Origin of the sequence: Bacillus cereus group sp. MYBKT14-1 (assembly GCF_051915185.1) — a bacterium.
GTDB lineage: Bacteria > Bacillota > Bacilli > Bacillales > Bacillaceae_G > Bacillus_A > Bacillus_A cereus.
This window is the reverse complement of record NZ_JBQAEF010000008.1, coordinates 1-57,671: the sequence shown is the minus strand read 5'-3', so window position 1 is coordinate 57,671 and position 57,671 is coordinate 1. Positions and strand designations below refer to the sequence as shown.

Here is a 57,671-nt window from a genome sequence, read left to right as displayed (position 1 = left end):
TACAGTTGGCGTAATTATCGGTCTGGCGGTTGGTGTTGTTTTAAGTTACATCGCACCGAAAAACTTATTCGTATATGTATATAGTGCGAGTGTACTTCCTGGTATGGTACCATGGTTTGTCATTTTAATTAGTCAAATTAATTTTAGAAAAGAAAAGGGAGCAGAGATGAAAGATCATCCATTCAAAATGCCATTTGCTCCTGTAACAAACTATTTAACGATTGCCTTTTTAATTATGGTATTAATCGGAATGTGGTTTAACGATGATACTCGTATTTCATTAGTTGTAGGTATTATTTTCTTAGCTATCGTTACAATTAGTTTCTATGCTTTCGGAATAGGAATGCGAGCTCCGTTAGACGTTCAAAATAATAAAGAGATTTCAAGTAAATAAAGAAAAGGCTGTTCATCTGGAACAGCCATTTCTTATTGTTGCTATTTGTCGATAAGTCGATATAGCTTGACGAATCGTTGATATAATTTGATTTATGATAGATATATTTGAAAAATCGTTGATATATTGTACGTTATGATAGATATATTTGAAAAATCGTTGATATATTGTACGTTATGATAGATATATTCGAAAAATCGTTGATATATTGTACGTTATGATAGATATATTCGAAAAATCGTTAATATAGTTTCACATACTATCTGTCACTATCATGATTAAAATCTCTCTAATACGATTTTCCCAATGGTGTGCCCGCTTTCAAGTAGTGCATGTGCTTTCTTTAAGTTTTCAGCGTTAATCGGTGTTAATGTTTCATTTTTATGTAAGCTGTACTGATAGTCTAGAAGGAGTTTATTTCTAAAAAGAAGAATTTTTTATTGTATTACTTTATCCCAAACTAAATGTAAAGGTGGATACATAATGACAGTAAAGAAGCTTTATTTCATCCCAGCAGGTCGTTGTATGTTAGATCATTCTTCTGTTAATGGTACACTCGCGCCGGGGAATTTATTGAACTTACCTGTATGGTGTTATCTTTTGGAGACAGAAGAGGGGCCTATTTTAGTAGATACAGGTATGCCAGAAAGTGCAGTTAATAATGAAGGGCTTTTTAACGGTACATTTGTTGAAGGACAGATTTTACCGAAAATGACTGAAGAAGATAGAATCGTGAATATATTAAAGCGTGTAGGGTATGAGCCGGACGACCTTTTATATATTATTAGTTCTCACTTACATTTTGATCATGCAGGAGGAAACGGTGCTTTTACAAATACACCGATTATTGTGCAGCGAACGGAATATGAGGCAGCACTTCATAGAGAAGAATATATGAAAGAATGTATATTACCGCATTTGAACTACAAAATTATTGAAGGGGATTATGAAGTGGTACCAGGTGTTCAATTATTGTATACGCCAGGTCATTCTCCAGGCCATCAGTCGTTATTCATTGAGACGGAGCAATCCGGTTCAGTTTTATTAACAATTGATGCATCGTACACGAAAGAGAATTTTGAAGATGAAGTGCCGTTCGCAGGATTTGATCCAGAATTAGCTTTATCTTCAATTAAACGTTTAAAAGGAGTTGTGGCGAAAGAGAAACCAATTGTTTTCTTTGGTCATGATATAGAGCAGGAAAAGGGTTGTAGAGTGTTCCCTGAGTATATATAGTGCAAAAAGTCATGAGTTCGCGTGCTCATGACTTTTTCGTTTAAATAATTTTTTTAAATAAATTATAAACTTTTTTTGAACTCTCTTCGTTTAACTGATAGTACGTAAGGTTTACATCATCAGGAGTATCTTGCTGAGCAATCATCACTTCGCTGCTGTGATGATCAACTACCCATATGAAATATTTTTTATAAGTTCCATCCTCGAAAGTAATCCACATATCACAATCTATTAAGTCTGATCCTTCTTCATCTAATGTTAATTTACCTTTTTTTGCGGTATTCATACTGTTAATAAACGTTTTTAATTCATCTGTTTTTGTGAGAAAGATATCCTGTTTTGTTTTAATTGATTCGACATGTATATCTTTTATTTCCTGTTTACCTAAAAAAACAGGGGGCTCATTTGGATCTCGCGAGCTTGAAATAATAGTAGCTTTCTTTTTCGGCTTATTTGCAGTATAGAGATCTTGAATAGATTTTCCCGAGTTTATAAACCATGCAATTCCAGAAATAATTAATACGCTACCTAGCAATAAAATAATTTTTTTAATAGGATTTTCTCCTCTCTATTACTTCGTGTGAAGAGCTTTTCTATTAATATATGATAGGTAAGCGTAAAGTATTATAGTTGAACTTGGTTATGCTTCACAGTTTTTATCGGGCGATCTATGAGTAAATTGTAAGTGAGCCCAATTAATACGAAAATGCCACCGATAACTTTACCAATTGAGAGTTCATTTGTCAGGAAGAAATCAATAATAGTCCCCGCAAATAATTGTCCGATAAAGATGAGTAATGTTAAATAAAAGGCTGATATTTTAGGAGTAATATAGTTGGATAATGAAATAACGATAACTCCTACTAATCCGCCTAAGTATACGGCGATAGGAATAGATTGCAACTTATGAATAGGGATATACAATGAATCTGAACTGAAAATTAAAAATAACATAGAGAAAAATAATCCAGTAATATAATTGAAAAACGTGCCTTCCCAGTTTCCAATTTCCTTTGCTAAATTCGCGTTAATAATTCTAGCAACAACGATAGAAACACCAGCTAAAATAGCGATCGTAATATATAACATTTTCTTGCCCCCATTAATAAATTGTCATGATTATAATTCCAGAAGAGATGAAACATAATCCAATTAGTTTTTTCTTTTCAAACTTTGCAACTTTCATTCCTAATAAGCCGAAATGATCAATAACGATGGAAGCAATAGATTGACCGAGTAAACTTAATGCGATCGTAATAGAAGCACCAAGGACGGAGAAACTTATATTGTTAAAAAGAACAGTGAATACTCCAATCGCTCCAGCGCTATATAAAAAAAGTGGAATACTTTTATCGAAACGAATTTTATTTTTGTTTATGATTAAAATGAAGATAACTGCAATTAAACCGACAAGGTGAATGACCACGCTTGCTGTGTACTTGCCAATTAACTCAGATAAAATTCCATTCAATGGAAGCATAACGGCGATGAGCACACCAATAAAGACAGAAAGAAAGTTATACAATGTAATATCCCCTTTGTATTTCATATTTGTAATGACTGTATCATGCTGAAATTGTGTATTGTTATGACATATGTCATAGTGGAAGAAGAAAATTTTGATTACAATGGGGATGAGTTGTAAAGGTGGGGAACTATGAAGAAAGTATGTAATTCTATTAAATTAGCAGAGTATATGAAGAAAAATAATATTGATTCATTTTTTAGTCATGATATGAAGCCATATATGAAACTTATATTTTTTAAAAAGAATGAGTTTATTTGTAGAGAAAATGAAGAGATAGATTATTTATTTTTCTTCGTTGAAGGAAAAGCGAAAGCGTTTAATACATTAAGTAACGGGAAATCTGTATTATTATGCTTTTATGATAGCTTGCAGCTGTTAGGAGATGTGGAGTTAATTCATTCTCAAAAGACAACTTCAAACGTACAAGTGATGGCAGATTCATATTGTGTTGGTTTACCATTAGGAAAAGTGAGAAATCAGCTATTTCATGATGCGAAATTTTTAAGATGTATTTGTGGATCGTTAGCACATAAGTTAAATCGACTTTCAAAAAATAGTACAATTAATTTATTGTATCCGCTTGAAAATAGACTTGCGAGTTACATGTTAGCAGCAGGAGAACGGGCAGTACAGCACGGAAATAGAATTGTATTTAGTGGGAATTTAACGGAAACAGCGGAATTGTTAGGAACGAGCTATCGGCATTTGTTGCGCACATTAAATGTTTTTTGTGATAAAGAGATAATAAAGAAGAATGATGGTTGTTTTGAAGTAGTAAACGTGGAAGTTTTGGGAGAATTGGCAGCAGATGTTTATAAATAGGAGGAGAGTATAAATGATAACACCTATATTTAGAATTTTTGATATTGAAAAAGCAAAACTATTTTACTTAGGTTTTTTAGGATTTAAACTGGATTGGGAACATCGGTATGAGGAAAATATGCCATTATATTTGCAAATTTCGTTACAGGATGCTGTGATACATTTATCAGAACATCATGGTGATGCCTCACCAGGTGGTGCGATTCGGATCAAAATAGATGATGTAAAGGATTATCATTCTGAGTATTAAGTAAAGAATATGCTTATTCGAAGCCGAATATAGAAAAAACACCTTGGGGTACAATTGAATTAACTGTAATTGATCCGTTTTCAAATAGAATTACACTATACGAGGAAAAATTGTAGAAATGGAATGAAGAGTAGTTCATAGAGCAGTGAACTGCTCTTTTTTATTTTGAGTAGATATTGAATCATATAAAAAGAAAATGTTATGATTATGGAAACGTATGAATATATGAACAAGTATTCATATGTTTAAGAAGAGGAGGGATTAGAATGAAAGATCTAATTATTATTGGGGCGGGTCAAGCTGGATTAACAATGGGATATTACTTGAAGCAAGAAGGGTATAATTTTTTATTACTTGAGGCAGGAAAACGAGTTGGTGATTCATGGAGAAATCGATATGATTCTTTGCAGCTTTTTACCCCAAGGTCTTACAGTAGCTTGCCGGGTATGGCGTTAATAGGTGAAAAAAATGAATTTCCATATAAAGATGAAATTGCAACTTATTTAGAAGAATATGCAAGACATTTTCAATTACCGGTACAATTACAAACGGAAGTTCTAAAAATAAAGAAAGAAAAAGAAATATTTGAATTACATACTCCTACAGAAATTTTACAAACGAAAAAAGTTATTATCGCATCAGGTGCTTTTCAGCAACCGTTTATTCCCTCAGTTTCAGCAAATCTATCATCACATATTTTTCAAATACATTCATCACAATATAAATCACCATCACAAATTCCTAAGGGAAAAGTACTAGTAGTAGGTGGTGGGAATTCAGGAATGCAAATTGCAGTAGAACTGGCAAAGACTCATGAAGTTACGGTGTCTATTAGTCATCCTTTAACGTTTTTACCGTTACAAATTTTTAGAAAAAGTATTTTTAATCTGCTAGAAAAAGTGGGTTTATTGTACGCTGAAATAAATACAAAGAGGGGAAGATGGTTTCAGAAGAGAAAGGACCCTATTTTCGGTTTTGAAGGTAAGAAACTTATTCGTAATGGAGCAATCAAACGGCAAGAAAAAGTAGTAAGTGCATCAGGAAATAACATTATGTTTCAGAATGGTGATACTTATAGTGCAGAAAGCGTTATATGGTCAACTGGTTTTGTACAAAATTATAATTGGATTGAAATTGAACAGGCAGTGAATGAGAAAGGATTTCCTAATCATATAAAGGGAATCAGTCCAGTAAAAGGATTGTATTATATCGGTTTACCTTGGCAATCTCAAAGGGGTTCCGCACTTATTTGTGGTGTAGGAAAGGATGCAGAGTATGTACTTTCTGAAATCAAAAAAATAGATCAGTAGCAATAACTACTGATCATCCATATGTACATGAATTAGGAGAGGTCAAACATTTATTAACTTTATTATAATAGATTTTCATAGAATTAAAAACTGAAAATTCAAATTTAATATTGAGAAAGTTTTTTGTATCGAAATATATGAAAAAATAGGGATTTTTATTAAAACAGAAAAAGATATTTCTATTTTAGTAAATTATGATATAGTCTAAATAAGCGTGTTTTTTCCATAAATGTAATTATTTTCATTGTAGTTTTGTTTATATGAGGGAAGGAGAAGTAATTATGAAGTTTGATGATCAACGCTTACTAGGAGTCCGATTAGGTTCTGTACTTGTGACAGAGGAAAATCAATATTTAGTAATTAAGAAAAAAGATCATTATGCACTGTTAAATATACATAATTTAGAATGCACTCATGTTGAAGTGCAGTTAGAACATTTGGAAGAAATGTTGTGGGAAGATTTCCAAGAAAGTATAACGGAGATTATCGCACCAGAACATATAAAAATTGTTGCGAAAAATGTTATATAGATAAAGAAGCTGGAAGGAACAGCTTCTTTATTTTCATTATAAGGATAACGTTTTTACAACCTCACCAATGATCCCTTCCATTTGATGAACACCTAAATCGGAATTAGTCATAATAACAGCACCATTCCCACAGTATGGATAACAAACCATCATACATTGAAATCCAACGCCCCATCCGAGTGAATAAACCTGTAATTTCCCATTAGAATCATCTAGAAAAACACCTAATCCAGTCCATTTTGAGCAACCTTGAGGAGAAATCATGTCTATTACTAATTTTTGAGAAAGTTTTAGTTTGCCCTTTCCTTGTAAGGAATGAATGATTTCAATAACTAAAGCTGATAAGTCAGTTGGTGTTGTCCAAATACCTGAAGCAGCTGCGAATGGATAAAATGGATACTTCTCATTTGTTACAGTTCTATCTTTATTATGTCCGCAAGCAAAAACATCGGTTTTATCTATGTCTTTTGGAGAAAAAAGTGTACTATTTTTCATTTGTAATGGCTGGAAGATGTGTTCTTCTAATAACTGACTAAATGATCTTCCTGTAATATCTTCTAGTAGTAGTTCGATTATACAAAAGTTTGCGTCTGAGTAGTGAAATTCACTTTCTGGTTTATAAGTTACCTCTATAGGTACGGGGCAATATAGTGTTTTACCGGAAAGGAGCTCAGACATATTAGGTAAGCCTTTGGCAGGTGTATAATGTTCAAAACTATTAGGTGGATCAATGAGTCCAGATTGATGGCTTAATAAGTTTCTCAAAGTGATGCTTTTTTGTGAAGTAAATAGATTAGTAGGAATGTTCCAAGATGTGAGTTTATCATTTACGTCTTCGTCTAAATGCAAGATTTCTTGATCTGATAACATTAGTACGAGCATTGTAGTGATGAATTTGCTGATAGAACAAGAATTAAAGAGAGAATTTGTAGTAACAGCTCTAGTTGTTCCAGCTTCAAGTGTTCCAAAGGCAGTCGCTTCATCTAGTTTGCCATTACATATAACAGCGAGGCTTAAACCTGCAACGGAATATTGGTTCATTTTCTCGTATATATTGCTACTTTTTAAGTTCATGGTGACTCCTTTCTTTAAAGACAGAATAGTATTTTTATTATACAGTAGTAAAAAAAAGAAAACACTTCGTCATTCACCAATGAAGTGTTTTCTTTTTTAGTTAGTTTGAAGTGAACTTTTGAAAAAAATTGTCTCGGTACATGTACATAACCCATGAGATTGTTATTAAAGAAATGATGATTTGTTTGTTTTTAATTGGTGCATTGAAAACAAGCCAACCAACTATATCAAATAACAAATGTAGCACGATTGAAAGAACTACAAATTGAAGTAACGTATTTAAAAATCTTTTCATAAAGTGTCCCCCTAAAATAATAGGTTTTATTAACAGTTTGATATAGTGATATTATACATTAAATGTTTATTGTGGTAAAATTTACATAAGTTAGTGGGATTAAAGCAAATGAAAGTTAGTAAGGGGGGAACATTCATGGAATTCTGGATGGTTATACTGATAGTAGCCTTTGGTTTCATTTATATCGCTGAAAAATTAACTACAATTGAAAAGAAAAATGATGCGCATTTAAAGAGAATTGAAGATAGATTACAATTAATTACGAAAGAAATGGGAATTGTAGAAAGAGAACCTGAAATTAATAAAGAACTACGCCAGCTTGTAGAAGAAGGCAAAAAAGTTACAGTAGTTAAGAGAGTAAGAGAAGCTTTTGGTTTTTCCTTACTAGAAGCGAAGCAATATGTTAATAAATTATAAAAAAGATCATCCATTTGGGTGATCTTTTTTCACTGCACCATGCGTGTATTTACATAAGCGGTGATAATAAAGTGTCCAATTATAATGATAGGAATAACGATTGTGACATTAGGCGTAGTGAAGACACTACCGATTGTCGCAATGACACCAGCAATTAAATTATAAAGACCTACTATTTTTGATAGTTTCACTTTATCAGGCACGCGGCGTTCGTTGAATCCTGATAAGAGCCAAGTGTACTGCTTTACTCCGATGAAATAAGCTAGTGCAAATGAAATGATTGCTACTATAAATAATGTTTGTGAAGCGAAGAGAGTCATTGCAAACACCTCCGTTAATGGGCTATAAATAAATTATAGTCCGAATGTTATAATTTAACAAAATATAATTTTGGTTTTAAGTGTAATAGAAAAATGGAAAAGAAAAGTATATTGATTTGAATGTATTTTATGGGAATGAGGAAGAGTTTGAGAATTATGGAATGGAAGATTAAGTTTTAAAGCGTACAAAATTTTGTACGCTTTTTTGTTAATTACATAAAAGTATGCAAATGAAGATGGAACAAACATTTGAGATGAATTGTCTAATATAGGTAATAACTATTTAGCTTGAAAGAAAGGGTTGATAACATGAAAAAGAATACGTTGTTAAAAGTAGGATTATGTGTAAGCTTAATAGGGACAATTCAATTTGTTAGCACAATTTCTTCTGTACAAGCATCACAAAAGGTAGAGAAAACAGTAATCAAAAATGAGACGGGAACCATTTCAATATCTCAGTTAAACAAGAATGTATGGGTTCATACGGAGTTAGGTTATTTTAATGGAGAAGCAGTTCCTTCGAACGGTCTAGTTCTTAATACTTCTAATGGGTTAGTACTTGTTGATTCTTCTTGGGATGACAAATTAACGAAGGAACTAATAGAAATGGTAGAAAAGAAATTTCAGAAGCGCGTAACGGATGTCATTATTACACATGCGCACGCTGATCGAATTGGCGGAATAAAAACGTTGAAAGAAAGAGGAATTAAAGCGCATAGTACAGCATTAACCGCAGAACTAGCAAAGAAAAGTGGATATGAAGAGCCACTTGGAGATTTACAAACAGTTACGAATTTGAAGTTTGGCAATACAAAAGTAGAAACGTTCTATCCAGGCAAAGGACATACAGAAGATAATATTGTTGTTTGGTTGCCACAATATCAAATTTTAGCTGGAGGCTGTTTAGTAAAATCTGCGGAAGCTAAAGATTTAGGAAATGTTGCGGATGCGTATGTAAATGAATGGTCTACATCGATTGAGAATGTGCTGAAGCGATATGGAAATATAAATTCGGTAGTACCTGGTCACGGGAAAGTAGGAGACAAGGGATTACTTTTACATACATTGGATTTATTAAAATAAGAAATTGTAGAAATACAAAAGAGAGGAGAAATAATTTTCTCCTCTCTTTCTTCTAACTATATTTAAATGCTGAATCTGTCAATTACGTCAGCATATATTACTGAGATTTTAATTCCAAGTATACAAATACTAGTACTGTCATAATTGCAATAACAACGTAAGTAGCATCAAGCATTATAAGTGTTTTTAAAGTTTCAGTCATCGTAATTCACCCCTGTTATAAAAATATAACATGATCTTTTTATTGATTAGATTAGAGATCATAAAGATAAAATGTATATGAAATTTCTTAAGTAGCTTCTATATAAATATATCATATAAATAATGTAAGTAATGTTAAGATAATGTAAATGTATTGTAAATAAAAAGGTTTACAATAAAGACTTTAATAAAAAATGATAGTTCCTTAAAATGACAAATACGCTCTTCTTTCTATTGAATGATAGAAAGAAGAGCGTATTTGTATGTCTATTTTCATATGTGATGAATTTCAACTATTTGTACATGGGACTCAAAATTTTTTTCGGTTTATATATTTCTCCAAATTAATTAGCTATTTAAAAGTATCGAAAGATGTGTGCACACTAATGCTTGTTTTTTAGTGTCAATAAAAATATTATGTCAACAATATGAACTGTCACAAATCTTTATATATTATTGTGATTGATATCACATCACTTTTTTTCAATGGGTATTATGCTTAAGGTGTAATGAATGATTGGGAGAGGGTGGGATGATATGTTTTGTTATCAATGTGAACAAACGCCAACAGGCGGATGTAAAGTAATGGGTGTTTGTGGCAAGAATGAAACGATTGCGAGTCTACAAGATACGATTGTGTTTGGGCTAAAAGGAATTGCAGCTTATCGCACACATGCTGCTCAGCTAGGGTATACGGATGGATTTGTAGATGCTACAACACAAGAAGCTTTATATATGACATTAACAAATTCTAATTTTAACGAACAAGAGCATATTGATATGGCTATGAAAGTGGGGAAATCAGCTTTACGGGTGATGGAATTATTAGATGAGGCACATACGAATCATTTTGGTGTGCCAGAACCTGTACAAATTACACAAAATCGTGTAGAAGGTAAAGCAATTGTAGTTACGGGCCATAATTTATTTGCATTAGAAGAATTATTAAAGCAAACAGAAGGAAAAGACATTAATATTTATACGCATTCTGAAATGCTACCAGCACACGGATACCCGCAACTGAAAAAATATAAACATTTAAAAGGAAACATCGGTAAGGCATGGTATGATCAAAGACGCCTTTTTGAAAAATTTACTGGTGCCATATTAGCTACAACGAACTGTGTTATGCCAATTAAAGGATCATACTCTGATCGATTCTTTTCATATGACATTGCAGGTTTAGAGGGTGTACAAAAAATTGAAAATGATGATTTTACACCATTGATTCAAAAAGCACTAGAACTTTCAGAAGTACATATGGAGTCGGATGAACAGTTAGTAACAGGGTTTCATCATCATACAGTATTATCATTAGCTCCGGAAATTATTAATGCAGTAAAAGAGGGGAAGATAAAGCGTTTCTTTGTTATCGCCGGTTGTGATGCACCGGGAAAAGGCGGAGAATATTATCGTGAATTAGCAACGTCACTTCCGCCAGAAACGGTTATTTTAACGACTTCTTGCGGCAAATTCCGCTTTAATGATGTGGATTACGGTGTTGTACCTGGTACGGAAATTCCGCGTTACATTGATTTAGGACAGTGTAATAATTCCATTTCTACAGTGAAAATAGCAGCTGCATTAGCTGATGCTTTCCAATGTGAAGTGAATGAATTGCCAGTAAGTATTGTGCTATCATGGTTTGAACAAAAAGCGGTTGCTATTTTGCTTGGCTTATTTAGTCTTGGAATTCAAGATATTCGCATCGGTCCAAAGGCGCCTGAATTTATTTCACCTGGTGTGCTTGATGTATTACAAGAAACATTTGGTTTAAAACTAATTACAAATGCAGCAGAAGACATGGCTATGATGTTATCGTAACGGAAAAGATGTTTTCACTTAATTGTGGCTTTATAAATCATTTGTATGTGTGTGAGTAAACGTACATACAAATGATTATTAATAAAGAAAATCTGCTATATCTATAAATTTTATAATTTTATAAAGCTTTTAAAGTGTAACACCACATGCCCATCACCTTAAGATTTTAAGTATCCCCAAAACGAAATTTCTACATGAATATCTATAATTTCACCTCTTTTTCATTTGATTTGAAAATAAGCTTTCTATTTTTAAAAACCAACGATACCACCTCAAATTATATGAATAAAATCCATTCATTTATTAGGGAAATGGATTAAAAATAATAAGGTAGACTAAAAAGTAAAATATTATTTATGATAATCATTCTTTTATAAAATTCAAATTGGAAATAGCCCTACTCATTTTCAAAATGGAGGGGCTTTTTTTACTGTAAAATCAATATTTTCAGCTTATTTTTTTGGGAAAATTCTCATTCTTATTTTGATAGTGATATGGGTACATATACATGCCTATCAATCTTTTATTATGAAGTGGTCCTTGAATATATTGTTTTTTATTGACAGACATAAAAATGATTTATTTGTCGTATTGATAATTTGTAGACGTTATAATAAAATGTTTATGTATATGTAAACTTAATTTATTTTTGTTTGGTTATATTGGAAGGTTAGGCAATGCTGATAACAATGAAATAATGGATATATCACCTGCAAAAAGAATGAAACCAATACGGAGAAGATGATTTTGTTAAAAATTCGAAAAATAAGCGTTATTAGCTCTTGAAGAAAAATGACTAGAAAAATTACAAGCATATGGAAAATAGGTTTATACAAAAAGTCCTAAAGGGGGACGGAATTATGGAGAAAAGAAAGTATTCAGTAACACCACAAGATCGAATGAATTATGTATTAGGTCTTTATTCTGCAGATCAACAAATTAATGCAGTTCTTTATTTTCCTGTAGGTATATCCAAGGAAATACTTGAAGAATCAGTAAGGATAACGTTGCAATTGCAACCAGTTTTGAACAGTCGGTTTGTAGAAAATGATATTCCTTACTGGGAGGAACATTCATCTGACACTAACTCATCTATTTGCTTTTTTGCAGAAGGAAATAATCAAGAACTTGAAATAATGGCAATAGATTTTATTAAGGAACCTGGTGATCGTATTCAGGGGCCTATGGTTCAAACGAAATTATTACGGGGCACTACAACAGATATGTTAGTTGTGAAATTGTCTCATCTATGTTCAGATGGTGCAGGAGTCAAGGAATATATTAAATTGCTTGGAACAATATATACTCACCTTTCATTGGGACGGTCTAAGAAGCAAATTATAAAGGAATTTGATGAGGGAAATGAGAGTTGTCGAGATCAATCACATGTATTCAAATACGCTGGAATATCGGACATAAAAAGTGCCTACCGTCCTAACCAAGAACAACAGGCATCGTTATGGTCTTTTCCATCTCAACCTAACAAAAATAAATTTCCCCAAATGTCCGTAAGGCGATTGAGCCATAAGCAAACTCTACGTTTAACCCAATGGACAAAAGCACAACAGGTTACCTTGAATGATGTAATCATGACTGCTTACTTCCGAGCTTTATTACATTTCACTGTGTATGCAGAACCTCGCACTGCAGAAAAAATGATTGGCTTGACAATTGATTTACGTCGATATCTGCCTAATAATACAACTGGTGCTATTTGCAACTTATCCGGTATGGAAATGCCAGTGATTAAAATGGAAGACCATGAAACATTTAAGCAGACTCTTGTTCGAGTTAAACAATCAATGGATAAAATAAAGTCTCAAAATCCAGGTCTTTCTTCAGCAGCAGGAATGGAGCTACTGGCAGAAATGAAGCTATCTACAGTGAAGGAAATGTATAATCAGCAATATGAACAGGCTGTACAGATGGGGATGGCGTTGCCATTACTGACAAATTTGGGAGTGATCGCTGAGGAACCTATTCAGTTTGGTCAAATTCAAGCTGAGGACGGGTATATGGCAACACCTATTATGTATGCACCATTCTTTTCAATGGGAGCAAGCTCTTATAATGGAAGACTTACATTTACGATTGGTTATCATGCGCCGGATACATCAAAAGAAAAGGTAGAAAAATTTTTAGATAGTGTTGTAAATCAACTATCAGAAATAAAATAAAAAAGAGTATAGAGAAAAAATTTCTAGCAGAATTGTATTTTAGGGGCTCGTATCATGTACGGATAATCTCTGGAAATTTTCTCTGATCGCACTTGCCTTTATGCTTTATATGCAATGGGAATGGTAGTGAGAAACAATTTGTATTGTGAAAAAACAAGATATATCGGTATAAAAACAATAAAACAGAGCTGATTTAAATTACACTTTGAATTAGCTCTGTTTTGCTAGTGTGATGGTCCTTACAACAAAAAAGTAGACTGTATCCGGTTAGGGTAAAGCGGATTTTTAATTTTTTTGAAAATAAAGTTGACATCCACGACTACTTAGTCATACAATGTAGATGTAATAAGTGATACTGAATAGTCCGGGTTCACAAAAACTGTTCAGTGAAAAATTCGCCTTAGTACTCTGTAATACTGAATATAAGTCAGACAGAATAGGGGGTAAAGGAGGATCAGAACATGGAAAATTTAACTGAAATGTTGAAAGGTTCACTGGAAGGGTGTGTGCTGGAAATCATTAGCCGCCGTGAAACGTATGGTTATGAGATTACTCGCCACCTGAATGATCTTGGGTTTACTGAAGTCGTGGAAGGAACGGTCTATACCATCCTCGTACGATTAGAGAAGAAAAAGCTTGTGAATATTGAAAAGAAACCATCAGATATGGGGCCGCCTCGTAAGTTTTATTCATTAAATGAAGCTGGCCGTCAGGAGCTTGAATTATTTTGGAGAAAATGGGATTTTGTATCGTCAAAAATTAACGTCTTGAAGTCAAACTAGCCTCATAATATAAAATGTTTCGGCTCATATTTGGAGAGTTTCTTGTTCTGCTTTATAAAAAAGGAGGAAAATAACATGTTGGAAATATTCAAAAAATTAATTGGTGATAAAAAAGAGTACAGAATGATGATGGCACGTGTTGCAGCACTGCCAGAGGACTATCAGTTTGTGTTTAAGAAAATTCAAAACTATATGTGGAATTTTTCGACCGGAAACGGGATGGATATGCTGCACATTCAGTACGAATTAATCGATTTGTTTGAAGCCGGTGCAGCGGAAGGTAGACAAGTGCTAGATATTACTGGGGAAGATGTGGCATCTTTTGCTGACGAACTAGTGGCAAACGCTAAAACGTATGTCTCCAAATATCGTGAAGATTTGAATGAAAGTATTATGAAGAAATTGAGAAAAAAATAAATGCAATACGTAATACTGACTGATTAGCTGGTCATAAATGTGAACTACCGCCATCGCTATTCAGTTATATTTTTAACTCGGTACTAAGTGGTACAGAATATCAGTGATACTAAATAGAGGGTATAGGTAATTTATTTTTGTAAGGGGGAAAAAGCATGAGCAATGCATCGATTTCTGTAAAAGGATTAAAAAAATTTTTTAAAGACAAAGAAGTGTTAAAGGGAGTGGATTTTGATGTACAGCGTGGCGAAATTTTCGCACTGCTAGGCTCAAATGGAGCGGGAAAGACAACAACGGTCAACATCCTTTCGACGCTAATGAAGCAAGATGGCGGTGAGGTAAGCATTTGCGGATTTGATGTACAGCGCCAACCAGATCAAGTTCGTCAAAGTATCAGTTTGACAGGACAGTTTGCAGCTTTAGACGGCATGTTGACGGGGAAAGAAAACTTGATAATGATCGCTAAGTTACGTGGTGTTTCCAATCCCGTTCAAGTCGCTGACAATTTGCTTGAAAGATTTAGCCTGACTGATGCGGCTAATCAGAGGGCAGATCAGTATTCGGGTGGGATGAAGCGCCGACTTGATATCGCGATGAGTTTGATCGGGGCGCCAGCAGTTATTTTTCTTGACGAACCAACGACTGGACTTGATCCTGAAGCGCGAATCGAAGTATGGGATACAGTCAAGGAACTTGCCGGTAGCGGCACAACGATCTTGCTTACGACCCAGTACTTGGAAGAAGCCGAACAACTAGCAGACCGTATCGCTATTTTGCATGGCGGAAAAATTATTACGACAGGTACTCTTACTGAACTAAAAGAGATGTTCCCACCGGCAAAAGTGGAGTATATCGAGAAGCAACCGACATTGGAAGAAATATTCCTTGCGATCATTGGCAAAAAGGAGGAGATGTAAATGAAAAGTAAAACAGGTGTATTATTAGATCGTTTAATGCGTAACATTATGCGCAGCCCGGATACAATTATTACAGTAGCGATTACGCCGATTATGATGATGCTATTATTTGTCTACGTGTTTGGCGGTGCAATACAAACAGGAACGGAAAACTACGTTAATTATCTATTGCCGGGAATTTTGCTAATGGCTATCGCATCCGGTGTAGCTTACACTTCTGTGCGACTCTTTACGGATGTAAAGAGTGGGCTGATGGCACGTTTCATTACGATGCCTATTAAGCGCTCATCGATATTGTGGGCTCACGTTTTAACCTCTCTTGTTGCGAATGTACTTACTATCTTAGTTGTTATTCTTGTTGCGCTCTTAATGGGCTTCCGTTCTAGTGCAAATATTCTAGATTGGCTCGCGGTAGCTGGGATACTTGGGATGTTTACGTTGGCGCTAACATGGCTAGCTATCATTCCAGGGTTGAAAGCGAAGTCTATGGAAGGGGCGACCGCTTACTCGTACCCACTAGTTTTTCTTCCATTTATTAGTTCAGCTTTCGTACCTACCGAAACGATGCCAAAAATTGTTCGTGTGTTTGCAGAGAATCAGCCTGTAACTTCAATCGTGAATGCGATTCGTGCTCTTTTATATGAAGGAACTGTTGGAAACGATATTTGGATTGCGCTCGCTTGGTGCGTAGGTATAATGGTCATCTCTTACTTCTTCGCCAGTAAAGCATTTAAACGTCAGTTAGGATAAGTGAATTAAATCTTCCGAAATAATATATTTGAAAAAGCACGGGAAGATTTTCCGTGCTTTTATTATTTGTTACGCACTCATGATAGAAAATATGGACAACTCGTAACGAATTAAACTCAATATTTTAAGGTGTAACCAATCAATGCTTATGGGGAGTATAAACATAATCGTTCTTGTAAACCTGCTAATAATTCTTCAGGCATTTCCCTAATTGTAATATCATCCCCTAAGAAAAGCAGCCAATTTGTCATCTCTGTCACTTCATCAAAATTGTGAACATCGATAAATATTTTTAAAATGGCTGTAGATTGGTAAGGGTTTGTATAAGATATTGAAATTTTGAAAGGGTGGTATTTTTTAAACTGAGCAATTGCTTTTGGACCAAGTTCAAGTACAAGGTTAATCACTTCATCCTTCTTACTTAGTTTTTCTAAAATCTTTTTCTTATTTAGCTTTTTTTTCGTCGTGTATGGTTCGATATGGATGAGATGATCGACAGGAAACATCCTCTCCTTTTCTTCTTTTAAGTCGAACCCTTCAATGATCCATTGACTTTTTTCTTGATACAGGTGTAATAGATAAATGGAATAAGACTTGATTTCTTTCTCTTCTTTAATGGAAATCAATAAATGTCTATCCAAAAGAAGTATTTGAATGAGTTTTTCTAACATAGGGTGAGGGAGATCAGAAAGCTCAAGTAAATCAGGATTATGAGGGTTGGTCCCTTCAAACAGCAAGAGTTGATTTAAAAGAACGAGGTCATCTTGCTGGGTTTCTGAGATGAGTCCTAGTAGTTTTTCAGCTAAAGATTGACGACTCTTTAGGTAGGGAAGTTGTTGATTCCTCGTAGCCATAAAGGCAATAAAAAGAGCTTTCACTTCATTATCAGTAAAGCGAACAACGGGCAGGATAGAGTTGTTCATAACAAAATATCCCCCGGTCCTCCCAACTTCAGCGACGAGTGGCATTCCCATAGCTTCAATTTCTCTAATGTCTCTAATAGCTGTCGATCGTGATATGTTAAATTCTTGTATGATTTCAGAAATTGTAAAGTGGGAGCGGTTGTTGATATATCGCATAATTGTATTAATCCGTTCAACTTTTTTCATTTTGGTCTCCTAAACAGTATCACTTTTTGACATGATTTAAAGATATTATAAACGTATCAGATGAAAAGATAAATCGTTTGATTAATAAAAAAAGAGGCAGGTTTTGCATATGAAAAATTATACTATAGAAGAAAAAGATAGCTTTATTGTGTTAGGTATTGGAACTGAAATTAAGAGTAAATACACAGACTTTGCTGGAATAAATAAAGAAAAGGAAGACTTTTGGTCGGCTGTTAAAGAAGATGGAAGGCTGGACACTTTAAAAGCTTTAGCGACAAATGAATACATTTTTTCTGTGAGCGAAGCTGTGAATAACAAAATGATGTATTATGCGGGTGTGATGACAGAAGCACAAATAGAAGAAGAATCTAGAGTAATCCAGTTTCCGAGGGGAGAATACTTAGTAGTGAAAGGGGAGGACAAAACGGCTGAAGAGCTAAGTAATAAGTTGACTGGCATCGCCTTCGGTCAAGCTTTACCAGATGCAAATGAGTTTGCTTATGTTGGTGGACCAAATACGACGGTTGAGATGGGGAAAAGAAACGGCTTAGTGTTTGGTGAAATATGGATTCCAGTTGTTAGGAAGTAAAGTGATAAAAGGTACGAATATGAGAAGTAGAGGCTAACAATCTTGGATTGTTGGCCTTTTTAACATGAATATAATATTCATATGCTGCTCCACAGTATGTTCTGATAAAATGAAATAAAAGGGAATTACTGTAAGGTGGTGGTGGGGTGAATAAAAAAAGGCTATTTGAGCTATTCATAGTAACGTTTGTTTTTCTATTCCTTCATGTAAGTACATTTACTAATGAAAAATTTAACGATAAATTGGGATCTTTTACTTTCATTGTGCTACTTCTTATGCTTTCTATTTACACTGCATTTATAGAAAAGTATTTTGATGATATACAAAAGTGGATTCGAAATATTACATGTTGCTTTGCTTTATTCGTAGTGGCTTTAGTAGCTCTATGGATAGGTTATTTCTAGTCCTTACTTAAGAGAATGAGAAATATGTGATTACACTACATTCTATCCGATAATATTACTTAGCTGCATCGGTTTATATTAATTTTTTCTCTCCCCAATCAGGATAAAATGTACAATAGGAAATTTTATGTAAGATAAAGAAGGAAGGTATATGGTCAGCTTGAGTACTTTGCTAGCTTTTGCGCTTGTTTCACTTAGTACGGTTTGTTCACCTGGTCCTATTTTGATTTATTTTATTTCTCGTTCCATTACGCAGGGGCGTATGGCAGGATTTATTTTTTTATTAAGCATCATGCTTGGATTTGTAATTCATATAAATGAAGCAACTTTAGTATTCATTCAAAAATTCATTGTCTATGAAACAACTAGATTTGTAAACGGCTTTAATAGAAAGATGTCTATTGTATTTTTTGCGGCAAGATTAAATAGCTTTTTTGTTACTTTACAATAAAGTATACTTAATATCAGTAATTCATGTAATTAGGAGTGGTTTCTATATTTAGAGAAAATACAAAAAGGATATTTCTGTCATTAGTAACAAATCCAATACTAATAATTGTATACGGGATTTTTTGTTATGAGTTGGCCTTATACTGTAAGTACGGAAGAATGAATTATAATATTTACATTATGTTATTATGTATAGTACTTTTTATATCCATAACTACATTTACTACAATGCGGTTGATAAAAAATAGAGAATATAAATCTAAAAAATTAACTAATTCAATAGCATGGAGATTTATTTCTATTATCATTATTGTTGCAATTACATCATTTTATGGGATGCAGATTTATAAAAGTGCAATAAATTACAATGGTAAATTGGCATGGTTTATAGAAAAGTTAAAACATGAAAGGTCAGTTAAACTTAAACATAATAATATATATAAATCTGGAGTAGAAGGTATTTTTGAAGATATAAATAAAAAATATCCTTTGCCAAAGAAATTGTATATGGCAACTGATTTTGATCTTACATTTCATTCAGATGGAACAATCACAGCGTTTGATACATTTGTTTATGGGAAAAATATTGATGGGAAAGAAGAAACTTATTTAATCTCTTATAATAAGAAGAAATCAGAAGATATTACTATAATACGAGACGGATACGCAAAGCCTGATTATAATGATGATAAATTAGTAGAACCTTTAATTAAAACGGTTAAGGCGATTCCAGTTAAGCAAACAGTAAAAAAATGGAATGAAAGTAAGTATGGGTTGATTTATTATGGGAAAAGAAATTGGGGATCCAATACAGAGGGAATTATTAATATTACCGAGGATGGTAAGGGGCAGAGTCTTAAAGAAGCAGCTTCTGATATCATTGGATATACTGTATCTATATTTGTCCCTGGAAAAGAGCAAGAGCTAGTCCCTGCTAGATATAATTTAATAAGTGACGCAAGTTGGAGTAAATCAAAGACGCCTCCAAAAGAAGATAGGCTTAAAGAGAAGAAACAACAAGATTTAAAGAATGCAAAAGAACAGTTTTTCCTATCGAAAGAAGTTGGTTATAAACTAAATATGACAGATAAAGCATTAGGGAGCGCCTTTTATTCATTAAGCAAGACTAGTGATGAAGGGGAAACATGGGAGGTTATCAATCCAGACCCATTTAATGGGGGGATTGGTAGTGTATCAGGAATCACTTTTATAAATGATAAACTTGGGTTTTTAGGAGCAATTAGACCTTCTGGTAATGAAGAAGAGTTATATCGCACAGATGATGGGGGAGTATCTTTCAAAAAGGTAGAATATCCGCCGCATGAAGTAAAATTAGAACATACACAGTCCACAATAAGTCCTTTTGATTCTCCTAGTATGCCATATGAGAAAGATGGGGTTTTTAATATGTTAGTTGGACAAGGGGCAGATGGAGACTACAATGGCGATAGTAGTGCACTTTATCAATCAAAAGATAACGGAGAGACATGGGAATTTGTAGAAGAAGTGAAAAAGAAATAATCGGAATGTTTTTTGAAAAAATAAGGTAACTACTCAGCTATACATTTCATTTAGAAGTTTGGTAAGGAGTATAATTCCAGTCATGAAGATAAAAATGGACCTATACCTCGCTGCCTTTCTTTGTTTTATTTCTTATGATGGCAAGTGTTTTAACGGGGCTTGCTGTACGTCTTGCTTTTGAACGTCGACAGTAAAAGCCTTTTTACCTTCAGTTTCTATAATATAACCTAATAAATATTAATATAATTTATGTATAGTAGATATTAACCTTATAAAATAAGGGGGGAATATTATGACTGAGACAAATGAATCTTCAGGAGTCAATTTGAAAAAAGATATGAAGTTTTCTATTATAATTCCTGCACACAATGAAGAAAAGTACATTAGAAAATGTTTAGATTCAATTGCAAAGGCATCAGAGGCATATAAAGAGCAAACGGAAGTTATAGTTGTTTTAAATCGTTGCACAGATAAAACAGAGGAAATAGCAAAATCTTATAATTGTGTTACATTGAAAAATAATGATAAAAACTTATCTAAAATCCGGAATGCAGGGGCAAAAATAGCTAGTGGAGAAATAATCGTCACTATAGACGCTGATACGATAATGACAGAGTCTATGTTGTCTAATGTAGATAAATATTTAACTTCAGGTAAATACATTGGTGGTGGAGTAAATGGGAAGTTTGAAAGAATATCTTTAGGAATATTTCTCTCCGCAATGCTAATAATAATCCCCTTACTTTTTAAGTACGGAGCTATATCTGTAGGAATTTTTTGGTGCTATAGAAAAGACTTTATGGCAATCAACGGATTTAATGAAAACATGCTTATGGCAGAAGATGCAGATTTCGCTAAACGGTTAAAAGAATGGGGAAAGAAAAAAAATAAGAAATTCGGTACTATTAAAAATGGAATGATAACTTCATGCAGAAGATTTGATACATATGGAGACTGGACTTTACTTAAAAATCCAAAAGTAATATTAGCTTATCTAAAAGGAAATGATAGAAAATACGCAGATAAGACATATTATGATAACCAAGAAAGATGAAAATGGAGAAAATCTGCAGGGGATAGCTAGTACTTTTTTAGATATAATGAGAATCCAACTTAATTTAATAGATATTATAAGAAAACCATCAATTTGATGGTTTTTATTTTTGAAATAAATATGTATTTTTTTATAAAAATATTTTTTGACCCCCATAAAACTTTGTACTCCTCCGAATATGTATAGTGAAGAAAATAAATAGAAGAAAAATGGCTATGAAAGAATATAAAAATATTAATAAAATTACTAGATTAAGTGGGCATCCAAAATAAAAGGATGAAATTACCAATGGTATAGAGGAGAGTTATTCAAGGATTGCAGATAAAATAGAAAAAGAATAAACAAAACGAACGGTAGAAAATAAGAAAGTAGATAAAAATAAAAACTTAACTTCAGTGCCGAGAGAAAAGGAAAATTATTAAGAAAATGTTGGAAAAAGTTAGAATCGAAAAATATAACTGACAGCAAGAAAACAAGACCGAAGAAAAGTACCAAGAAAATCTGGTTAAATGGTCACTTGTGTAGTGGCCATTTTGCTATTTGAAGGAGGCTGGGAGATTACAAGTGTTGAGTTTAGTAATGAAGATCTTAAGAAAACCGAAAATAGAAGATATCGTATGTAACATACAAAACAACGAAGAAGATAAAGAAGCATTTATCGTACAGTATCAGCCTTTTATTAGAAAATCAATTTCATCTGTCTGCCGCCGATATATTACAGAACAGGATGATGAATATAGCATTGGATTGTTTGCGTTTAACGAAGCAATTGAACAGTATTCATATACAAAAGGAAAATCCTTTTTAGCGTTTGCTGATCTTCTTATAAAAAGAGATGTAATTGACTATATACGTAAGGAGTCTAAACATAACTTTGTCTTTTTAAAAGAAGATGAGCAAGAGGAAATGTTAGAAATGCAAGTGTCGCTTACGGAGTATATGAAAGAGATGGAAAATAGTAACCGTAAGGAGGAAATTCTTCATTTTCAAAGTGTGCTAGCTGAGTTTAAAATCACATTCTCAGAGCTTGCTAAAGAATCTCCTAAGCATCGTGATACGCGTGAGCACTTAATTGAAATTGTGAAAATTATTATAAAAGAAGAGGAAATGATGGAAGAGCTGTTCCGAAAGAAAAAGTTACCGCTTAAACATATTGAACCGCGTGTTAGGGTAAGTCGCAAAACATTGGAGCGTCATAGAAAATATATCATTGCAATGTGTATTATCTTTGCAAACAACTATACATACATTCTTGATTATATAAGGGGAGGGAAGCATGATGAATAAAGGAATTGTGATGGATATAAAAAAGCATAGCGTAGTTGTTTTAACACCAAATGGAGAGTTTATTACGTGTAAAAGAAAGGGGGATTCTTGCATAATTGGGGAGGAAATCTCATTTGATGAGCAAGAACAAAAAGCATCGTATTTTTCGATCCCTTCCTTTTTAAAGCCTGCATCAATACTTGTTGCTTGTTTTCTATTTGCAGTGTTGTTTTTCTACAACCAACCAGAAGAAAAAGTATTTGCTTACGTCTCAGTTGATATAAATCCAAGTTTAGAGGTGAGCGTAACAAAGGATTTTCGTGTTATAGATTTGCAGGCTTGTAATGATGATGGAAGGCGTATTTTAAAAGAATTGAAGCAATGGGAAAATAAACAATTGCAAGAAGTAATACGTACTATTATAAAGCAAAGTCAAGAGGATAAGTATTTAACGAAAGATAAGCAAGTTATGCTAACAGCAGTTGCAAAGGACAAGGCACTAGAACCACTTTTGGAAAAGGCAATGAAAGAATTAAAGAAAGAATATGAGCTAAAACATATTACAGTTGAATATCAAAGTAGCACAATGCAAGTACGAGAGAATGCTAGAAAAGCTGGAATTGGCACAGGTGTCTATATAAAGCAAGAGAATGAGAAGAACAAATCACTTACGCCTCCTGCCACCCCGTCTAATCCGGTAGAAAACGAAGAAGAGGTGCAATCACAACCGGAGTTATCTCCTGATGCACCACTGGATTTGTCTCCTGTAAAAGAAAAAAAATATGAAAAGCAAGAGCAGAAAGAACAAAAGAAAACAGAGGAACAGCCATCGAAGCAAATAAAAGAAAACAATGGAAGAGGATCTCAGCAAGAAAATAGAGGGAATCAACAGGAGAATAACAGTAGAGAATCTCAACAAGGAAATAATGGGAATCAGCAAGGGAACAACGGAAGAGGATCTCAACAAGGGAATAATGGAAATGGGCAAGGGAACAACGGAAGAGGATCACAACAAGGGAATAATGGAAATGGACAAGGAAACAACGGAAGAGGGTCTCAACAAGGAAATAATGGGAGCGAGCAAGGGAACAACGGAAGAGGGTCTCAACAAGGGAATAATGGAAATGGGCAAGGGAACAATGGAAGAAATCCTCAACAAGGAAATAATGGGAATCAGCAAGGGAACAATGGAAGAGGGTCTCAGAAAGAAAATGATGGAAACGAACAAGGGAACAATGGTAGGGGGTCTCAACAAGAAAATAGAGGCCACCAGCAGGGGAATGAAAAGAAGAATCAATAGAATATGAAAGTGAGAGATTCATTTCAAAGTTAAAAGGATTTATTCCGCTATTTGCCGGGCAGCCCGATTGGTGAGGGTTGATAATCAGTGGGGGATGAACAAAATCCCCACTGATTAAAGTTGCACTTTATTATTCTATAGTTCTATTAAGAAGGAGTATGTGAAAAATATAATGGAGAAAAACATTCAACAAGAAAAAGATAAAGAAAAACCTGTTTTTTATGATCCGAAAGGAAGGAGAAACATAGCCTTTATTTCGTTTCTATGTATCTCAATAGTTAGTGTAAGTGTTGTATTTTATTTTTTCTTTCAAAGCATTTTTTCAACACCAGAAATTCCAAATATGAATACCGCTGTACAACAAGATAATAAACTTGTACCAATTAATCAAAAACTTAGTGATCAGCAGTTAAAGAAGGAAGAATTTAACCCAAATACCGGAACGAAGGATAATGAAAATTTGGTGAATTCGCCGAAGGATAGTAAACAACCTAAAGAAGTGTATGGTTTTTATGTAAACTGGGATGAAAATAGTACCGCTTCTTTAAAAGAAAATATCGATTCATTAACCACACTAGTACCAGAGTGGTATCATTTAAAAGCAGATTTAACGATTAGAAGTGAGATAAAACCTGAGATAGTAAAGTTGGCAGAAAAAAATCAAGTGAAGATTATGCCTTTGCTTACTAACTATACTGAGGAAGCTTCTGGTCCTGATAGTGGGCTAATTCATAAGTTGCTGAATTCCTCAAACGATGTAAAGACAAAGTTTATTAATGATTTAGTAAGCCAAGTTAAAAAAAATCAGTTTTCAGGTATTAATATTGACTTTGAGGCCGTACCTGAAAGTGATAGAGAAAACTTAACAAATTTTATGAAAGAACTTACTACGGTCTTTCATAAACATGATTTACTCGTTACACAAGATGTTCCAGCTAATGATAAGGCTTTTGATTATAGTGCGTTAGCAAAAATAATAGATCGAATAATTGTAATGATGTACGATGAGCACTATGGAGCGGGAGAGCCAGGACCAATTGCTTCAAATAAATGGTTCCAACATACATTGAAAGAACTGAATATTCCGTCTAATAAACTTATAGTTGCTTTCGGTAACTATGGGTATGATTGGGAAGTAAATAGTAAAGAAGCTGCGAAGTCTTTAACTTTCTCAGAGGTTATGGCAATGGCTCATGATTCAAATATGAAAATTCAATGGGATAAGATGAGTGGGAACCCTTATTTTAGATATAAAACAGGAGAGAAAGAACATACTGCTTGGTTCTTAGACGGTGTTACTCTCTATAATCAAGTGAAAATCGCAATGGACAATAATGCAAAGGGATTTGCATTATGGAGACTAGGAGCAGAAGACCCTACAATATGGAAAGTTTTAAAAAATCCTATTGAGGTACAAAAAAATCCTAATGTATTACATAAAATCAATAGTTTAGATGAAGTAAATTATTCTGGACAAGGTGAAATTTTACAGATTGAGAATGAAAGAAAAAATGGATTGAGAGATTTTAAAGTAGGCAAAGATGGTTATATTACAGATGAAGTATATCAATCCTTACCATCTGCATATGAAGTGCAACGATATGGAAAACCAAATGGGAAACAAGTAGTATTAACATTTGATGATGGGCCAGACCCGAAATATACGCCAAAAATTTTAGATATATTAAAAGAGAATCAAATAAAAGCTGCTTTTTTTGTACTTGGTGAAAACGCACAACTAAATACTAGTATTGTAAAAAGAATATATGATGAAGGGCATGAAATTGGCAATCATACTTTCAAGCATCCTAACATAGCTGATACGTCTTTACTACGAACGAAAGTAGAACTTAATATGACGCAACGTTTAATTCAGGAAGTAACTGGACATTCTACGGTTTTATTTAGACCGCCATATGAAGCGGATGCTAACCCGGATTCATCAAATGAAATATTGCCTATTTTACGTGCACAAAATATGAACTATACAATGGTAGCGGAAAAAGTTGACCCCGAAGACTGGGCAACACCATCAACAAATGAATTAGTAAGACGTGCTCTTAATCCCATTTATAAGGGAGAGGGAAATATTATTCTTCTCCATGATGCGGGAGGGAATCGTACCCATACAGTAGAGGCGCTGCCGATCATTATTAAAGATCTAAAAAAGAATGGATATAGTTTTGTAACAATTTCAGATTTAATGAATAAAGAACGAGATGAAATTATGCCTCCTGTTTCTTCTGAGGGGAAGCAATATTTACTTTACAATAAAGCTGTCTTTTCAGGAGCTGGATATTTTAAGCATATATTAACTACTATTTTTTATATTGCTATTGGATTAGGGATTTTTCGATTTTTATTCTTAATTTATTTTGCATGGAAGCAGAAAAGAAAAACGTTATCTCGCTATATTAATTCGTCCTATCAACCTTTTGTTAGTGTTGTCATAGCAGCATATAATGAAGAAAAGGTGATAGCTAAGACGATTCACTCAATTTTGGATAGTAATTATAGAGAATTTGAAGTTATTGTTGTGGATGACGGATCGACAGATGGTACGTCAAAAGTAATGCAAGAAACATTTTATAAACACCCTAAAGTTCGTCTCATTCAGAAAGAAAACGGGGGGAAATCATCGGCAATGAACCTAGGGTTTCAACAATCGCGAGGAGAAATCATTGTCACTTTAGATGCGGATACTATTATTGCGCAAGACGCCATTTCTCTGATGGTTAGACACTTTGAAGATCAAAATGTAGCTGCGGTTTCAGGTAATGTCAAAGTGGGGAATAGACGGAATTTGTTAACTACTTGGCAACATGTTGAGTATATTACAGGGTTTAATTTAGAACGTAGAGCTTTTGATGAGTTAAATTGTATTACAGTAGTTCCAGGAGCTATTGGGGCGTGGCGCAAGAAGAATGTAGTTGAATCTGGATATTTAAGCGAAGATACATTAGCAGAAGATACGGATCTTACTATTACATTTTTACGTCAAGGGCATAGAATTGTATATGAAGAAAAAGCGCATGCTTTTACGGAATCACCTGAGGATGTGAAAAGTCTCATTAAACAGCGATATCGTTGGTCATATGGTACACTTCAATGTCTTTGGAAACATCGAAAAGCGTTATGTAATCCAAAACATAAAACATTAGGGTTTATTGCACTGCCTAACATGTGGTTATTCCAATATGTTCTGCAATTCATTGCTCCTTTTGCAGATATATTAATGATTATGGGGTTATTTAGTAGTGATCCACTAAAAGTTTTAGGATTTTATTTTGTATTCTTTTTAATGGATCTTCTCGCTTCTCTGTTCGCATTTAAATTAGAGGAAGAGAACCCAAAACCATTGGCATGGTTAATTTTACAACGTTTTATTTACCGTCAATTTATGACTTATGTTGTCATTAAATCGATATTCTCATCGCTTCGAGGAGTAGCGGTAGGGTGGAATAAACTAAAGAGACTGGGGAGTGTTAAACATTCCACGGAACATAAGGAGGCATCATAAAAGAGCAGACTATCTGCTCTTTTTTTCATTGATTTTAGTTAGTTGAATGTAGAGTTGTAGCATAAAAACTGCTGCTTCTATAACGAGATTCCTATTCATCATTAATAGTGAGACATTATGTTAAGCTAATCCTTTAGTTTCGGATTAAAGTTTTTTTATATTTTTTTTAAATGACGGACACAAAAACATATATACCTTCGAATTATATATATGGATAAGATAAATATGTATATAAAAGGGGAGAAATAAGATGAAAGAAAAAAAAGAAATGTTTCAAGAAATCGCTGAGGTGTTAAAGGTGTTGGCGCATCCAGTTCGTCTATCTTTAGTAAAAATAATGCTTGCAAAAGGTCCTACTAATGTAACAACAATGTATGGGGATTTGGAAATGCCTCAAAGTACAATTAGTCAACATTTATCTAAACTAAAAGCTGCTAAAATGGTTACAGGTACTCGGAAAGGATTAGAAATTTATTATGAGGTAACTGACAATCGCACAAAATCAATATTAGCATGTTTAGTTTAAATGCTGACTTCTAGACGTCAAAATTAAGAAGAGGATAGGAAAGCAATTCTATGGAGAGAATTTTTAAGGTTTTTACACAAGTGAAGATCTGAAGTAAAGTTCCTTAATAAATAAAATAGTTGTTAAAAAATATAGTATAAAATGGAATTTTTATACTATATTTTTTAATATCTGTAATAAAAGGAAGAATGTTTTGGTTTCAATTTATACGCTATCTTTATAAATTTTGATTACCTTAAACGTTTGACAAACTAGCAATAGGTCTGGAGTCAAAGTAAGTCCACACAGGCTTAATTCCTAAGTGGAAAGATTAACATGCTCAATATGCAAAAAAATATAACTTAAATCCTCTGCATCCTAGATTTTGCAAAATTACTTGTTACCTTATTTATTAAAAAAATCAATTAAGGAACTATTTAGTGAAAATAAATTGTTCAGTTAAAGGTGCATTTTATAGAATGTAAGGAAAGGTCTCAATTTCAGTAGACACGTGGATTCGCATATTGATAGAATAAGCGAAAATATAATAAAGGTGGAATGAATTTGAGAAAAAGGTTAGGATGCTTACATGCCCATTATTCAAATATAGAATATATAGAAAAGGCACTTACCTCATTTAACATTGAATTAATCCATTTTGTTGACCCGGCATTAATGTATCAGGTTACATCCAATGAAAAATTTCAAGAATCAGATGCTCAATTTAAAGCTAAAGAGCAAATAGAATGGATTGCTCAATGTAATGTTGATGCTATCCTTATTACTTGTACAAATTATATTGCAATTTTACATGAAGACCAAGACTCAATATCAGTGCCAATTATTAAAATTGATGTACCTTTCTTTGATTACATATGCAATATACAGCAACCTCAGACAATTGTTTTTACAAATCCTGCAACTGTTGAAGGCACAGTAGAACGTCTTAAACATCATGCTAATAGCCTTCAAAAATCTTTAGATTTAGAGGTTATTGTCATAAATAGTGTTTTTGAATTGATAATGAAAGGACTAAAAAAAGAATACAACCAAGAAGTTACAAAGTTCTTAAATCAAATCATTAAAGATGAAAAGAAATTTATCTCTGTTGCTCAATTATCTATGGTTGATGCATCTAAGCAAGTTGAGTATAAAACATCTAAGACTATTATTACTCCATTGAATACATTGGTATCTTACATTGTTAATAAATTAAAATTAGAGAAGAAAAATTAGTGGTAGAAGACAGGGGATTTGGAATTATGTATGGCTTTCTATCAATTTTCCTAGGGTTAGGTACTGTTATCCTACATAATGTTTGGACACTTAATTGGCAGGGACTCATTACACTTATTGCATGGCTCGCACTATTAAAAGGGATTTATGTAATTGCATATCCTGAACCGTCCAAGAAAACCAATTTTGAAGTAAGGGTACTATCTACTCGTATAATGCTTGCTATCCTTGGTGCTTTATCTTTATGGATGCTTATATTACTTTATATGAAATAGAGACAAATATTTTTGAACATGAGAGTATATAGGTGGTTTTTTTGGTAGTCCTTCGGAACAGAATTTTATAGTTAATTGTAAATTTAGTGTTTCTTCCTTTGTAGACATGTTTTTATAAATAGTGAGATGTGCAAAACGAGAAGAATCCTAAATAAATAGGATTCTTCTCGTTTTATAAAAATGAATTTATCTTGTATCACTAATACAATTAATAATTATTTTTCCGGACTATTCGCATTCATCTATCTTGGTATACTCAATGGTGGCTATGTGACCATCTGGTCGAATCAAAACGGTATCTATATTTTTTAACTTGGAATCTTGTATTTCTCCTACAACTATCTTTATGTGTGAATCAATATTCATTTTATTTATCTTATCTATATAAGAAGGGTGTATTAATAAAATAAATTTACCATCTTTCATTAATTCAAAGAGTTTACAACTTTTCTTGTTTTGAGAGAAAATAGTGAGATTTGTACATCTTTTTCCTATTAATGGATGACTTTCTGGGTTGTTTATTGACGAATACATAACCCCTAAACCACTTACTCTTTCAGCTAAATCTTTATTTATCTCGGGGTATGTAAGTAAGTACGAAAATAACTCTCTTAATTCCATTCCTGCTTTTGAAAAGTTTATCATTAATTGTTCTTGCGCTTGTACTTCTTTGAAAAATTGTTTTCCCACAGCATGTCGTTCAATATGATAACTTTCCAATAGGCTTTCATATTTTGTCTGTTTTATTGCGAGCCCTAATTTCCAACCTATATTAAAAGCATCTTGTAAACCTACATTCAAACCTTGTCCTCCAGCAGGGAAATGAATATGTGCTGCATCCCCTGCTAAGAATACACGCTTATGTTGATAAGTATTTGCTAGTTTGGTTGCGTTCCCAAAGCGAGAAAGCCATATTGTGCTCTTAATTTGAATATGTTCACCTGTAATACTATAAATACTATCTATGAATTCCTTTTCTGTAACAGCAACATGAACGGGTATTGCCTGATTCTTAGGATCAACAATGGCAAAACGAAATAAATTAGGTTCAATAGGCACCATCATTAATATCCCATTTATATTAGAAGTAGATAAAAATGGAGTATCTGGTATATCTTCTAATATAACATCACCTAATATAGCAGTAGTTGTTGTGTTTGTTCCATTAAACGGTATATTTGATAATTCACGAACCATGCTTCTTGCGCCATCAGCTCCTACTACATATGAAACTTCTATTTTATATATTGTTTCTCTTTGTTCTATTTCTAGTTGTATGAATGTTTCATACTGTTTTAAGTCTTTCAGAGTATGCCCACGTTTAATGTCTACACCTAATTCTAGTGCACGTTCTTCTAATATTTCTTCTGTAATAGATTGGGGAATAAAAAGTGTATATGGAAAGTCGGTATCTAAATTTCTAAAGTTTAATCTTGTATCTAAGGCAGCAAAATGACTTGTATCTAATTTCTTTCCTCTAGATAAAAATCGATCTTCAATGCCTCTCATAGCCATCAATTCTAGTGAGCGGGGGTGTAGCGTTAGTGCTCTAGAATTTCGTATGCGATCCACTCTTCTCTCCAAAACGACAACGTTTATACCTTGAATAGCTAATTCACATGCTGTCATAAGGCCAACTGGACCTCCACCAATTACTGCTACATCATAATAGTTTTCCATGCTATGCCCTCCATTTATTTAAGTGATTAAGAGCTAATGCGACAAAATGTAAATAGATTTATAAATGATATCTATTGTACGTATATAATTATACTTCATTTTAGTTTCCTTGGAAACTAAAATGAAGTTCCTGAGAAGAGTTTTCATAGTAAGGGTGTAGTTAATGCGATATAGCGTGTATGCAGCAGTAGCTATTGGATAGCTTTCATAATTGATATGTAATAGCATTTGCATTAAAGACTTGTACTATTGGTGCTAAAATACTACTGCTGTAGTTTCTTGTGGGAGTTGTAAAGGCCTTTCCACTATTCGTAGTTTTACTAAAGTAGTAGTGGTTTTAACTTGACTTCAAATAATTCGCTTTCAATTTCATTAAGTGCATACATTGATACAGGGTATGAAGAGGTATTAGATAAGACTTTTGATGAAAGAAGTTCCCCTGATGATGAGTAAAATGTAACAAACACTTGTGAAAATGGAGGGACCATAATGATTACACGGTCAGTTTTTTGTAACGTATTAACCAACTCCAAAATAATATAGTTTTATAAAAATTAAAAAAATTAGATAAATATAAAGATATTATTATGGGTGCTTTTCCAATAGTGAATTAATAAACTCTTTATTTCATTTTAAACAATCTAAGAGCACACATATATGCGTGCTCTTAGATTAGAAAGGTAGTTTTCTATGGGTAGGGAGTCCCCATAGAATAAAATATGCTTGTCCAATTTAAATGTGAGAAGTTTTTTAATAAAAATGCTATTTGGTAAGTCTATGTAAAAAATCGCCTTGTACAGGCACTTTTTGCAAAGTATTTTGTCTACTGTCTTGATTTTTAAAAAGCGATGAAAGCTGTTATCCGATTTATAAAACTAGGCAGTAAGCTCCCCAAAAAGAAACTCTATCGACCAGTTACTAGGGTGACAGTTAAGAAAAAGAGTGGAACTAAAATAATTATTATTAAAGAAGTTCCTTTATATGAAGTGAATCCTTAAAATAGAGCACATATCAAACCACTTATTCCCTACATTCATAGGGAGGATATTTTAAAAGATTAGCGGTGATCAATGTGTAGTGTAAAATATAGGGAGGGGGGGGTTACTATGACTATGAGATAGCCTGTATTTTCCTAGGTATAATAAAACCGCACCTCAAATTGTTAATTATCTGTCTAAAAACTTGAGTGCGGTTCAATCAATAAAAAAGTGTCTGAATTAAAAATTAGGTGAACAGTACAGGATACTTTTGTTATAAAGAGTATTTATAGATGAAAGTTATTAATTTTTACTTCTGAAAGATTTGGGATTCTAAATTACGAGCTATTGGAGTATCTCTATTATAAAATTTCAGTAGAAATATTAAACTACTAATATGAATGTAGAAAATTTAAAAAAGACGGCAATGTTCTGTTAGTCATTTAATCTTTTGAGCTGATGACCTTTTCCCCATTCAAATAGTTCATTCATAATTTCCATTAAAGATTTTCCGTGCTCACTTAGTGTGTACTCAACCTTTGGTGGTACTTCTTGATATACAGTACGATGGATAATCCCATCTGCTTCAAGTTGCCGAAGTTGTTGTGTAAGTACTTTTTGTGTAAGGTTTGGAATTTCTCGTTTAATTTCATTTGTTCGCATTTTTCCATCCATTAAAACACATAAAATATAAACTTTCCATTTTCCGCCGATTACATCGAGTGTCGTTGCAATTGGGCAGTTATCATTTTGATTCATATAACACCTCCAAAGGTACCTCAAGGTTCCTATAGCACCTGAAAGTACGTACTTTTCAATTATATGTAATGCATTCATACTAATACGTAAAGGATTGATTAATTTATAAAGGGGCTGGAAAATGATGAGAACACTTGTAATTGTAGCACACCCTCATATTGAAAAATCAAAAATTAATAAAAGATGGATAGAAGAACTTGAGAAACATTCAGATGAAATTACGGTGCATGAATTATATAAGGTGGCACCAAATTGGGAGTTTAATATTGAAGAAGAGCAAAAGTTATTAGTAGAACATGACAGATATATATTCCAATTTCCGCTTTACTGGTACAGTTCACCACCATTATTAAAAAAATGGTTCGATGATGTATTAACATATGGATTCGCGTACGGATCAAAAGGAGATAAAGTGAAAGGGAAAGAATTTGGTGTAGCTATTTCTATAGGTGGATTAGAAAAAGACTATGAAAATAGTGGGATTACAATGGATGAGTTGACGAAACCATTCCAAGCTACATGCCTATATACAGGTATGGAATTTATACCTTCCTTTTATTTATATGGTGCAGAATATAAACTAAGTGATGAAGAGATTGATAAAAGTGCACCTGAGTATGTGCAATATGTAATGAACAAGAAGTATTCTAATATATAATGAAAAATAGCCATTTACTTGTGAAGTAAATGGCTATTTTATATTCTTCTTATATTCACTAAGTGTAATCTTTAGTAAATTAATAGTTAATCTGGTAAAATAAAAAACCTAACATATATAAAGGGGAGTTTTACTTGAGAACGATGCGACAATTATTACAAAAGAGAGCAATGCAGTCACCAAATTTGGAAGCGCTTGTAGGAGGGAAGAAAAGATATTCGTTTCAGCAATATAATGAACGAGTAAATCAGCTTGCACATTATTTGTTACATAATGGTGTGCAAAGAGGAGATCGTATAGGAATACTATGCAAAAATAATCACCCATTTCCAAGCGTTATGATGGCAAGTTTAAAAATTGGAGCGGTATTTATTCCGCTAAATCATCAGCTTACTGTATATGAATTAGAAACAATTGTAAAAGAAGCGAAATTAAAAGTGTTAGTTATTGATGAAGAATTTAGTGAAGTGTTATTAAATGTTGATGCTGTTAAAGAAATTCCTTATGTAATTCAAACGACAAAAGAAGGTTTTGGTTCATTTGAATTAGAGCTGCAAAAACAGCCAACGACAGAACCGAACGTAGAAGTTCATGAAGAAGACGACGCCATTTACTTATTTACTTCAGGAACGACTGGACAGGCGAAAGCATGTGTAATTGGACATAAAAACTTACATCACTATTTTGCTGAAATTGCGGGACAAAGAGAAATACCAGCAGGTGAACGCTTTTTATCTGTGCATCCATTGTTCCATATGAGTGGCGTGCTTTCTATTTTAAATTGTATTTATCATGGCGTTACGATGATTTTCTTAGCTGATTCGAATCCTGCTATTATTTGGGATAAGATTGAAGAAGAGAAAATTACTACGATGCTTGCGTTCCCTGCTGTTTATAGTTACATGCTTGATGAATTAAATAAAAAAGAACGTAATATTTCAACCTTTAAAGTAGCACAAAGCGGTGGTACAAAAGTGCCAGAAACACTCATTCAAAAATATATGGAAAAAGGAATATATATGGTGCAAGGTTATGGTAGTACAGAAGGTTGGGTTGTAACCTCATGGCATCCAATGATGGGAAAAGAAAAGATGTCTTCTGTAGGAAAGACCTTGAAAAATGTAGAGGTGAAAATTGTTCATCCGGAAACAGGACATGAACTAACAACAAATGAAGTTGGAGAGATTCATGTGAAAAGTCCATACATGTTTAAAGGGTATTGGAATAATGAAAAGGCGACAAAGAAGGTAGTAAAAGATAACTGGTTTAACATGGGCGATGCTGGCATGATAGATGATGATGGATTCCTGCATATTATGGGAAGATATAAAGACGTTATTATACGCGGTGGTGACAACGTATATCCAGATCAAGTAGAAGATGTTATTCATGAAATACATGGTGTTTTAGAAGTTGCAGTAGTTGGAGTTCCAGATGACTTTTGGGGAGAGGTTCCGACAGCGTACATTGTAAAAGACATGCAAACGTTTTTAACGGAAGAAGAAATTATACAGTATTGTAAAGAAAAACTAGCAAGCTATAAAATACCCAAAGTTGTATTTATGAACAAATTACCGAAAAATGCTTTAGGGAAAGTACTGAAAAGGGAATTAAGAGAAAATATACTTGTAAAATAAAAACGATTAAATGATGAGGAATCCAGTTATGTATAAAGCATAACTGGATTTTTTGTTTATGATTCTGTTGGTGGATATTGTAAATATTTAAAACCTTTTATGTTTTTTAGTGTAATATTGAAAATAAAGGGAGCTAACTAATTTCAGTACTAGGGGGAGAAACTATGACTATAAAATTAGAAACTGAGCATTTATGTATAGAACCTTTTACTAATGATGACGTGTTTAGAATTAAAGAGTTAGCTAATGATAAGGAATTAGCTAATATTCTTGGGCTTCCACACCCATATAAATTAGAGTTCGCGCAAGATTGGGTTGATATGCAACCAGAACTTATAAGGAAAGGAATCGAATATCCTTTAGGAATTGTCTCTAAAGAATCAAGAGAAATTGTAGGTACAATTACACTAAGAATTGACAAGGGTAACAATAGAGGTGAACTTGGTTATTGGATTGGTAAGAATTATTGGGGAAAGGGTTTTGCAACTGAGGCTGTAAACAGAATGATTCAATTTGGCTTTATCGAATTAGGTTTAAATAGAATTTGGGCATCTGCTATTTCTAGAAACCGATCATCGATTAAGGTGTTGGAGAAGTCGGGCTTACGTAAAGAAGGCACGTTGAGACAAAATAGACTTTTATTAAATACATATGAAGATGTTGATGTGTATGGAATATTAAAGACAGAATACAAGGTTTTAAATCACAGATAAGTCTGGTAGTGTGATGACAAAAGGAAACCCTTTAGAACAGGGTTTCCTTTTGTATTTTAATAGAACCTTGTTTATCAAAAACATAATAATTTACTAGATTTTGTATTTTGTGTAAGATAATAAAGAATATTCAAATATTAATCAAGGGAAGAGATGTAAATGAAGCTGCCGCTATTACAGGTAGAGACAGAGAGACTGATGATCCGTCCGTTCCAAAATGATGATTATGAAAGTTGGTTAGATGGATTTAATAAGAGGTTATCATCGCAGTATAAATATGATGATGGTTATCAAGTTATGGCATCATCAACAAAAGAATGGTTCACGGAATGGATAAGGGGCTTTGATGAAGCAGCGCATCGAGATGAGATGTACGTATTAGGTATTTTTCGTAAAGAAGACGGAGCTAATATTGGTAAGCTAGAGCTGATTAAAATTTTACGTATGGACTATCAATGGGCGATGATGGGATATTCCATACATAATCAATACTGGAAAAACGGATATGGCATGGAAAGTGTGAAAGCTGCAGTATCGTTATTTTTTAATCGTCTTCATTTTCATAGAATCGAATTACATATACGTGTTGATAATGAGCCATCCGTTCGTCTTGCGGAAAGAGCCGGTTTTTCTTTTGAATGCAAGAGAGAGGCGTTTTCATTAGAGAATGGTAAGTGGATGGATTTTCTTATTTATTTTAAAAATAAGGAGATGAATATATGAGAGTTCTAATTACAGGTGGAAATCGCGGATTAGGGTTACAGTTAGTAAAAGTGTTTCATGAAAATGGACATATTGTTTATCCGTTAGTTAGAACTGAGGTTGCGGTAACGCAATTGAAGAAAATGTTTAGTTGCAGATGTTTTCCTATATTGGCAGACTTATCGATTGATGAGAGTACGGAGCAAATGAAAAATCAGATTGAGGAATATACAGAGTATATTGATCTAGTTATCAATAACGCAGGAATTACTGGAAAGGAGACTGAGGTTTTACATACAAATTCAGAAGAGTTAACGGACTTATTTAATATTCATTGCTTAGGTGTAATTCGAGCTGTAAAAGGTACATATATGGCTTTAGCTAAATCGGATCATCCGAGAATCATAAATGTGTCCTCTCGGTTAGGTTCATTGCATAAAATGGCGAACAAAGAGTTTCCACAAGGTCAGTTCTCATATTCATATCGAATTGCTAAAGCTGCACAAAATATGTTAACGCTCTGTTTACAACAAGAGTTTGAGGATAAAGGAATTCATGTAACTGCTATTCACCCTGGAAAATTAAAGACTGACATTGGTGCTTTTGATGCGAATATGACTCCCGCTGAAGGAGCAAAAAATATATATGATTGGGTAATAGATTCAAACGAGGATGTTTCAGGCAAGTTTATTGAGCCAGGTGTAGGGGAATTAAAATGGTGATATACGATCTTGCAATCATTCAGAATCTGTTTGGCCCTTCTAAAAAAGTATTAAATGGCTTACCAAATGCAGTAACGATTGAAGAGATCGAAGAAGACGTTTTGTATAACGTACAAACATATAAAGAAAAGATAAGTAGATTTGAAGAGGTTTGTTTTAATTGGGAGTTAAAAAGAGCGAGTATTGTATTAAACAAGAGGTTTAGTAGTCATAACTCAAGTGTGAGAGTGTTACTTGATGCCGGTTTTTCTTTGTATGCCGCAAAGATAGAAGTATGTAGAGAATTGAACAATGTAGAAGAGCTTGAAAGACAATATACATATCGATCAATAGCAGAAGGAACGTTATCGGAAAAAGATTTTAAATATATTTGGGAACAATGTATGTCGGGTTCAGGGAATCAAACTTCAATTTTAACTATCGATGAACATTTTTATTCTGTACAAACAGAGTTAGGTAAGGGCTGGGAAAAGTCATGTATTGTTTTTTATGATAAAAATGAGCCGATTGGTATGTCCATACCGCATATAGAAACTGGAACAGAAAGTGAAGGGCGATTATTTTACTTTGGAGTAATGCCTTATTATCGCGGGAAAGGAATTGCTTCCCGGCTGCATCTTCAATCTTTACATATGTTAAAGGAAATAGGGGCTACTTATTACATCGGAAGCACACATACTTCAAATGAAAAGATGCAGAGAATATTTTGGAGAAATAATTGTTCGTTGAAAACGGAGATAGAGCTTTATTATAAAATTTTTAAAGAAGGTTAGGAGAAAAGAAAATGAAGACTATAAACGTATTTCATTATGACGCATTTACGAATAAACCGAGTATGGGTAATCCAGCAGGTATTGTATTAGAAGCAGATGGATTAACGGAAGAGGAAATGCAAATTATTGCTGAAAAAGTTGGATATAACGAAACAACTTTTGTTCTTTCCTCAGAAGTAGGAGATATAAGAATGCGCTATTTTACACCTGGTTTTGAAATGGATTTATGTGGTCATGGGACAGTAGGGACGATATATGCCTTGCGCGAAAAAGGTTTATTAGAAGAGAAAAGTAACCTTACGATTGAAACGAAGGCAGGGATTTTACTGATACAAATAGGTGTAAATGAAAATGGAGAAACCTTTATTAAAATGAGGCAGACAGCACCTCAGTTTAAAGATTTTGCAGGTTCAAAAGAAGAATTAGCTCATAGTATTGGTTTAAAAGTAAATGATTTAGATGTAAGTTTACCGATAGTATATGGAAGTACAGGAAACTGGACTGTAATTGTGCCGATTAAAAATCTAGATGCGTGTGAGAGAATGAAACCTAATAATGCTGCATTTCCATTGGTATTAAAAGAAATACCTAATGCTTCTATTCACCCAATTTGTCTAGAAACTTATGATGAACTAGCACAAATGCATGGCCGTCATTTCTCGTCAGCTTATGCTGGGACGATTGAAGATCCAGTGACAGGAACAGCTTCAGGTGTAATGGGAGCGTATTATGCGGAGTATTTAGAGAAAGATTTTGAACATGAATTGGGTTTAATCGTTGAGCAAGGACAGGAAATAAATAAAGATGGTCGTGTAACTGTTTATGTAACGAAAGGGATAGAAAACGAAAAGTTACAAATAGATATTGCTGGAACAGCGGTGTATGTGAAAGAGTTTGAAGTTTTAATATAAAAAAGAAAGCCCGGCATACATCCGGACTTTCATTATCTGTTCAACACTTCAATATACGAAGCATCTCCAGTTGTTCTTAAAGCAGAGCGAAAATTGTTATTTTCTAGCGTTTTAGCGACTTGTTGTAATTGCTGTGCATCATCATGATGGATAAGTAAGCTGTCAGCACCGCTTTCTTCTATATGAATATGTTCGACGTTTCCAATGGCATCATGTACAGCTTTTAAAAATTCAGGTTTCATGGTGTCCTCCTATATGTATGTAACGTTTTTATTTAGTATTTCCTTATTTTTGAAATATAAAAGTAAATGAAAGGAGAAATAAAATGAATATAAAGCAGTTTAACGAACATATAACATCACTATTTGGAGAGCATCTTCATAAATACGGCGATGATGAATATGGTTTTACTCATATAAGTAAAGATGAATTTCACAAAATCGGTTACACAACAAATTTAACGTTAGAAACTATTGAAGAAGCGTATAGAAATGGGGTCGATATGATAGTTACACATCATGCGCCGTGGAGTTTTTTATTTGGTATGGAAGAGGCTTGTATTGAGAAATTGAAGCAATATGAAATGAATCATTTTTGGATTCATTTGCCGTTAGATTTTGTAAAGTTTGGCACGTGTACTTCGTTATTTAACGAAGTTGGGATAGATACAATACTGGAATATTCTACGTATGAGGAAGAAGAACTACCGGAAATAGGAGAATATAAAGAAGCGATTCCTTTTTCAAACTTAGTTGGAAAACTTGAAGAAAGAATGGAAGAGAAAGTGAAGAGCTGGAGAAATCACGATAAACCAGTAAAACGGATTGCGATTTTAACCGGTGCAGGAAACAATACAAATTTGATTGAACGTGCATTAGAAAAAGGGTGTGACACGTACATAACAGGTGAAAAAACATTATATACAGTGCAACATGCGAAATTTAAAGGGATTAATTTAATTGTAGGCAGTCATACGTTTACAGAAGTTTTTGGTGTAGAAAGTTTGGCTCATAAGTTAAAAGAAAGAGATAATTCAATAGAAATTACTAGATTAAATGAAGATCATTTGGAGTGAAGAAATTACATCGCATTACCATAAATGGAATGAACTATATGATGGAATATTGAAGGAAGCAGTTGCAATGAAATAAAATTATCTTTTGTTATATTAAGATTTTTAGGAGGAATTCCCTTATGTTTGTCAAATAATAGTAAAGTTGTCTTTTGAATTAAGGGAATATTCGGATTTAAAGGGTGAGAGAATGGACATTTCAATAATCACTGCACAACTAGTTAAGGAGAAAGTGATTTCACATTATCCAAATAGTGTAAAAGTGTTAAACGGGGGAACGGCAAGTACTATATATTTGTTAGATAAGCAATATGTTGTAAAGTTGAATGAATCGGATGTCATACGTGAAGAAGCTTATTTTCTTCAGTTTTATAAAACTGAAGAATTATTTCCAAAGCTTTTATATAAGGAACCTTTAAATCGCTATATTGTTTATTCCTTCCTTGAGGGCACAACTTCTTGCAAACTAAGCCACAAACGGAGTGTTCTTTGTAAACTTGTAAAGGAAGTTATCAATAAGTATGAAGTGGCTACAGAGGTTGATGGCTGGGGATGGAAAGAAAATCCGGTTCAATCTTGGAATGAATTTTTAACAACAAATGTGATAGAAGCTTATGAAAATGTAAGACGTTACATAAGTGAAGAAGAGTATAGAACGGTTCTTAAGTTAGCAAATAGTCCAAGTAGGGGGACTGGAATAAATCAGCCATTCTTATTGCATGGTGATTTTGGATTTCATAATTTTATATTTCAAGGAATTAAGCTGCATGGTGTAATTGATCCTTTACCATTGTTAGGAGATCCTATATACGATTTAATTTATGCGTTCTGTTCAACCCCGGAAGATTTAACAAAAGAAACAATCGATTATGCGATGAAACAATGTGTATTTCATAAAAAAGACCGTGATTTATATGAAGAAATAGTCATAGGATTATATTTGCGTATAGATACATGTTTACGGCACCACCCGAAAGATTTAGAGGATTATTTAGCAGCTTGGCGTTATTGGATGGGCGAGGTTGAGGTGACTTTATAGTACAAATATTTTTGGGGAGATAGTGAGATGAATGTTTCAGAAGCGAAAAAGGATTTACTGTAATTCTATTGTCATTTCCAGTTGTCTATTTACTTACTTTTATAAGTTTATTAATTGAAAATAAAAAAGCAGCTTATTATCAACAAAAAGCAGCTTAATAAAAATTTAGGGATAGGGGGAATTATGATGAAAAATTACATTTGTACAACGTGCGGTGTGCAGTATGCAGCGAGTGTAGAGGAACCGGTGAGTTGTCATATTTGTGATGAAGAGAGGCAATATGTGAATCCGAAAGGGCAGTCTTGGACGACGCTAGAAAACTTACAAACAGGTGATACATATAAAAATGAAATAATTGAAGAGGAAAATGGACTTTATAGTATTACGACAAAACCAGGATTTGCGATCGGTCAAACGGCATTTGTAGTGAAAACAGAGTCATATCGATTGCTATGGGACTGCATTACATATTTAGATGAAACGACAATTGCGAAAATAAAAGAGCTTGGCGGATTAGATGCGATTGCATTGTCTCATCCTCATTATTATTCAACGCAAGTAGAATGGGCAGAGATATTTGATGTACCAATTTATATACACGAAGATGATAAAGAATGGGTGATGCGCCCAAGTAGTCGTATTATTTATTGGTCTGGTGAGTCTTTACAATTAGCGGATGGGATTACTGTACATCGTCTTGGAGGACATTTTAGTGGTGGTTCTGTATTGCATTGGGAAGAAGGTAATGATGGAAAAGGGATTTTGTTAACAGGTGATATTATTCAAGTTGTAGCGGATGAGCGGTGGGTAAGTTTTATGTATAGCTATCCAAATTTAATTCCATTACCAGCGAGAAAAGTGGAAGAAATGGTGAATCGAGTGAAGCCGTTACAGTTTAATCGTTTATACAACGCTTTTCATCGAGTAGTAAAAGAAAATGCAAATGAAGCAGTTGAACGTTCTGCTGACAGATATATAAAAGCAATAGAAGGAAAGTTGTTTCATACGTAAAAGGAGAGTAGCTTAATGAAAACGTTAGTATGTTTTGGAGATAGTATTACAGCTGATGAAACATTTTTTGATGGAATGCCGAGATTAACACCACGTTTGCAAGAGATGTTTCCGAATTGGATAGTAGTGAATGCAGGTGTTCCAGGTGATAATACATTCGATGCGTTAAATAGGATTGAAGAAGATGTAATATTATATAAACCAGATTTCGTAACAGTTTTTCTTGGTACGAATGATGCAGTTTCTTTTTCTCAAGTGTCATTACAAGCATATAAAGAAAACTTAGAGAAGATTGTGAACCAAGTTTCATCAGATAAAGTACTACTGATTAGTCCTGCACCAGTTGATGAAGAAAGACAGCATAATAGAACAAATAGAGTGCTTAGTCAGTATGCAGACGTGGTGGAGAAAGTGGCAAAAGAAACAGGAAGCTATTTTCTAAATTTGTATGCTGAAATGATTCAAGAACTGAATTATAAAAGGTTTGTAGAAAATGATGAAAAAGATGGATTACACTTTGGGCCAGAAGGTTATGAGTATGTAGCGAAGTTAATTGGTGAAAAGTTAAAAGGGATTTTATAAAAAAAGCAAAGCGATATCGCTTTGCTTTTTCGTATTTCTTTCGTAGTCCATAAACTTATTGATTGCTGTAATTTGGACAGATATTTTGCATTTTTATCCCGCATTAACTGCCCGTAAATGCCCGATTGGTGAGGGCTAATAATCAGTGGGGGATGAACAAAAAAACCTGATTAAAGTTTCACTTTATGTGGGTAAAAGGCTAGTGCTGTTTTAAAGTAATATAAATTTATTTTTAAAAATTTATATTTCGTAGTTGAAAATTAATAATGGTGTAACTATAATAGTTACAGTAAGTTTGTTATTTTGAAATGTCCACATTGAATTACAAGAATGAAGGGAGTTTTATGTAAATCAAAAAGCTATAAAATCTATTAATTTTTATAATAAGATAAAATGCTTTTCAGTTCATACACATTATTAAATATGTTATTTCTAATAGAAAACTAGAGGTGGAAAAATGAAAAAATTTAAAGGTATGTTAATATCATCACTTGCAATTACAACTTTTGCTGGGGTAGGTACGACATTTGTAACAAATACAGTATATGCTGCTAATGACGATTCTAGTAAAATACAAGTTCGTTCTAATAAGAGTATAAACACAACAACTGGCTCGAGATTGCCTGTATTATCAGTCAATCCTTATGATGAACCTAGATTTTCAAGACAGGGATATCTTGAAGAGGCACCTTTAGGAATTAATGCTCCTTATGCTTGGGGAATTAAAGGAGGAAATGGCCAGGGAGCAACTTTTGTAGATTTGGAAGAAGGCTGGTTATTAAATCATGAAGATTTAGTCGGTCAAAATATTGAATTTATGTCTGGAAAAATGAGTAATGATCTTTCTCACGGTACTTCAGTTCTAGGTGTTGTTTCGGCAGCTGACAATGGGATTGGGAACATTGGGATTGCACCAAAAGCAAAGACAAAAGTAATTTCAGTGATCCGAGATAATGGGAGAATCGATGTAAGAGATGCTATTTTAAGTGCCGTAGATTCTTTACAGGCTGGAGATGTTTTATTAATAGAAGAATCCTTTAAATATGATGGATATGGAGATGACCCTTTACCAGTAGAAGTATACCCGAGTATATTTAACGCAATTCGCAAAGGTACAGATAAAGGCATTATTATTGTAGAAGCAGCTGGTAATGGTGGGATTGATTTAGATGAATTTAAAGACCGTAATGGTAAGCAGATTTTAAATCGAAATAGTCCAGACTTTAAAGATTCAGGAGCTATTATAGTTGGAGCATCTACTGCAAGAGTTCCTCATAAACGTTTAGCTTTCTCTAACTATGGTAGTAGAATTGATGTATATGGTTGGGGAGAGTATGTTGATACATTAGATACATATCAAAATCAAAATAGTAAAGGACAAAAAGTTACAGATCAGAACATAATTAATCGTTATACTTCTAATTTCCGTGGTACTTCTAGCGCTTCGCCTATAATTGCTGGGGCTGCTGTATCGATTCAAGGGATTGCTAAAGAACATTTAGGTAAGGCATATACACCAAAAGAATTGAGAGCAATTTTAAGTAATCCTAATACAGGCACAAAGTCTAATAACCCATCATCTGATAAAATAGGGGTTTTACCAGATTTAAAAGCGATTTTGTCTAACCTTGGATTTCATAGTGATTTGACTACCAATGATCCTATGGTATTTCCAGATAACGTAGAAAAAAATGAAGGAAAAGAAAATTCAACTTTCGTATTTCCAGGTGAAGAAACAAAAAGAACAGGTGATAAAAATTCAACTGTAACCTTCCCAGAAGAAGATTTAAAACAGGAGGAAAAAGAAGAGGGATTAATTGTTTTTCCTGATTAATAAAAAAATACTACCTTCCATTTGGAGGTAGTATTTTTTATTTCTTGTCAATAACAAGCAGGCATGAAATTTGTATTTGTTTATCTTTCATAATGAATTTAACTAAAAAAATCGAATATTTGACTGTTAATTTACTTTTTCGTCTCAATCAATTACATGAATTAATCTAGAAATGCTTGCTGTAATGCTTTCAGTCCATCGCTGTAAATACCATGAAACAGATTAATTGCCTCTTCATCACTAACCTCAACAGGAGTGAATGTACCAGACCACTCTACTAACGATGTGTTACTTTCAGTACCTTCTTTCACCTGGATTGTAGATAGATAATTAGTGACTGGGAATGGTGCATTCATGATTGAATACGTGTAGTAGCGCTCTTTATCATTGAATACTTCTAATCGTTCTATAATTGTATCCCCATCCGGATTAGCTAGATGACGTACACGACCGCCTTCAGTTAATTTACTGCTAGGTATATAAGGTAACCAGTCTGGAAGGGAGTTGAAACCTCCGATTAATTGCCATACTTGTTCAGGTGAACCGAAAATTTCCATAGATGTAGTAGTATGTGCCATATTCATTACGCTCCTTTTCATCCCGGTATTTACGGGTAAATAATCAGTGGGGGATGCTCTCACTGATTAAAGTTTCATTATTATTTTACGTTGATTGGTAGTGGTGCATTAGGTGCTACTAGTTTTTGTTCGCGCATTTCTTCCCAGAATGCTGCTGGAATTACTGTATTTAAGGCGTTTTGGTCTTCTACAATTCGTTCCGGTTTACTTGCACCAGGAACAACGGCAGCAACTGCTGGATTGGCTAGTGAAAATTGTAGTGCAGCAGCTTTGATGCTGATTTCGTGACGATCTGCAAGAGCTTTGATTTTCTCAACTTTTGCAATAATTTCTGGCGATGCTTTTTGATATTCGAAGTGAGCGCCGCCAGCAAGAATACCTGAGCTATATGGGCCACCAACAACAATATCCATATTATGCTTTACAGCTGCAGGCATTACTCGTTGCAATGCACGTTCGTGGTCTAATAATGAATAGCGACCAGCTAATAAGGATATATTTGGTTTCGCTTCTTCTAAATCAAGCATAAGTTCAATTGATTCTACTTTGTTTACTCCAAGCCCCCAGCCTTTAATGACTCCTTCTTCACGTAAACGTGTTAGCGCACGGAATGCTCCTGTTCGAGCAATTTCAAATTGTGAAATCCACGCATCACCATAAAAGTCTTGTGCTAAATCATGAATGAAAACAAAGTCTAGACGATCTGTTTTTAAACGTTTCAAACTTTGCTCGATAGAACGAAGTGTTGCATCTGCGCTATAGTCATTGATCATTTTATTTTTGCGACCAAATTCGAAAAGCCCGCCTTTTTCACCTAAATCACGTGCAGATGGATCTTCTAATTCATCCGAAATAGTTCGACCTACTTTCGTACTTAAAAAGTAATCATCACGATTTCTTTTTGATAGTGCTTCACCAAGACGAATCTCCGCTAAGCCAGATCCATAAAGTGGAGCTGTATCAAAGTAACGAACGCCATTCTCCCAAGCAGCATCCACTGTAGCGATTGCTTCTTCCTCTGGGATATTACGGTACATATTTCCTAGTGGTGCTGTACCAAACCCGATTTTTTCTTTTAGTAATTTACTCATTATAGATATCCTCCTAAAATGTATTTGAAAAATATTTATTCATTGTGAATGGATGTGAAAATGAAAACATGTCATTTTATCGTCTGACAAAATGTATGAGAAAAATACTCACTTTAAAGTAAAGGTACTAACAGGTAATTTCTAACACTGCATGACTCACTCAACTCTTACAAATGCTATTATGAAATGTATTTTACATAATGAAAAGTACGTACTTTAAAGTGATATAGATACTAAAAAGTAATACAGGTACTTTTTGGTGCCGTACTACTCATCTGCTGTTTACGTATGCTATTATGAAACATGTTTAACAGGGTAAAAAGTACGTACTTTAAGGTGCTATAGATACTTAAAAGAAATATTTAAATATTTTAGCTTATTTGTCTTATAAAATTATTAAAGGAGATTTTTATATGAAAACATACAATATTCCTGTAGAGGCAACTTTAGAGGTTATCGGTGGAAAGTGGAAAGTAGTTATCCTTTGTCATTTAAAGAAAGACAAAAAGAGAACGTGCGAATTAAAACAATTAATGTCTGGTATTACACAAAAGATGTTAACGCAACAATTACGTGAATTAGAAGAAGATGGTGTAATCGAGAGAAAAGTGTATAACCAAGTGCCACCAAAAGTAGAGTACTCTTTAACTGATTACGGTCATTCTTTAGATTCTATACTCGATACTCTTTGTAACTGGGGAGAAAATCATCTTGAAAAGAATGGGAACACATCTATGCTTATAACAGCAGCTGAATAAAGAAAGAAAAAACGAACGAGAATACGTTCGTTTTTTCTTTTTGTATAGAGGGAGATTTTTACGCAGCATAATTACTTTTTTGTAATATAGGTACTTTTTTGTGCTGTAGGAACTAAAATGTGCCGTATAGAAAATTATTTGTTTTTACGCAACAATAGAGAAGAAATTTAGAAAAAAGGAGGGAGATCGTGTGAAACAATACAATATACCGATAGAAGCAACTTTAGAAATTATCGGGGGAAAGTGGAAAGTCGTCATTTTATGTCACTTAACGAAAGGAACAAAGCGAACGAGCGAGTTGCAGCGTCTAATTCCTGAAATTTCTGTTAGAATGTTGACGCAACAATTACGTGAGCTAGAAGATGATGGTGTGATTACACGTGAAATCTATAAAGAAATTCCACCCCGAGTAGAATACTCCTTAACTGATTATGGGTGGTCTTTGCAAAATGTATTAAATCAATTGACCGTATGGGGAGAACGATGCATAGATAGAAAAAACACAGAAGTTAAGTGAAATCTCTATATGTAATATTGAAAACACCACCTAATGACGAGGTGGTGTTTTTCGTTTTAAAACTTTAGAAAGTTGTTATGATGAAAAGTAAAATTTTTGAGGACCTGTTTCAGTCATGGGTACTTAAAAGTGCCTACATCACTTTAAAGTACGTACTATGCTTCATAATATAACCGTTTTATAATGACACTCGTAGCAAGAAGTCAGTACAATAACGATTTTAAGCTATGTTCAAAAAGACTTATTAACTAGTATAGTTTTTTGTTCAATTTTTTAGTAGGAGATGTTTTTATGGTTGAAGAACTTTTTTATAAAAAAATACTCAAAAATCTGTTTTCAGATCCAGTTCAAATTACACTTTGGAATGGAGAAACAATCCAATATGGCGAAGGGGAACCTCAATTTCACATAACATTCCATAAGCCACTTTCAAAAAAAGAAATCGCTAAGGATCCTTCTATTGCATTCGGTGAAGCATATATGAATGGGGATCTTGAAATAGAGGGTAACCTTGAAAAAGCAATTCAATCTATTTATAAAAGGCAGGATAGCTTTTTAGGTGATAGTAAGTTGCAATATTTCAAAAGTAAATGGAATTTCTCAAAACAAAAAAATAAAGATGATATTGCTCATCATTATGATATTGGGAACGATTTCTATAAATTATGGCTTGATGAAACAATGACATATTCTTGTGCATATTTCCAAAATGAGCAAGATTCTTTAACGACAGCGCAGCATAATAAAGTGAATCATATTTTGAAAAAGTTGAACCTTCAAAAAGGTGATACGCTATTAGACATCGGTTGTGGGTGGGGTGAACTCATTACAGCTGCCGCTAAACAGTACGGTGTGAAAGCGATGGGAGTAACGTTAAGTGAGGAACAATATGCTAAGACTTCTGAGCGAATTAAACAAGAGGGACTTACGGATTTAGTTGAAGTATCTTTACTTGATTACCGCGATATTAAGAATCATAAATTTGATAAAATTGTTAGTGTAGGTATGATCGAACATGTAGGAAAAGACAACATTACGCAATACTTTGAAACAGTTAACAAATTATTAAATGATGGCGGGATTTCTCTGCTGCATTGCATTACTTCTCCGGCTAATGGTGGTGCTACGAATGGTTGGATTGAAAAATATATATTCCCTGGTGGGTATGTTCCTGCTGTGAACGAATTAATCACGAACATGATAAACGAACAATTTTTTATTGTGGATGTAGAAAGCTTACGTAGACATTACGGAAAAACATTACAACATTGGGCTCGAAATTTTGAAAACGTACTAGAGGAAGTTCGTAAAACGAAAGATGAGCGATTTATCCGCATGTGGCGTTTATATTTAAATGCATGTGCAGCTTCGTTCTTTACAGGTAATATTGATTTACATCAATTTGTATTTACAAAAGGGATTAATGACACAATTCCGATGACACGTTCGTATATGTATGAATAAGAGCATGTAACCAAGTAGCTCTCAAGTCATTGAGTATAAATAAAATGATGATAGGATATAAGTCTATAACGTAAAGTCGAGATGGGAATCAGAAAATGATTTCTATCTCGACTTTTTAGTATATAATTTTAAAATTAAAACTATATACTTTTAAAGAAAAAATATATAATAAATGTAGAAACGAAAATTTATGAGCAAGGAAGTTGAAGAACATGACATTAACAATGGGCTTTATTGGATTTGGAAAATCAGCTAACCGTTATCACCTACCTTATCTAAATACACGTAATAATATAAAAGTAAAAACGATTTTTGTACGTCAAATAAATGAAGAATTAGCGGCTCCATATGAGGAAAGAGGTGTTTACTTCACTACTGATTTGGACGAATTGTTGAATGACAAAGAAATTCAAGTCGTGACGATCTGTACGCCAGCACATACGCATTATGAATTAGCAAAAAAAGTTATACTAGCCGGAAAATCAGTTATCGTTGAAAAACCATTTTGCGATACAGTAGAACATGCGAAAGAATTATTAGCATTAGGACGAGAGAAAGGTGTAGTCGTTATGCCTTATCAAAACCGTCGTTTTGATGGTGATTTTTTAGCTGTAAAGCAAGTAGTTGAACAAGGATTCCTTGGTGATATTATTGAGATTGAATCACATATTGATTATTTCCGTCCTGGTTCAATCACTCATGAAGCTCCAAAAGAAGAAGGTTCATTTTACAGTTTAGGTATTCATACGATGGACCGCATGATTTCACTATTCGGCCGTCCAAATACAGTGACATACGATATTCGTAATAATGAAGTGGAAGGTGCGGTTGATAACTATTTCGATGTTGGTCTACATTATGGAAATCAGTTGAAGATTAAGCTGAAAACGAACCATATCGTAGCAAAAGATTATCCACGCTTTATCGTTCATGGAACAAATGGCTCTTTTATTAAATACGGTGAAGATCAGCAGGAAAATGATTTGAAAGCGGGTATTATGCCTGAGAGTGCAGGATTTGGTGAAGATTCGCCGATGTATTATGGAATTGCTAAGTATCGTAATGCAAATGGTGACTGGATTGAAAAACAAATTAAAACGCCGCTTGGTGATTACGGTCGTTTCTATGATGCAGCGTATGACACAATTGTAAATGGTGCACCAAAACTTGTGAAAGATGAAGAAGCAGTAACGAATATTGAAATCTTGGAAAACGGATTTGCTGCCCCATCACCTTCAGTTTACAAACTTGAGGCTTTACATTTGAATGAATAGAAGAGAGTTTGCAGTATAAAGGAGGTATGGAAATGGCAAGCGGATCAACACAAGTAAAATACCTCGGCATTTATCAAAAGATTAAACAGCAAATTTTAGACGGTGAATATAAAATCAACGAAAAAATTCCGAGTAGCTCCGTTCTTGCTGAAGAATTCGATGTTTCAGCACTTACGATTAAAAAAGCGCTGGATCTATTAGTAAGAGACGGCTACATTATCCGTCGGCGCGGAAGTGGAACAGTGGTACAAGATTGGCATCAGCAGGAAAAGGCACGAATGATTCAAACTTTAGCAGGTACGAAAGCTGTTTACGGTAGTGAGGTAGAAAGTAAAATTATCGAGTTTGCGATTGTAGGTGCTGATGAAGTAGTTGCTGAGAAATTGGGAGTTTCAATTGGTGATTTCGTCTATAAAATCATTCGCCTCCGCATCATTCACAGCATTCCGACGATTATGGAGCATACATGGATGCCAATTTCGGTTATCCCAGGTATTGAAGCTTCTGTTTTAGAGGAGTCGATATACTCACATATTCAAAATAAACTTGGTCTTGAAGTAGGGACATCTGTTGTCAGGGTTAAAGGGATTCGCCCAGATGATAGGGAAAAGCAGTTTATGAACTTAACAAATCAGGATTTCCTAATGCGAGTTGAGCAAGTAGCTTACTTAACGGATGGACGAACTTTTGAATATTCTTATGCAGATCATCTACCGGAAACCTTTGAGTTTGAAACAGTCATTACGGCAAAAAATTATAAAGAGATATAAAATAGGTTGAGGCAAGTATTGCCTCAACCTATTTTATGTCTTCTACAGTTATGATTCATCAGCAGTAATCAGCATGGATGTGTTCCCGGTTTTTTCAAGATGAACTTCTCCCCAGGAACAGAGGGAATCAAGTATAGCTCCTAAAGACGAACCGTAATCCGTTAAAGAGTACTCTACTTTCGGTGGTACTTGGTCATATACTTTCCTTTGGATTACACCATCTTCTTCTAGTTCCCGTAATTGTTGCGTTAACATTTTTTGCGTAATACCAGGCATTAAACGTTTTAATTCACTCGTTCTTTTTGTTCCTTTTTTTAAATGACAAAGGATAACAACCTTCCACTTTCCACCAATAACTTCTAAAGTCGCTTCTACAGGAATATTATATGTCTTCATAAAAAAACTCCTTTGATGAATTTAGATTACAGTTGTGAGCCTACATCCGTTGCAATACTAAAATTATTTCTTTTTAGTGCCTATAACACTTTAAAGTGCGTACTATTTATTGTGCTAAATATCGGTCATAATAACCGATGTAAGAGAGAAATAAGCAGAATGGCACTTGAAAATGCATATGTTCCTTTTTAGTACCTATAACACTTTAAAGTGCGTACTTTTTATTAGGAAGAATATAATCCATAATAACACTTGTAAGCAAGAAATGCGTGAAATGTGCTTTGAAGGAGCCATCATGCTATGAGGAATTTTACATGAGAATAATTTGTTGTGTTATTAAAATTAATCCAAGACTTAACAGTTGATTAATTGAACTGTAAAGTTTAAAATTACAGTAAGATTTTTAAAAGTGAGTTGTTAACGTCTGTAAAATGTAGCATGAATAATAGAGATAAATGAAACATTGCTGAATAACTAACATTATGTGTATTTGATTCTAAACTGTAATTTTTTTAAATACATTTCAATAACCGATATTTAAAATGTACGTTTAATAACATTAAAGGAGTGAGTTAAATATGGTGATTCTATATACAACAGCAAGCTGTGCTTCATGCCGAAAAGCGAAAGCATGGCTTGAAGAGCATCAAATTGATTATATTGAAAAAAACATCGTATCAAATTCTATGACAGTTGATGAGCTTAAATCGATTCTTCGTTTAACTGAAGAGGGGGCTACTGAAATTATTTCAACTAGATCCAAAACTTTTCAGGACTTAAATATAAATATTGATGAGCTCTCGCTAAATGAATTTTATACATTAATAATTGAGCATCCACTAATGTTGCGTCGCCCGATTATGCTGGATGAAAAAAGATTGCAAATTGGTTTTAACGAAGAAGAAATTCGCAAATTTTTACCACGTAGTGTCCGAACATTTTTAAACATTGAACTGCAAAAGTTGGCTAATTAATAAGTAATAGTATGAAAGAGAAATTTTTTGAAAGGAGGAAACTGAAGGTGATAGAAGTATGCGTTACAGTTAATTATAAAGATAGAAACTATCAAACAAATGTCATTGTGAACAAAGATACGATTTGGACAAAAATTGAACAGTTGGCAGAAGAACAAGTGAAGAAACAGTGGGGTTTTTAAACTTAATTATTTAAAAAAATGAATTTATATGCTAGAGATTATAACTAAATTCAAAATTTTTCAGGTATTAAATATAAATAAGAAATTTTCTTGAAAGGAGGAAGCAGAAGATGATTGAAGTATGTGTTACAGTTAATTATAATGATAGAAATTATCAAACAAATGTTATTGTGAGTAAAGATACGATTTGGACAAAAATTGAACAGTTGGCAGAAGAACAAGTGAAGAAACAGTGGAGTGTTTAATTTCTTTTTAACTTAAAAAGCTAAATGAAGTTATCAGATATAGGTGGGACGGGATAGAATATAAGGGAATTAATTTTTTATGGCAAGAAGCATTCCACATGTTTTAACGTTCTAACCAATCTGTAATATTTATGGCTACAGTATGTTAATATATGAGAAACAATATTTTTAATCGTAGGAGGAAAATCATGAACAGCGACTTTACCTTGGCCATACACAGTTTAACTTATTTAGCTTTACAGCCAGACCGGATGTCAACAAGTAATGCTATTTCAGAAAGTGCAGGTGTTCATCCAGTACGCATTCGCAAAGTACTAAGTTTGTTAAAAAAACATAAGTTTATACAATCGAAAGAGGGGACTGGTGGCGGTTTTATTTTCGCTCGCGATTTAGATGAAATTAATCTTTGGCATATTTATCAGATAACCTCTGAAGGTGCTTTGCAGCCGAAGTGTCCAGAATCAAACAATCAGTGTGTTGTAGGTTCGAACATGCGAAAAGTTCTTTTCGCTATTTTCTTAGGTGCTGAAGAGCATCTAGGTGAATACTTAAAGAATTATACAATGAAAGAAGTTGTTGACCTTATCAATCAAGAGCGTTAAGCGGCTTAATTATTATATAGCCGTGAGTTCTTAACACTTAAATGTAATGAAAAATATTACAGTATAATTTGTTTTTATATCTTTTTTATCGTCACAAAAAATATTTATAGGAAGGTGAAACGGTATGATGTCAAATAATAATCATGTTTTAAAAGTAGGAGATTGGGTTCGTGGAATATCAAATGAAGGTGAATTAATAGTTGGTTATATTGTATCACTTGATGATGTAGAGGATATAGTTACAGTTAGTATTGTGAAACGTGACGGCCAGTACACAATAAACGAAGCGATTTTACTCTTTAGTAAACACGTTAACAAACTCCCTGAATCAAAGGTAATAAATAAGGAACAAATCCTTTATCTTATAGATCTTGCATTATTAACAGGGGATGAAGAATGGTTTATCGAGCTTTCTTCAAAATTAAACTCGATAAAAGAGCTAGTTAATGAGGGATTTTAAAATTTAAACTTTTGAGGGTGCACACAATCCGCCTCATGGGACACAATTACTTTTCGCATAAAAGGAAATGATGTAAAAACGATTCATTACAAGCATAGAGATATCCCTGAAGAAGAGCCGAACAAACTACAATTAAGATGGTATTGAAGTGATTTGTTTGTGTATTCCTGATAACGATAATTATGTAAATGAGCTGTCCATATGGGGCAGCTTTTTTGTTTTTTGCTCAGTGTAGCTTTTTAAATTGTATATGAATTCAATATTAATAATATATATCCTAAAATTTGGTTTTTATGTTTTGGGATTTTTTTCTTTTTACCTACATTAATTATTTATTAGAATATCTTTTATGTTTAAAATAAAATTTTTTGATAAAAGGGGATATAAGTATTTTTATAATAAGTCACCTAGAAAAACAATGTATTATTGTATTTTTTTACTAACTAATTCAGCTTTAAGCGATAAAAACAATGGCTACATGCTAACTGTAAAATATTATCCATATAAAATTATTCCGCTTTAATATTTCTGAAAATATAAAAATATTAATTTTATAAATATACACGTTATAATGAGGGCGTCGAGAGAAATTTTATTATCTCTGGAGAAAATATAAAAAATACGATTATTAGTAAGAAAGGTGTGTGATTAGAGGCGAAATGTATGTAATGTGCTTCAGTGGCTTGTGTGAGCAATATCATCAGTGCTACCGAAGTTATGAAAGTAATGTATAGAATTGAGAAAGAAATGCCTCGCAAATGAAGAGAGGCCGGTTTAGCTAAAATTACTGTTAAAAGTAAAAAAGAGAAACCATTAAAGTAATACACTGTTATTAGAAATGTTGCAACGTATTTATGAAGTCTATTCTATATTGTTCTCTTAAGGGTTCTTTATATAAAGAGCGGATATTACGAGTAAACTTTTTTGTGAACGCTAACAATTATATTAGGACGCTAATTAGCGAATGTTTCAATTTGGATTCATTATGATGAAGGACATACAATGTGGGGCAACTTGTAAGGAATTCATTTTCCGAAAAGGGAATATTTGTTAGGTGCAAAGAGAGATGCAGGAATAGATACAAGGGGGAGTTATTATATGAACGGGAATACTGCAAAGAAAATAGAAGTTCAAGCTGAAAATACCGCACTAAAAAATGAGCAATATGCAGATCCGAAAAAGTGGCATAAGCAGGATACTACATGGGCACTCAGTCTATTTGGAACTGCAATTGGAGCAGGGGTGCTCTTTTTACCGATTAATGCAGGTTCAGGTGGTTTATTATCTTTACTACTAATTACATTGCTTGCATATCCAGTTATGTACTACTCACATAGGGCACTTGCTAAAATGATATACGCTTCTAATTCTGCTGATGAGGGGATCACAGGTACAATTAGAGAGTATTTCGGAAATAAAGCGAGTATCATTTTTAACATCGTATATTTCGGTTCAATTTATACAATCGTACTAATGTATTCGGTTGCGCTTACAAACACTGCAAGTAGTTTTATCGTGCATCAATTGCACATGCCAGAACCTCCAAGAGCTATTTTATCACTTGTATTAGTTCTTGGTCTTATCGCTATACTGAATTTTGGTCAAGATATTACTGTAAAGGTAATGAGTATGTTAGTGTATCCTTTCATAGTTTCTCTACTGTTTATCGCAATATCTTTAATTCCACAGTGGAATACGTCAATGCTTAGTTTTTCAGCTGTTTCAACTGCTTCAACAGGAACAGGCTATTTTGGGACGATATTGATGATTCTACCAATCATCGTATTCTCATTTAATCATTCACCTATGATTTCATCATTTGTTGTGAAACAGAGAGCTACGTATGGAATCGAAGCCACTGATGCTAAATGTGCGCAAATACAAAAGGTTTGTTATATTATGACATTCGCTGTTGTTATGTTCTTCGTTTGGAGTAGCGCATTGAGCTTGACTCCAGATGATATAAAAATGGCAAAAGAACAAAACTTATCAATTCTTTCATATCTTGCTAATGAGCTTAATTCGCCTGTAATCACTATTGCAGCTCCAATTATTGCTTTTGTGGCTATTACAAAGTCTTTCCTAGGCCATTATATAGGAGCATTTGAAGTAATGCGTGACATGATTATTAAGTTTGGTAAGTCACGTGGAAAAGATATTGAAGAAAAAACAATTAAGACAATAATTCTTACTTTTGTTGTATTATCATGCTGGTTTGTTGCTTATACAAATCCAAGTATTCTTGGACTTATTGATTCTCTAAGCGGTCCTTTAGTTGCTGCTATCTTATGTCTATTACCGATGTATGCGATTCAAAAAGTGCCAGTACTAGCTAAATACAAAGGGAAAATGAGCAACGTATTTGTTATTATTGTAGGTGTACTTACAGTTTTAGCAAGTATTAAGTCATTATTCTAATTCACTATTGTTGATTTTAGTGTCAAAGTAGTGGAATATGAAATATCTATTTTTGGACAAACTTCTCAAGTTGGAGAGTTTGTCCTTTTTATTCAATCTATTAACAAACAGCCACCTTTCAGATAAGGTGGCTGTTTCGGTATTAATTTATTATTCACGTCTAAATGGACCTTTTGGAGCAATTAGCTCTAAATTAGTACCATCTGGATCACGGAAGTAGGCAACTCTTGTACCAAATCCAGATTTCAAGCCGTTTTCTTGAAAGATAATTGGTTCTCCATATGGGTGCTATCTTATGCACATCAGGCTAACAAAATGGATTGCCTCTGAAACAAAAAAATGATTTTTATTACTATAAAAAACGTAAAGTATCTGTTTTTAGAAAAAAATTAATTTTTATAAATTGATGGAGATATAACTCAATTCTTTTATATATTTAGTTAAATATGATTGTCAGAATGAACTTAAAGTAATTATGATTTCTAGAAATGCGAACTGATGTTTTGAATTGGTTTAAAGTTGCTAGAACAAAATAAAACCAATTGAGCAAAAAAACTTGCAAAAATAAAAAGAGGGATGTATATTAATTGATGTATCAATAATTGATATATCAATTAATATTTTGACAAGAAAGAAAAGGAACATTTTATGAAGGAAATGTTCGTAAATATCAGTGGAGAAGAACGCAAAATACTTATTCATGTTCTATTACAGATGCAAAAAAATGTAGAGAATATTAAAGAATAGAGAGTGTAGGGGGCAGAATAGTGTGGAAATAATCGCAGCTATTTTAGTCGGGATCGTAGCATTAGAACATTTGTTTATCATGATCCTTGAAATGTTTTTTATTAATTCAAAAGTAGCGAAACGTGCTTTCAAATTACCGAAGCATTTAGAAGGAGATCGAAACGTAGCCATTATGTTTGCAAACCAAGGTTTATATAATGGATTTTTAGCGGCTGGTCTCATTTGGGGACTTGTACTTGGACTCAATCCAATTGGTTATATGGTCCAATTATTTTTCGTGATTTGTGTGGTGGTAGCAGCTATTTTCGGAGGTTTCACATCTAATAAATCAATTATTGTGAAACAAGGACTTCCAGCTGTTTTAGCACTGGTTGCCCTTTTATGTATGATATAGAATCAAAGTTTCTCAATAAAAGAACTCATTTTTGAAAAGAATACGCTATTCTTTCTTTAAAATTATAGGTGGTCTGACCCCATTTGGTGAGACAAAGAAAAAACACCTAGACAACATGTTTCCTATAAGCTATAGGTGACATGTTAGCTAATTTCCTCTGAATCCGTTCATTATT

At 33.5% G+C, this 57,671-nt stretch carries 60 protein-coding genes and 7 pseudogenes (1 of these 67 running past the window's edge); 52 read left to right on the top strand and 15 right to left on the bottom strand.

What is annotated here, in order from left to right:
- Together ACTFO4_RS19630 and aiiA are read left to right on the top strand one after the other, a co-directional pair.
- Window positions 1–394: the 3' end of an amino acid permease gene (locus ACTFO4_RS19630; protein ID WP_326234634.1), read on the top strand. 998 nt of this gene lie to the left of the window's left edge; 394 of the gene's 1,392 nt are visible here — the last part of the coding sequence; the start codon falls outside the window, past its left edge; it ends in the stop codon at window positions 392–394.
- A 483-nt stretch (window positions 395–877) separates the two neighbouring features.
- On the top strand, window positions 878–1,630 hold the full coding sequence (gene aiiA, locus ACTFO4_RS19625) for a quorum-quenching N-acyl homoserine lactonase AiiA (protein ID WP_000216574.1): 753 nt from the start codon (window positions 878–880) through the stop codon (window positions 1,628–1,630).
- Between the two features lie 40 nt (window positions 1,631–1,670).
- Here the strand turns inward: aiiA and ACTFO4_RS19620 are convergent, their stop codons facing one another.
- From ACTFO4_RS19620 to ACTFO4_RS19610, 3 genes are all read right to left on the bottom strand, one after another.
- On the bottom strand, window positions 1,671–2,165 hold the full coding sequence (locus ACTFO4_RS19620) for a hypothetical protein (RefSeq protein ID WP_098582882.1): 495 nt from the start codon (window positions 2,163–2,165) through the stop codon (window positions 1,671–1,673).
- Between the two features lie 89 nt (window positions 2,166–2,254).
- Window positions 2,255–2,719, bottom strand: a complete 465-nt coding sequence (locus ACTFO4_RS19615; protein WP_000965811.1) for a DMT family transporter — start codon at window positions 2,717–2,719, stop codon at window positions 2,255–2,257.
- A 13-nt stretch (window positions 2,720–2,732) separates the two neighbouring features.
- Entirely contained in the window at window positions 2,733–3,179 is a 447-nt protein-coding gene (locus ACTFO4_RS19610) for a DMT family transporter (RefSeq protein WP_002039063.1), read from the bottom strand.
- Between the two features lie 108 nt (window positions 3,180–3,287).
- Here ACTFO4_RS19610 and yeiL point away from each other — a divergent pair, with 108 nt between their 5' ends.
- From yeiL to ACTFO4_RS19590, 4 genes and pseudogenes are all read left to right on the top strand, one after another.
- Entirely contained in the window at window positions 3,288–3,980 is a 693-nt protein-coding gene (gene yeiL / locus ACTFO4_RS19605) for a transcriptional regulator YeiL (protein ID WP_326234635.1), read from the top strand.
- A 13-nt stretch (window positions 3,981–3,993) separates the two neighbouring features.
- Window positions 3,994–4,346: pseudogene (locus ACTFO4_RS19600) on the top strand (glyoxalase superfamily protein).
- 150 nt (window positions 4,347–4,496) lie between these two features.
- Window positions 4,497–5,540, top strand: a complete 1,044-nt coding sequence (locus tag ACTFO4_RS19595; RefSeq protein ID WP_326234636.1) for an NAD(P)/FAD-dependent oxidoreductase — start codon at window positions 4,497–4,499, stop codon at window positions 5,538–5,540.
- 281 nt (window positions 5,541–5,821) lie between these two features.
- A complete protein-coding gene (locus ACTFO4_RS19590; RefSeq protein WP_326234637.1) occupies window positions 5,822–6,070 on the top strand; it encodes a hypothetical protein in 249 nt (82 codons plus the stop codon).
- Between the two features lie 36 nt (window positions 6,071–6,106).
- Here ACTFO4_RS19590 and ACTFO4_RS19585 read toward each other — a convergent pair whose 3' ends face one another.
- Together ACTFO4_RS19585 and ACTFO4_RS19580 are read right to left on the bottom strand one after the other, a co-directional pair.
- The gene (locus ACTFO4_RS19585; RefSeq protein ID WP_326234638.1) at window positions 6,107–7,144 is read right to left on the bottom strand and encodes a serine hydrolase domain-containing protein; all 1,038 of its coding nucleotides are present in this window, start codon (window positions 7,142–7,144) and stop codon (window positions 6,107–6,109) included.
- A 100-nt stretch (window positions 7,145–7,244) separates the two neighbouring features.
- Window positions 7,245–7,439 (bottom strand): hypothetical protein, encoded by a 195-nt coding sequence (locus tag ACTFO4_RS19580; protein ID WP_000819661.1) that lies wholly within the window; start codon window positions 7,437–7,439, stop codon window positions 7,245–7,247.
- A 135-nt stretch (window positions 7,440–7,574) separates the two neighbouring features.
- Here ACTFO4_RS19580 and ACTFO4_RS19575 point away from each other — a divergent pair, with 135 nt between their 5' ends.
- A complete protein-coding gene (locus ACTFO4_RS19575; RefSeq protein ID WP_017673089.1) occupies window positions 7,575–7,856 on the top strand; it encodes a hypothetical protein in 282 nt (93 codons plus the stop codon).
- Between the two features lie 29 nt (window positions 7,857–7,885).
- On the opposite strand, the gene ACTFO4_RS19570 is transcribed toward ACTFO4_RS19575, so the two are convergent.
- Window positions 7,886–8,176, bottom strand: a complete 291-nt coding sequence (locus ACTFO4_RS19570) for a DUF3784 domain-containing protein (protein ID WP_326234639.1) — start codon at window positions 8,174–8,176, stop codon at window positions 7,886–7,888.
- A 92-nt stretch (window positions 8,177–8,268) separates the two neighbouring features.
- Here ACTFO4_RS19570 and ACTFO4_RS19565 point away from each other — a divergent pair.
- The 8 genes and pseudogenes from ACTFO4_RS19565 to ACTFO4_RS19530 all read left to right on the top strand — a co-directional run.
- A pseudogene (locus ACTFO4_RS19565) lies at window positions 8,269–8,349 on the top strand (GH25 family lysozyme); the annotation flags it as partial.
- Between the two features lie 136 nt (window positions 8,350–8,485).
- A complete protein-coding gene (bla2, locus tag ACTFO4_RS19560; RefSeq protein ID WP_440014147.1) occupies window positions 8,486–9,259 on the top strand; it encodes a BcII family subclass B1 metallo-beta-lactamase in 774 nt (257 codons plus the stop codon).
- 738 nt (window positions 9,260–9,997) lie between these two features.
- Window positions 9,998–11,284, top strand: coding sequence for a hydroxylamine reductase (gene hcp, locus ACTFO4_RS19555; protein WP_065211782.1), 1,287 nt, complete (start codon window positions 9,998–10,000; stop codon window positions 11,282–11,284).
- An 860-nt stretch (window positions 11,285–12,144) separates the two neighbouring features.
- Entirely contained in the window at window positions 12,145–13,461 is a 1,317-nt protein-coding gene (locus ACTFO4_RS19550) for a condensation domain-containing protein (protein ID WP_326234640.1), read from the top strand.
- A gap of 461 nt (window positions 13,462–13,922) precedes the next feature.
- A complete protein-coding gene (locus ACTFO4_RS19545; protein ID WP_000429484.1) occupies window positions 13,923–14,243 on the top strand; it encodes a PadR family transcriptional regulator in 321 nt (106 codons plus the stop codon).
- Between the two features lie 75 nt (window positions 14,244–14,318).
- A complete protein-coding gene (locus tag ACTFO4_RS19540) occupies window positions 14,319–14,660 on the top strand; it encodes a DUF1048 domain-containing protein (protein WP_000889650.1) in 342 nt (113 codons plus the stop codon).
- A gap of 155 nt (window positions 14,661–14,815) precedes the next feature.
- Window positions 14,816–15,577, top strand: coding sequence for an ABC transporter ATP-binding protein (locus tag ACTFO4_RS19535; RefSeq protein WP_017673093.1), 762 nt, complete (start codon window positions 14,816–14,818; stop codon window positions 15,575–15,577).
- On the top strand, window positions 15,578–16,327 hold the full coding sequence (locus ACTFO4_RS19530) for an ABC transporter permease (RefSeq protein WP_440014150.1): 750 nt from the start codon (window positions 15,578–15,580) through the stop codon (window positions 16,325–16,327).
- A gap of 146 nt (window positions 16,328–16,473) precedes the next feature.
- On the opposite strand, the gene ACTFO4_RS19525 is transcribed toward ACTFO4_RS19530, so the two are convergent.
- Window positions 16,474–17,436, bottom strand: a complete 963-nt coding sequence (locus tag ACTFO4_RS19525) for a helix-turn-helix transcriptional regulator (RefSeq protein ID WP_326234641.1) — start codon at window positions 17,434–17,436, stop codon at window positions 16,474–16,476.
- A gap of 109 nt (window positions 17,437–17,545) precedes the next feature.
- Between ACTFO4_RS19525 and ACTFO4_RS19520 the strand changes: the two genes are divergently transcribed.
- From ACTFO4_RS19520 to ACTFO4_RS19470, 11 genes and pseudogenes are all read left to right on the top strand, one after another.
- Window positions 17,546–18,025 carry a GyrI-like domain-containing protein gene (locus ACTFO4_RS19520; RefSeq protein WP_063538402.1) on the top strand — a complete coding sequence of 160 codons (480 nt, stop codon included), beginning with the start codon at window positions 17,546–17,548 and terminating at the stop codon, window positions 18,023–18,025.
- A gap of 146 nt (window positions 18,026–18,171) precedes the next feature.
- Entirely contained in the window at window positions 18,172–18,429 is a 258-nt protein-coding gene (locus ACTFO4_RS19515; RefSeq protein WP_063536971.1) for a DUF3963 domain-containing protein, read from the top strand.
- 151 nt (window positions 18,430–18,580) lie between these two features.
- Window positions 18,581–18,746, top strand: a pseudogene (locus ACTFO4_RS19510) (LysE family translocator); the annotation flags it as partial.
- 169 nt (window positions 18,747–18,915) lie between these two features.
- Window positions 18,916–20,400 (top strand): glycosyl hydrolase, encoded by a 1,485-nt coding sequence (locus ACTFO4_RS19505; RefSeq protein ID WP_326234642.1) that lies wholly within the window; start codon window positions 18,916–18,918, stop codon window positions 20,398–20,400.
- 292 nt (window positions 20,401–20,692) lie between these two features.
- Window positions 20,693–21,454, top strand: coding sequence for a glycosyltransferase (locus tag ACTFO4_RS19500; RefSeq protein WP_063536970.1), 762 nt, complete (start codon window positions 20,693–20,695; stop codon window positions 21,452–21,454).
- Between the two features lie 564 nt (window positions 21,455–22,018).
- Window positions 22,019–22,741, top strand: a complete 723-nt coding sequence (gene sigI, locus ACTFO4_RS19495) for an RNA polymerase sigma factor SigI (protein ID WP_061457510.1) — start codon at window positions 22,019–22,021, stop codon at window positions 22,739–22,741.
- The gene (locus tag ACTFO4_RS19490; protein WP_440018862.1) at window positions 22,731–24,020 is read left to right on the top strand and encodes an anti-sigma factor domain-containing protein; all 1,290 of its coding nucleotides are present in this window, start codon (window positions 22,731–22,733) and stop codon (window positions 24,018–24,020) included. Before sigI ends, ACTFO4_RS19490 begins: the two co-directional genes overlap by 11 nt.
- Before the next feature lie 172 nt (window positions 24,021–24,192).
- Complete coding sequence (locus tag ACTFO4_RS19485) at window positions 24,193–27,540, top strand: glycosyltransferase (RefSeq protein WP_078421032.1); 3,348 nt, start codon at window positions 24,193–24,195, stop codon at window positions 27,538–27,540.
- Between the two features lie 250 nt (window positions 27,541–27,790).
- Entirely contained in the window at window positions 27,791–28,066 is a 276-nt protein-coding gene (locus ACTFO4_RS19480) for an ArsR/SmtB family transcription factor (protein WP_000660065.1), read from the top strand.
- 537 nt (window positions 28,067–28,603) lie between these two features.
- Window positions 28,604–29,281: a hypothetical protein gene (locus tag ACTFO4_RS19475; RefSeq protein WP_031312136.1), complete on the top strand. Its 678-nt coding sequence runs from the start codon at window positions 28,604–28,606 to the stop codon at window positions 29,279–29,281.
- Window positions 29,272–29,556, top strand: a pseudogene (locus ACTFO4_RS19470) (hypothetical protein); the annotation flags it as partial. The gene ACTFO4_RS19475 and the pseudogene ACTFO4_RS19470, both read left to right, overlap by 10 nt.
- Before the next feature lie 228 nt (window positions 29,557–29,784).
- Here the strand turns inward: ACTFO4_RS19470 and ACTFO4_RS19465 are convergent.
- Window positions 29,785–31,236, bottom strand: coding sequence for an FAD-dependent oxidoreductase (locus tag ACTFO4_RS19465; RefSeq protein WP_061457507.1), 1,452 nt, complete (start codon window positions 31,234–31,236; stop codon window positions 29,785–29,787).
- A gap of 1,412 nt (window positions 31,237–32,648) precedes the next feature.
- A complete protein-coding gene (locus tag ACTFO4_RS19460; RefSeq protein ID WP_001072988.1) occupies window positions 32,649–32,972 on the bottom strand; it encodes a winged helix-turn-helix transcriptional regulator in 324 nt (107 codons plus the stop codon).
- Between the two features lie 124 nt (window positions 32,973–33,096).
- Between ACTFO4_RS19460 and ACTFO4_RS19455 the strand changes: the two genes are divergently transcribed.
- From ACTFO4_RS19455 to ACTFO4_RS19425, 7 genes are all read left to right on the top strand, one after another.
- Window positions 33,097–33,630 (top strand): NAD(P)H-dependent oxidoreductase, encoded by a 534-nt coding sequence (locus tag ACTFO4_RS19455; RefSeq protein ID WP_002183793.1) that lies wholly within the window; start codon window positions 33,097–33,099, stop codon window positions 33,628–33,630.
- Window positions 33,631–33,764: 134 nt separating this feature from the next.
- The gene (locus ACTFO4_RS19450) at window positions 33,765–35,267 is read left to right on the top strand and encodes a class I adenylate-forming enzyme family protein (protein ID WP_017673103.1); all 1,503 of its coding nucleotides are present in this window, start codon (window positions 33,765–33,767) and stop codon (window positions 35,265–35,267) included.
- Window positions 35,268–35,431: 164 nt separating this feature from the next.
- Window positions 35,432–35,980 (top strand): GNAT family N-acetyltransferase, encoded by a 549-nt coding sequence (locus ACTFO4_RS19445; protein WP_017673104.1) that lies wholly within the window; start codon window positions 35,432–35,434, stop codon window positions 35,978–35,980.
- A 159-nt stretch (window positions 35,981–36,139) separates the two neighbouring features.
- Window positions 36,140–36,703 (top strand): GNAT family N-acetyltransferase, encoded by a 564-nt coding sequence (locus ACTFO4_RS19440; RefSeq protein ID WP_017673105.1) that lies wholly within the window; start codon window positions 36,140–36,142, stop codon window positions 36,701–36,703.
- Window positions 36,700–37,404 (top strand): SDR family NAD(P)-dependent oxidoreductase, encoded by a 705-nt coding sequence (locus ACTFO4_RS19435; protein WP_061457506.1) that lies wholly within the window; start codon window positions 36,700–36,702, stop codon window positions 37,402–37,404. The genes ACTFO4_RS19440 and ACTFO4_RS19435 overlap by 4 nt, the downstream gene beginning before the upstream one ends.
- Window positions 37,401–38,177: a GNAT family N-acetyltransferase gene (locus tag ACTFO4_RS19430; RefSeq protein WP_031312141.1), complete on the top strand. Its 777-nt coding sequence runs from the start codon at window positions 37,401–37,403 to the stop codon at window positions 38,175–38,177. The genes ACTFO4_RS19435 and ACTFO4_RS19430 overlap by 4 nt, the downstream gene beginning before the upstream one ends.
- An 11-nt stretch (window positions 38,178–38,188) precedes the next feature.
- On the top strand, window positions 38,189–39,088 hold the full coding sequence (locus tag ACTFO4_RS19425) for a PhzF family phenazine biosynthesis isomerase (RefSeq protein ID WP_440014157.1): 900 nt from the start codon (window positions 38,189–38,191) through the stop codon (window positions 39,086–39,088).
- A 32-nt stretch (window positions 39,089–39,120) separates the two neighbouring features.
- Here ACTFO4_RS19425 and ACTFO4_RS19420 read toward each other — a convergent pair whose 3' ends face one another.
- A complete protein-coding gene (locus ACTFO4_RS19420; protein ID WP_000801653.1) occupies window positions 39,121–39,330 on the bottom strand; it encodes a hypothetical protein in 210 nt (69 codons plus the stop codon).
- 83 nt (window positions 39,331–39,413) lie between these two features.
- On the opposite strand from ACTFO4_RS19420, the gene ACTFO4_RS19415 reads away from it, so the two are divergent.
- The 6 genes and pseudogenes from ACTFO4_RS19415 to ACTFO4_RS19390 all read left to right on the top strand — a co-directional run bounded on the left by ACTFO4_RS19415 (window position 39,414) and on the right by ACTFO4_RS19390 (window position 44,626).
- Window positions 39,414–40,163, top strand: a complete 750-nt coding sequence (locus ACTFO4_RS19415) for a Nif3-like dinuclear metal center hexameric protein (protein ID WP_326234646.1) — start codon at window positions 39,414–39,416, stop codon at window positions 40,161–40,163.
- Window positions 40,164–40,350: 187 nt separating this feature from the next.
- On the top strand, window positions 40,351–41,199 hold the full coding sequence (locus tag ACTFO4_RS19410; protein WP_119684211.1) for an aminoglycoside phosphotransferase family protein: 849 nt from the start codon (window positions 40,351–40,353) through the stop codon (window positions 41,197–41,199).
- Between the two features lie 41 nt (window positions 41,200–41,240).
- Window positions 41,241–41,357 (top strand): annotated as a pseudogene (locus ACTFO4_RS19405) (DUF7010 family protein); the annotation flags it as partial.
- Window positions 41,358–41,382: 25 nt separating this feature from the next.
- Window positions 41,383–42,210 carry an MBL fold metallo-hydrolase gene (locus tag ACTFO4_RS19400; protein ID WP_078421035.1) on the top strand — a complete coding sequence of 276 codons (828 nt, stop codon included), beginning with the start codon at window positions 41,383–41,385 and terminating at the stop codon, window positions 42,208–42,210.
- A 15-nt stretch (window positions 42,211–42,225) separates the two neighbouring features.
- Window positions 42,226–42,792 (top strand): SGNH/GDSL hydrolase family protein, encoded by a 567-nt coding sequence (locus tag ACTFO4_RS19395; protein WP_000855205.1) that lies wholly within the window; start codon window positions 42,226–42,228, stop codon window positions 42,790–42,792.
- A 457-nt stretch (window positions 42,793–43,249) separates the two neighbouring features.
- A complete protein-coding gene (locus ACTFO4_RS19390; RefSeq protein ID WP_000713610.1) occupies window positions 43,250–44,626 on the top strand; it encodes a S8 family peptidase in 1,377 nt (458 codons plus the stop codon).
- A gap of 161 nt (window positions 44,627–44,787) precedes the next feature.
- On the opposite strand, the gene ACTFO4_RS19385 is transcribed toward ACTFO4_RS19390, so the two are convergent.
- Both ACTFO4_RS19385 and ACTFO4_RS19380 read right to left on the bottom strand, forming a co-directional pair.
- Complete coding sequence (locus ACTFO4_RS19385) at window positions 44,788–45,204, bottom strand: SRPBCC family protein (RefSeq protein ID WP_000951521.1); 417 nt, start codon at window positions 45,202–45,204, stop codon at window positions 44,788–44,790.
- 80 nt (window positions 45,205–45,284) lie between these two features.
- The gene (locus ACTFO4_RS19380; protein ID WP_000040525.1) at window positions 45,285–46,295 is read right to left on the bottom strand and encodes an aldo/keto reductase; all 1,011 of its coding nucleotides are present in this window, start codon (window positions 46,293–46,295) and stop codon (window positions 45,285–45,287) included.
- A 413-nt stretch (window positions 46,296–46,708) separates the two neighbouring features.
- On the opposite strand from ACTFO4_RS19380, the gene ACTFO4_RS19375 reads away from it, so the two are divergent.
- The 5 genes from ACTFO4_RS19375 (at window position 46,709) to ACTFO4_RS19355 (ending at window position 51,078) form a co-directional block, all read left to right on the top strand.
- The gene (locus ACTFO4_RS19375) at window positions 46,709–47,053 is read left to right on the top strand and encodes a winged helix-turn-helix transcriptional regulator (RefSeq protein ID WP_000860820.1); all 345 of its coding nucleotides are present in this window, start codon (window positions 46,709–46,711) and stop codon (window positions 47,051–47,053) included.
- A gap of 190 nt (window positions 47,054–47,243) precedes the next feature.
- Window positions 47,244–47,570: a winged helix-turn-helix transcriptional regulator gene (locus ACTFO4_RS19370; RefSeq protein WP_000816335.1), complete on the top strand. Its 327-nt coding sequence runs from the start codon at window positions 47,244–47,246 to the stop codon at window positions 47,568–47,570.
- A 291-nt stretch (window positions 47,571–47,861) separates the two neighbouring features.
- Complete coding sequence (locus ACTFO4_RS19365) at window positions 47,862–49,034, top strand: cyclopropane-fatty-acyl-phospholipid synthase (protein ID WP_440014161.1); 1,173 nt, start codon at window positions 47,862–47,864, stop codon at window positions 49,032–49,034.
- 212 nt (window positions 49,035–49,246) lie between these two features.
- Complete coding sequence (locus ACTFO4_RS19360) at window positions 49,247–50,308, top strand: oxidoreductase (RefSeq protein ID WP_017673114.1); 1,062 nt, start codon at window positions 49,247–49,249, stop codon at window positions 50,306–50,308.
- Between the two features lie 32 nt (window positions 50,309–50,340).
- Window positions 50,341–51,078 (top strand): GntR family transcriptional regulator, encoded by a 738-nt coding sequence (locus ACTFO4_RS19355; protein ID WP_119683765.1) that lies wholly within the window; start codon window positions 50,341–50,343, stop codon window positions 51,076–51,078.
- Between the two features lie 48 nt (window positions 51,079–51,126).
- Here the strand turns inward: ACTFO4_RS19355 and ACTFO4_RS19350 are convergent, their stop codons facing one another.
- Complete coding sequence (locus ACTFO4_RS19350) at window positions 51,127–51,474, bottom strand: winged helix-turn-helix transcriptional regulator (RefSeq protein ID WP_000860832.1); 348 nt, start codon at window positions 51,472–51,474, stop codon at window positions 51,127–51,129.
- A 578-nt stretch (window positions 51,475–52,052) separates the two neighbouring features.
- Here ACTFO4_RS19350 and spxA point away from each other — a divergent pair.
- The 7 genes and pseudogenes from spxA to ACTFO4_RS19315 all read left to right on the top strand — a co-directional run bounded on the left by spxA (window position 52,053) and on the right by ACTFO4_RS19315 (window position 56,355).
- Window positions 52,053–52,448 (top strand): transcriptional regulator SpxA, encoded by a 396-nt coding sequence (gene spxA, locus ACTFO4_RS19345; RefSeq protein ID WP_000236189.1) that lies wholly within the window; start codon window positions 52,053–52,055, stop codon window positions 52,446–52,448.
- A 47-nt stretch (window positions 52,449–52,495) separates the two neighbouring features.
- Window positions 52,496–52,630, top strand: coding sequence for a BA3454 family stress response protein (locus ACTFO4_RS19340; RefSeq protein ID WP_000573515.1), 135 nt, complete (start codon window positions 52,496–52,498; stop codon window positions 52,628–52,630).
- A 110-nt stretch (window positions 52,631–52,740) separates the two neighbouring features.
- The gene (locus ACTFO4_RS19335; protein WP_000573530.1) at window positions 52,741–52,875 is read left to right on the top strand and encodes a BA3454 family stress response protein; all 135 of its coding nucleotides are present in this window, start codon (window positions 52,741–52,743) and stop codon (window positions 52,873–52,875) included.
- A gap of 188 nt (window positions 52,876–53,063) precedes the next feature.
- The gene (gene saiR / locus ACTFO4_RS19330; protein WP_001083465.1) at window positions 53,064–53,477 is read left to right on the top strand and encodes an Rrf2-family transcriptional regulator SaiR; all 414 of its coding nucleotides are present in this window, start codon (window positions 53,064–53,066) and stop codon (window positions 53,475–53,477) included.
- A 124-nt stretch (window positions 53,478–53,601) separates the two neighbouring features.
- On the top strand, window positions 53,602–53,937 hold the full coding sequence (locus ACTFO4_RS19325) for an IDEAL domain-containing protein (RefSeq protein ID WP_000987462.1): 336 nt from the start codon (window positions 53,602–53,604) through the stop codon (window positions 53,935–53,937).
- 7 nt (window positions 53,938–53,944) lie between these two features.
- Window positions 53,945–54,084 (top strand): annotated as a pseudogene (locus tag ACTFO4_RS19320) (DUF3888 domain-containing protein); the annotation flags it as partial.
- Window positions 54,085–55,035: 951 nt separating this feature from the next.
- The gene (locus tag ACTFO4_RS19315) at window positions 55,036–56,355 is read left to right on the top strand and encodes an aromatic amino acid transport family protein (protein ID WP_001014168.1); all 1,320 of its coding nucleotides are present in this window, start codon (window positions 55,036–55,038) and stop codon (window positions 56,353–56,355) included.
- A gap of 150 nt (window positions 56,356–56,505) precedes the next feature.
- Here ACTFO4_RS19315 and ACTFO4_RS19310 read toward each other — a convergent pair.
- Window positions 56,506–56,640 (bottom strand): annotated as a pseudogene (locus ACTFO4_RS19310) (VOC family protein); the annotation flags it as partial.
- Between the two features lie 484 nt (window positions 56,641–57,124).
- Between ACTFO4_RS19310 and ACTFO4_RS19305 the strand changes: the two are divergent.
- A complete protein-coding gene (locus ACTFO4_RS19305; protein ID WP_000402483.1) occupies window positions 57,125–57,496 on the top strand; it encodes a DUF1304 domain-containing protein in 372 nt (123 codons plus the stop codon).
- Window positions 57,497–57,602: 106 nt separating this feature from the next.
- Here ACTFO4_RS19305 and ACTFO4_RS19300 read toward each other — a convergent pair.
- A partial coding sequence (locus tag ACTFO4_RS19300) for an IS3 family transposase (RefSeq protein ID WP_368659994.1) occupies window positions 57,603–57,671 on the bottom strand: 69 nt, incomplete at its 5' end.

Bases quoted from the DNA above. Each gene is read 5' to 3' on its own strand.
- aiiA (WP_000216574.1), top strand. From the start codon at position 878: ATGACAGTAAAGAAGCTTTATTTCATCCCAGCAGGTCGTTGTATGTTA.
- ACTFO4_RS19615 (WP_000965811.1), bottom strand. From the start codon at position 2,719: ATGTTATATATTACGATCGCTATTTTAGCTGGTGTTTCTATCGTTGTT.
- ACTFO4_RS19610 (WP_002039063.1), bottom strand. From the start codon at position 3,179: ATGAAATACAAAGGGGATATTACATTGTATAACTTTCTTTCTGTCTTT.
- yeiL (WP_326234635.1), top strand. From the start codon at position 3,288: ATGAAGAAAGTATGTAATTCTATTAAATTAGCAGAGTATATGAAGAAA.
- ACTFO4_RS19595 (WP_326234636.1), top strand. From the start codon at position 4,497: ATGAAAGATCTAATTATTATTGGGGCGGGTCAAGCTGGATTAACAATG.
- ACTFO4_RS19590 (WP_326234637.1), top strand. From the start codon at position 5,822: ATGAAGTTTGATGATCAACGCTTACTAGGAGTCCGATTAGGTTCTGTA.
- ACTFO4_RS19585 (WP_326234638.1), bottom strand. From the start codon at position 7,144: ATGAACTTAAAAAGTAGCAATATATACGAGAAAATGAACCAATATTCC.
- ACTFO4_RS19580 (WP_000819661.1), bottom strand. From the start codon at position 7,439: ATGAAAAGATTTTTAAATACGTTACTTCAATTTGTAGTTCTTTCAATC.
- ACTFO4_RS19575 (WP_017673089.1), top strand. From the start codon at position 7,575: ATGGAATTCTGGATGGTTATACTGATAGTAGCCTTTGGTTTCATTTAT.
- ACTFO4_RS19570 (WP_326234639.1), bottom strand. From the start codon at position 8,176: ATGACTCTCTTCGCTTCACAAACATTATTTATAGTAGCAATCATTTCA.
- bla2 (WP_440014147.1), top strand. From the start codon at position 8,486: ATGAAAAAGAATACGTTGTTAAAAGTAGGATTATGTGTAAGCTTAATA.
- hcp (WP_065211782.1), top strand. From the start codon at position 9,998: ATGTTTTGTTATCAATGTGAACAAACGCCAACAGGCGGATGTAAAGTA.
- ACTFO4_RS19550 (WP_326234640.1), top strand. From the start codon at position 12,145: ATGGAGAAAAGAAAGTATTCAGTAACACCACAAGATCGAATGAATTAT.
- ACTFO4_RS19545 (WP_000429484.1), top strand. From the start codon at position 13,923: ATGGAAAATTTAACTGAAATGTTGAAAGGTTCACTGGAAGGGTGTGTG.
- ACTFO4_RS19540 (WP_000889650.1), top strand. From the start codon at position 14,319: ATGTTGGAAATATTCAAAAAATTAATTGGTGATAAAAAAGAGTACAGA.
- ACTFO4_RS19535 (WP_017673093.1), top strand. From the start codon at position 14,816: ATGAGCAATGCATCGATTTCTGTAAAAGGATTAAAAAAATTTTTTAAA.
- ACTFO4_RS19530 (WP_440014150.1), top strand. From the start codon at position 15,578: ATGAAAAGTAAAACAGGTGTATTATTAGATCGTTTAATGCGTAACATT.
- ACTFO4_RS19525 (WP_326234641.1), bottom strand. From the start codon at position 17,436: ATGAAAAAAGTTGAACGGATTAATACAATTATGCGATATATCAACAAC.
- ACTFO4_RS19520 (WP_063538402.1), top strand. From the start codon at position 17,546: ATGAAAAATTATACTATAGAAGAAAAAGATAGCTTTATTGTGTTAGGT.
- ACTFO4_RS19500 (WP_063536970.1), top strand. From the start codon at position 20,693: ATGACTGAGACAAATGAATCTTCAGGAGTCAATTTGAAAAAAGATATG.
- ACTFO4_RS19490 (WP_440018862.1), top strand. From the start codon at position 22,731: ATGATGAATAAAGGAATTGTGATGGATATAAAAAAGCATAGCGTAGTT.
- ACTFO4_RS19485 (WP_078421032.1), top strand. From the start codon at position 24,193: ATGGAGAAAAACATTCAACAAGAAAAAGATAAAGAAAAACCTGTTTTT.
- ACTFO4_RS19480 (WP_000660065.1), top strand. From the start codon at position 27,791: ATGAAAGAAAAAAAAGAAATGTTTCAAGAAATCGCTGAGGTGTTAAAG.
- ACTFO4_RS19475 (WP_031312136.1), top strand. From the start codon at position 28,604: ATGAATTTGAGAAAAAGGTTAGGATGCTTACATGCCCATTATTCAAAT.
- ACTFO4_RS19465 (WP_061457507.1), bottom strand. From the start codon at position 31,236: ATGGAAAACTATTATGATGTAGCAGTAATTGGTGGAGGTCCAGTTGGC.
- ACTFO4_RS19460 (WP_001072988.1), bottom strand. From the start codon at position 32,972: ATGAATCAAAATGATAACTGCCCAATTGCAACGACACTCGATGTAATC.
- ACTFO4_RS19455 (WP_002183793.1), top strand. From the start codon at position 33,097: ATGAGAACACTTGTAATTGTAGCACACCCTCATATTGAAAAATCAAAA.
- ACTFO4_RS19445 (WP_017673104.1), top strand. From the start codon at position 35,432: ATGACTATAAAATTAGAAACTGAGCATTTATGTATAGAACCTTTTACT.
- ACTFO4_RS19440 (WP_017673105.1), top strand. From the start codon at position 36,140: ATGAAGCTGCCGCTATTACAGGTAGAGACAGAGAGACTGATGATCCGT.
- ACTFO4_RS19435 (WP_061457506.1), top strand. From the start codon at position 36,700: ATGAGAGTTCTAATTACAGGTGGAAATCGCGGATTAGGGTTACAGTTA.
- ACTFO4_RS19425 (WP_440014157.1), top strand. From the start codon at position 38,189: ATGAAGACTATAAACGTATTTCATTATGACGCATTTACGAATAAACCG.
- ACTFO4_RS19420 (WP_000801653.1), bottom strand. From the start codon at position 39,330: ATGAAACCTGAATTTTTAAAAGCTGTACATGATGCCATTGGAAACGTC.
- ACTFO4_RS19415 (WP_326234646.1), top strand. From the start codon at position 39,414: ATGAATATAAAGCAGTTTAACGAACATATAACATCACTATTTGGAGAG.
- ACTFO4_RS19410 (WP_119684211.1), top strand. From the start codon at position 40,351: ATGGACATTTCAATAATCACTGCACAACTAGTTAAGGAGAAAGTGATT.
- ACTFO4_RS19400 (WP_078421035.1), top strand. From the start codon at position 41,383: ATGATGAAAAATTACATTTGTACAACGTGCGGTGTGCAGTATGCAGCG.
- ACTFO4_RS19395 (WP_000855205.1), top strand. From the start codon at position 42,226: ATGAAAACGTTAGTATGTTTTGGAGATAGTATTACAGCTGATGAAACA.
- ACTFO4_RS19390 (WP_000713610.1), top strand. From the start codon at position 43,250: ATGAAAAAATTTAAAGGTATGTTAATATCATCACTTGCAATTACAACT.
- ACTFO4_RS19385 (WP_000951521.1), bottom strand. From the start codon at position 45,204: ATGGCACATACTACTACATCTATGGAAATTTTCGGTTCACCTGAACAA.
- ACTFO4_RS19380 (WP_000040525.1), bottom strand. From the start codon at position 46,295: ATGAGTAAATTACTAAAAGAAAAAATCGGGTTTGGTACAGCACCACTA.
- ACTFO4_RS19375 (WP_000860820.1), top strand. From the start codon at position 46,709: ATGAAAACATACAATATTCCTGTAGAGGCAACTTTAGAGGTTATCGGT.
- ACTFO4_RS19365 (WP_440014161.1), top strand. From the start codon at position 47,862: ATGGTTGAAGAACTTTTTTATAAAAAAATACTCAAAAATCTGTTTTCA.
- ACTFO4_RS19360 (WP_017673114.1), top strand. From the start codon at position 49,247: ATGACATTAACAATGGGCTTTATTGGATTTGGAAAATCAGCTAACCGT.
- ACTFO4_RS19355 (WP_119683765.1), top strand. From the start codon at position 50,341: ATGGCAAGCGGATCAACACAAGTAAAATACCTCGGCATTTATCAAAAG.
- ACTFO4_RS19350 (WP_000860832.1), bottom strand. From the start codon at position 51,474: ATGAAGACATATAATATTCCTGTAGAAGCGACTTTAGAAGTTATTGGT.
- spxA (WP_000236189.1), top strand. From the start codon at position 52,053: ATGGTGATTCTATATACAACAGCAAGCTGTGCTTCATGCCGAAAAGCG.
- ACTFO4_RS19335 (WP_000573530.1), top strand. From the start codon at position 52,741: ATGATTGAAGTATGTGTTACAGTTAATTATAATGATAGAAATTATCAA.
- saiR (WP_001083465.1), top strand. From the start codon at position 53,064: ATGAACAGCGACTTTACCTTGGCCATACACAGTTTAACTTATTTAGCT.
- ACTFO4_RS19325 (WP_000987462.1), top strand. From the start codon at position 53,602: ATGATGTCAAATAATAATCATGTTTTAAAAGTAGGAGATTGGGTTCGT.
- ACTFO4_RS19315 (WP_001014168.1), top strand. From the start codon at position 55,036: ATGAACGGGAATACTGCAAAGAAAATAGAAGTTCAAGCTGAAAATACC.